This is a genomic window from Rothia mucilaginosa (assembly GCF_049990865.1).
Classification (GTDB): Bacteria; Actinomycetota; Actinomycetes; order Actinomycetales; family Micrococcaceae; genus Rothia; species Rothia mucilaginosa_I.
Genome location: NZ_CP188231.1, coordinates 1729793 through 1787463 on the forward strand (window position 1 = coordinate 1729793; position 57671 = coordinate 1787463).

Consider the following 57671-nt stretch of genomic DNA (forward strand, 5'->3'; position numbering starts at 1 on the left):
GGCGTCTACCTTTACCCGAACTCAGAGCGTAAACCAGAGCATAAAAAATAACAGTGATACCCAGCAAGATATTCTTAATAACTCTTAGGGCGACACCGTAATTCCCAGGGTTTTCTTTATCAAGCCAAATATGGCCTTCCAATAGAGATTTCTTAGCTTTTTCAATTTCTTCCGGGGAGTGATTTCCTATAATCTTTTGAACCTTACCAAGAAACGCATCTGCATACCCTGAATTTCCAACCTTAGCTATAATATCCAGCAATTCTCCACCGTAAAAAATGTCAAAAATACCCAGAGACAAACCGACACAGACAATTGAGAATAAAATACTCATTGACGGGTAAGCGAAAAAGCTTTTTGTATCATAAAAAGCTTTGACAAAGAAAAAGTAGGATCCACAGATACTAGCAGCAAATACGGCCCACGTTATGTAGTCAGCTAGCGTGTACGAAGAATTATAACCTGTACGTATAGCCATTAGCACATACGCAATAATTGCAATCAAAATTGCAGCCACTGTTACATTCCCCAACATTTTTACATATCCTTCATATACCCATTTCATAGAATAACCATTATAGTCATGCGCCCGCCGAAAGAAAATGCCTATTAAATGCCCAAAGAATAAAACAATAATCAAATAAATCATCGGGGGAAGAATGTAAAAGTTTACAGAGATTTCAAAAATAGCGTAGTATCGGTCAAATTCAGAGAAATCTTCCTTGGGGTTCGATAGTCCCGCGGCAAAAAGACTAAATGCATAAATTAAGGCGACCAAATTTGCAATTATCACCAAAATAAACATAAAGGTTCCAAAAAAATAAGAACCATCAAATCTATCAATTGACTCCTGATTCTTTTTCTTTAAATTACGAGCCGCCCATAGAGAAAAAGTACGCACCTTTCCGTATAAGCAGTTTTCCGTCTTCTCCCCAGTGGGGTCACTCAGAGCCCTCTTTAACCTTGTGGAATAGTGGGACCGGAAATCCGAAAAATGAGCCATGCTACACCTTTCATACATCTCAGAAACTACAGAATATCCAAATCTTTCAAAAAGAAAATCATTTAGGATCCAGAAAAACTTCATTAATAGTCTAAATTCTATAAACACCCCAAATCATTAAAATATAATTTACAACAATTCTCATTATATATATTTCTAGTGTGTGTCTACGCATAGACATGCGTGTCGTTATATTTTCGATGAAGCAACCCGAGCTCGCTACAGGAATTCGAACGTTTAACTTACGAAGCCACGCCCAATTCTGCTACCGTGAACAAGTTGTGCTTCCAGCCTGCGCAAACTCACCCCCGGAGCGGTACTACCGCATCCACGTCTTGTAGAGCCACAGGCGCCGTTGCACGCGCATCACACAGAAAGAAAAACTAAGACATATGTCTTCGAAGTCGACTAAGACCTCTTTCGGGCTATCGCCCATTTTTATCGTAGTTCTGGCGCTGCTGACCGCTATCGCGCCGCTGGCTACGGACATGTACCTGGCGGCGCTGCCCGCAGTCGCTGAGAACCTGAACACCACCAGCACGAACGCCTCGCTGACGTTGAGCGGGTTCATGGTGGGTATGGCGCTCGGCCAGCTGGTCGTGGGCCCCCTGTCGGATAAGACGGGCCGCCGCAAGCCGCTGCTGATCGGTGCGGTGGTTTGTTTTATTGCGACGGTGGCGTGTGGTTTCGCGCCGAATATTGAGCTGCTGATTTTTGCGCGTTTCATGATGGGCTTCACCGGTTCGATTGGTGCGGTGCTGGCGCGTTCTATCGTGGCTGATACGACTGAGGGTCTGGCGACCGCTAAGCTCATGGGCGTCATGATGATGATTAACGGCTTCGCGCCGGTGCTTGCGCCGCTGTTTGGTGGCTGGGTGCTGTCGTGGGGCAGCTGGCGCGATATTTTCCATGTGCTGGGCGTGATTACCGCGATTATGATGCTCGGCGTGATCTTCGTGATTAAGGAGACCCTGCCGGTGGATGAACGCTACCAGGGCACCGCCCTGAGCGTGTACTCGGAGCTGCCGAAGGTCTTCAAGATTCGCCGCTACTTGGGTTTCATGCTGACGATGTGCTTCGCGTTTGGTGCGCTGTTCTCGTATATTTCCGGTTCGACGTTTGTGTTGCAGAAGATTCTGGGCATGTCCGAGACTGAGTTCACTATTGTGTTCGGTGTGAACTCGATTGGCATTGTGCTGTTCAGTGCGATTGCAACGAAGCTGGTGGGTCGTGTGGCGCAGCGCCGTATTGTGAACGTCGGCGTGATTAGCCTGCTGGTGGTGTCTTCGCTGCTGTTGGTTAGCTTCCTGATCGGTATTTCGCTGGTGCCGACGCTGGTTCTGCTGTTCCTGCTGACCAGCTCGTGCGGCCTGATTTTTGGTAATGCTTCGGCGTTGGCGTTGAACGAGGCGCGCCACATGGCGGGTAGTGCTTCGGCGGTGATGGGTACGGTTCAGGCTCTGCTGGGTGCGTTGGCGGCGCCGCTGGTGTCGTTTGCCGGTGAGCATGAGTACCTGCCGATGAGCTTCTCCATTCTGGGTTTCGCGGTCCTGACGGCGCTGGTGCTGTGGACTACACCGCGTAAGGATTCGGACTACTCGGCTGACGGTTTGAGCCACGGCGCTGGTGAAGGTCAGGGTGCCCCGGCGGGCCACTAGCCTGTTGTTGACTTTTGTGTAGCTAAAGCCCCGGATGGGCGACCCGCTAAGGATTGAGCATCCGGGGCTTGGCTGTTGCCTTTAGCGTTGCTCGGGAGGCGGCATTCGCCCTCGTTCCTATCAGGGAACCCGCCCTCGCAGAGCTCGGGCACCCTGATGTCGCTTCAGGAAGGTACAGGCACCTCCTGCCCTTGACCATAGACAGCACAAAGGGACGGTATTATTCTCGCTCGGATAATACCGTCCCTTTTTGTACGCGTTTAGCTCTGCTGCGCCAGGTAGTTCAGCAGCGTCGCAGTCAGCTCCGGGTCATGCGCCAGCGCCGTGCCGTTCAGGTGGGTCACCGGCGCAATCAGACGCACCGAAGACGCCAGCCACACGCCGTCCGACTCGAACAAATCCTGCGGGTAGAGCGGTCCGAAGCCCAGCTCCCAACCGGCCTGGCGTGCCGCCTCGAACACCGCGCCCTGCGTGGTACCGGGGAGGATGCCGTGGCTCGGCTCGGGCGTGTACAGCACCTTCTTGCCGTCCTCAATCTTGGCGACCAGCACCGAGGAAGTGGCGCCCTCCAGCACGCGACGCTCGTCGGTGATGAAGATGGCGTCGTCCGCGCCGCGCTCCTGCACGTATCGCAGAACCGCCATGTTCACCGCGTAGGAGAGGGTCTTCGCACCCGCCAACAGCCACGGGTAGGCGCTGTTGTCCATCGGCTCGTGGCCACGCGGCAGTAGCATCGCCTTTACGCCCTCGGTGCGGCGCTTCACGATAGAGGCGGGCACCGGCGATGCCATAATCAGCGTGTACGGGCCCGGCTGCATGGAAGTCACCGCCTGGGTGGGGCCGCGCGAAATAATGATCTTCACGATGTGCTCTTCGCCCAGCGCAGTCTCGGCACCGGCGGTCGCCTCACGCATGAGGCGTTCCACCGCCGAACGCAGAATCTCGGGTTCCGGGTCGGGCAGATCCAGCATGCGCGCCGAGGATTCGAGGCGGGACAGGTGCATGCCGAGCTTACGCACACGGCGGTTGACGGACAGCATGGTCTCGAAGACGCCGTCGCCGCGGGTGAAGCCCTGATCATCAACGCTGATGAGGGGCACGGACGGGTCAACGAAGATGCCCTGCGGGTTCTGCTCGTTCAGAAGAATTACGGTACTAGACATAGTCTTATTGTACGTTCGCAGCCGAACCGTAGGCAGGAGGCGCCTGTACCTTCCTGAAGCGACATCAGGGTGCCCGAAGCGAAGCGAGGGCGGGTGCCCCTGTAGGAGCGAAGGAAGAGTGCGGGCGCCTCCCTACCCACGTCCCGAGCAGAGCAAACTAGGCCCAGAGGAACTGGATCGTACCCGCCGCAATAGATGCACCGTATGCAACAGCGATAATGACGGCGGCAGCAATACTCACATGCACATCATGTGGTGAATAGGACGGCACACGAGCCCAGGTGCGTTCGCCTGCACCGAAGCCGCGCGCCTCCATGGTGATAGCCAGGCGGGAGCCGCGGCGGATAGCCTGCACGAGCAGGGCGAAGCTTTGCCCGCCGAAGGTTTGTGCGCGTCCGGCGAGGGATTGGCCTGCGCCGAGTCCGCGGGCGCGTCGTGCCTGGCCGAGGGCGTTCCATTCGGCGAAGAGAATACCGACGAGGCGCAGGGCGGCGACGGTGGCGAGCACGAACCGGGAGGGTAGTTTGAAGGTTTGTGCGAGGGAGTCGCCGAGGTCGGTCGGGTCGGTGGTGAGTACGAATGCGAGGGTGGGTAGGACCATGGCGAGGGAGCGGATCATCATGGCTGCGCCGACGGCGGCGGAGTCGGTGGTGATGCTGTTGAAGCCGAGGTCGAGGATGGTGGTGCCGCTTTTGGCGCTGAGCATGGCGACGGACCAGCCGGTGGTGATGACGGCGATGAGGATGGGCCAGAAGCGGGCGAGGACGTTGACGGGTCGGAATCCGACGAGGATGAATCCGAGCAGTTCGAGGGCGAAGAGGATTCCGGAGGTGAGGGGGTCGCGCACGATGAGTGCGGCGATGATGAGGGTGAAGGAGACGATGAGTTTTACGCCGGCGTTGAGGTTGCTGAAGTAGCTGGTTCGGTCGATGGTGCCGAAGAAGTCGGTGTTCATGCGTTCTCCTTTCCGGGGGTTGCGAGGGCTTCGGAGGTGTCTAGGGCTTCGAGGGTGATGTGGTTGCCGCCGAGTGCGGCGGTGTAGTCTTCGTCGTGGGTGATGGAGATGACGGCGGTGCCGCCTGCGAGGAGTTCGCGGATGAGGTCGACGAGTTCTGCCCAGGTTCGTGCGTCTTGGCCGAAGGTGGGTTCGTCGAGGATGAGGATTTTGGGTGCGGTGGCGAGTGCGGAGGCGACGGAGAGCCTGCGTTTTTCGCCGCCGGAGAGGGTGAAGGGGTTGGCGTCGAGTAGGTGGGTGAGGCGTAGGCGGGTTGCGAGTTCGTTGGTGCGGGCGGTGAGGTCGTCTTCGTTGAGGGGAACGCGGGTGAGTGCGGCGAGTCGGCGGGGGCCGAGTTCGAGTTCTTCGCGTACGGTTCCGCGGATGAATTGGTATTCGGGTTCTTGGAAGACGTAGCCGATGCGGCTGAGCATTTGGGCGGGGGTCCAGGTGGGTACGTCCCAGTGGGCGCGCTCGCCGCCGCTGCGGTTGCCACCGTTGTTACCGTCGTAATTACGCAGCGCGTCGGTGGCGGTGAGGGTGCCGTTGGGTGCGGTGAGGAGCCCTGCGAGGGTGAGGGCTAGGGTTGATTTGCCGGCGCCGTTGGGGCCGAGCACGCTGAGGTGTTCACCGGCGTGCAGGATGAGGTTGATGCCGCTGCGCAGGACGGGCAGGTCGGTGGGTGCGGGTGCGGGGGTGTCGCCGAGGCGTTTGATGGTGCGTCGGCGCGCGCGTCGTTGTTTGGGGGTGGGTTGCGCGCGGGTGATGCTGAGGTTTTCGGCGCGCAGTAGCGCCTCGCCGTGCTCGCTATCGCCCGCAACCTCGCCGCCCGCAGTATTACCGGCAGCGCTCTGCGGTGCACGCGGCACGTAGTTGGGTACCCACACGCCCGCGTCGATGAGTTCTTGGCGGGCTTCGGTGAGTACGGTGTCGGGTGCGCCGTCGTGGGTGATGGTGCCGCCTTCGCCGAGTACGATAATGCGGTCCATGTGCGGCGCCCAGATGCTCACGCGGTGCTCCACGACGAGCAGGGTCGCGCCGGTCGCCTCCGTAGCGGTGAGGATGCTGTCGCGTACTTCCTGCACGCCGGAGGGGTCGAGGTTGGCGGTGGGTTCGTCGAGGATCATGGCGCCGGGGTGCATCGAGAGGATGCCCGCCAGGCCGAGGCGCTGTTTCTGTCCGCCGGACAGTGCGCTGCTGGGGTGGTCGAGGGGCAGGTGGTTGAGCCCTACTGCGGTGAGGGCTTCGGTGACGCGGCCCCAGATTTCTTCGCGGGGTACGCGCAGGTTTTCGGGGCCGAAGGCTACGTCGTTGCCGACGGTTGCCATGACGATGGAGGATTCGGGGTCCTGCTGCATCATGCCTGCGGTGCCGCGTGCTTCGGCGGGTGCTTGCCCGTTGATGGTGATGGTGCCGCCGGCGGATTCGCCGTCGTCATCGTGGAGCACACCGGCGATGGCGTGCAGGAGCGTCGATTTGCCGGCGCCGGAGGTGCCCAGTAGCAGGACTTTTTCACCGGGGTTGATGGTGAGGTTGAGTCCGCTGATGACGGGTTCTGGGCGTCCAGGGTGGTGCCAGCTGAAGTTGTTGAGCTCGATGCGCGCCCCGCGCGGTGTTGCTTCCATGATGGTTCCTTAGCCTTTTGTGTGGCTGCTGAGTGTGCCGAGTGGTGACTCGTGGTGAGTGACTAGTTGGTGGTTAGCGGCGGGTCTTGCCGGATGCCAGCGAGGAGAGCACACCGGTCTTGGCGAGGTTCTGCACGAGAATCCACGCCAGGAAGCCTGCGATGACTGCGCCGGAGATGACGGCGCATGCTACGTAGATGATTGCCTTGACCGGTTCCATGTCGGGGTAGTAGATGAAGATTTCGTTAACGCCCATGAACAGGCCGCTGAGTGCACCGGCGAAGATGGCGACGGTTGCGTTCCAGCGGCGGTAGCGGAAGATCGCGAAGGCAATTTCAGCGCCGACGCCCTGGAAGAAGCCTGCAATCAGGATTTCGCCGCTCCACGCGCCGCCGGTGAAGAGTACGGAGATGAATGCTGCGACGATTTCGCCGAAGAGCGCCGCACCGGGCTTGCGGATGAGCAGACCGCCGAGGGTGCCGCCGAGTAGCCATGCGCCGGCGACGATGGGGCGGAATTCGGGTGCTGCTACGAGTGCGGTTTTGGCGGCGGGGCCGACTGCGATGTCCCAGATCCAGAAGATGACGGCGCAGGCTACTGCGATCACTGCGGCGATGACGATTTCGTTGACTCGCCAGCGCAGGTTCGGCTTCTTCGCTTCTTCCTGTGCGGGTGCCTGGGTAGATGCCTGGGAGGCGGGGGTTGCGTTCTGTGACATTGGTGGTCCTTCCGTCGTTGGAAGGGGAATGTCCTCGCCCTCTGATTGGACGAGGGCATTGAGAAGAAATTCGACTCCCTACGCCGGTACTAACCGGATCAGGTTCGAGGGTCTGCTTAGCACTCTCAGCGCCTCGGTGGCGCTCCCCTGTCGTTTGGGGTTCCTTGTCCGTACCGTTGTGGTGCGGGTGGGAACCCAGGTTCGATTGTAGGCTTGTCTGGCTGTTCGTGCCAATTTGCCGCTTTTTGTTTCGTTCTTCTGCCCACATTACAGAATTGCACGGTGTACAATTTTGGGACGGGAACCCTTCCGAGGCGGCACGAACGCCTTAAACCCTATACGCTAGGGAGTGGCGCTCTTTTCTCACCCAACCCCGAAGGGGTTCACGGGAGAGACGCCGCATCGTATACAGCTAAGGAGATACACATGAACCCCGTCGCTAAGCTTGCTATTGCGGGTATCAACATGGGCGCTGCTGCCCTGGTTGGTAAGGGCCTGGGCGCAGCCTGGACCAAGGCTACCGGTAACCAGCCTCCCGCCATTTCCCACGAGTCTGAAGACACCCTGCGTCAGGTCATCCTCTGGACCGTTCTGACCTCCGTCGTGGGTGCTGTGGTGAGCTTCGGTATTGCTCGCCTGCAGCGTCGTTTCTTCAACTAAGACTTTGCGCTTTCCGCGCGAAAGTTCATGAACTAGGCGGTACGTATCTTCGCTCGGTACGTACCGCCTGGTGTTCCATCTTCAGCACGCCCGCTCTACTTCAGCCGGTTCCATGCCGACGCTACGCTGAAGCGCCACCTCGGCATCCGAAAGCACAACTATGACTATTTCTTCTCCCCGCCGTAAGACGAAGGCTCAGCGTAGGGTCGTTGACCACGCGAACAGCCGCCGCTCGGTCGCGTCCTGGGTCATGTGGGATGTTGGTTCGTCGAGCTTCGACTCGATTATGACGACCTTCATCTTCACCGTGTACCTGACCAGCAGCTACTTTGGCACGCCCGAAGAGACCTCTTCGGCGTTGTCTTTGGGCCTGACCATTGCCGGTTTCCTCATTGCGATTCTGGCACCGGTCACCGGTCAGCGTAACGATAAGTCCGGCAGAGGCATCTTCTGGCTCGGCGTGAACACCATGCTGCTGGTCGGTTCGATGGCGGCGTGCTTCTTCGTGGGCCCCACCCCGCAGTACCTGTGGCTGGGTGTCACCCTGATTTCCGCGGCGAGCGTGTTCAGCGAGTTCGCGTACGTGAACTATAACGCCGTGCTGCCGCGCATCTCCCACCCGGAGAATATCGGCAAGATTTCGGGCGCCGGATGGGCTGCCGGCTACATTGGCGGTATCCTGGCGCTGGCTGTGGTGCTGTGGGGTTTTGTGCTTACCCCTGAAGTACTCGGTCTGACCACCGATAACGCCCTGAATATCCGTGCGGTCGCACTGTTCGCCGCCGCCTGGTGTTTGATTTTCTGCCTGCCGCTGCTGGTGCGTATGCGCACCCGCGAGCGCTTCCTGCCGGAGGTGCTGCCCACCCGCGAGCTGCGTTTCCTGGAGCTGGGTATGGAGCGTCTCTCCCCGGCTCGTCAGGGCGGTCTGCTCGCCTCCTACAAGGCGCTGTGGCGCACCATTAAGCGGCTGAAGATGACGTCCCCGCAGACCCTGTGGTTCCTGATTGCTTCGGCGGTGTTCCGTGATGGTCTATCCGGTATTTTTACGTTCGGCGGTATTCTTGCGGCGGGCACGTTCGGTTTCAGCACTTCCGAGGTGATCCTGTTCGGTATTGCCGGTAGCGCTGTCGCGGCGGTTGGCGCGATTCTGGGCGGCTACCTGGATGATTACCTGGGCCCGAAGGCGATTATTGTTATCTCGCTGGTCGGCATTATCTTGGCGGCTACCCCGTTGCTGTTCTTCCCTCAGCCTAGCGTGTTCTGGGTATGCGCCCTGCTGCTGTGCCTGTTCGTAGGCCCGGCGCAGTCGGCATCCCGTACCTTCCTGGCTCGCCTGGCTGATCCCGGTACTGAGGGTGAGCTGTTCGGTCTGTACTCGACCACCGGTCGTGCCACCAGCTTCCTGGCGCCGATGCTGTTCGGTCTGTGCGTGAGCATCATGGGCGCGCAGATTTGGGGTGTGCTCGGTATTCTGATCGTTGTGGTGGCGGGTCTGCTCCTGCTGCTGCCGGTGAAGGCGCCCGGTCCGCTGCGTATGCGTGCGGCTCGCCGCGAGCAGAAGCGTGAACAGAAGCGCCGCGACAAGGCAGCCCAGTAAGGCAGCCCAGTAGCGCTGCTCAGTAAGGCGTCACGGGGCTAAGAATCCTGCAACCCCCGCGAATACAAGCCTGCAAACGCAAACTTGCAAACACACAGGGAGGGGCGGGTAGAAGATCATCCTTCTACCCGCCCCTCCCTTGTGCTTAAGCAGCGCCTAACAAGCGGAGCTCAGTAAGCCGCGCCAGAGAGCCGTGGTGGTTGGTGGTTAGTCCTCCACCACGTCATCCTCATCATCAGAGACAGCATCCTCAGAGGAATCCAGCGCAATCTGCTGCTCCTCCTCATCCAGAACCTCATCGCTAGTCATCTGAGCCCAGGTCGCGTCATCAATCAGCGGATCATCAATCACACGAACCCACAGCATCGAACCAGCCGCCATAGCGCTCAAGTTCTCGTCATACGCCTCCGCAGGCAGACCCTCAAAGATCTCAGCCAGACGCGCAAACAGGTCATCATACGAAATGTCGCCCTCAGCCTGCAGCCAGCACTCAGCCGCAAAATCAGACAGCTCATTCAGCTCAGTGTCGCACAGCAGCAAGAACGGGCCGTCCTCACCCACACGCACACCCGAAGTACCCGGCATACGAGACACCGCAATCGTACCGTTCAAGAACACACCCGGCAGGTGATCCTCAACCGTGTACTTCTCCAGGCTCTCAACCTCATCAGCATTCGGCAGCTCACCACCATTCAGCAGATCCTGAACCAGCGGCAGAGTATCCTCAACCTCCGAGTACACCAGGCGCCACACGCCACCGCAACGCTCCACCAGCTTAGCCAGCGACACAACACCCTCAGGGTGACGCGCCAGACCCGAGCTCTGCTCGCTCAAGAACACCAGAGCCTCATGCAGCGGAACACGCTCAAAATACGGCTCCGAAGCCGACTCATCACGAGAAATGAACACAATACGCGACAGCTCATAGCTGAGGTCATCACGATCAACCACGTTCAGACCCAAATCCACCGGGTTCTGCTGATCCTTCGGCGCATTCGGGTCAACAATCACAGACAGCGGCTTCGGATACGGCGACACAACGCCCTCATCCGAAATAATCGCAGTCTCATCAGTCAGGTACGCAAACTTCGAACCCAAGAAACGCGACGCAGTCGTCTTACCGCTACCAGAAACACCCACCAGCGCCACAGCGCGCTTCGAGTCAGGGTCACCAATAACAGCCGCATGCAGCATCACACCGCGACCAACCAGCTGCTCAATCATCGCCAACGTAATACGGCTCGTCAGATCCTGCATACCCGAATCATCATCAGCCACACGCAGCGTCGAAACCTTATCAAACGAACCCATCAACGGATTCGCCAAATCCATCACCGACTCATCAGTCGGCGCATGAACCAGCATCACCTGATCAAAACGAGACAACGAAGCATACGCCTCATCAGGAGTATCAAAAAACTCCGGAGCAAGAGGCTCCCACGCCTTCTTAAAACGCTCCACAAAAGAGTCCGACATATCAATCAGATACAAAGAAACTTCCGCGCCAGCAACACGCAGAACAACAGGCTTCAGATTCATCAAAAATCCTTAGAGAGTGAGAGATAAAAACCCGCACGCGAGTGAACGCACGAGCACAACAGGCGAAAAAACCGCCCAACGCGGGCGCACAAACACACAGCCTGCACGCCCGCACCCCAAAGCGGGAAAGACTAAGACTCCACAGAACCATCCGCAGGAATCATCGTCTGATGAAAATTCAAATAACTACGCGAAGCAGTTGGGCCACGCTGACCCTGGTAACGGTTACCATACGCACCAGAACCATACGGATGCTCAGTCGGGCTACTCAAACGGAAGAAACACAACTGACCAACCTTAGAACCCGGCCACAACATAATCGGCAAAGTCGCCATATTCGACAACTCAAGCGTCACATGCCCAGAAAAACCAGGATCAATAAAACCAGCCGTAGAGTGAGTCAGAAGACCCAGACGACCCAACGACGACTTACCCTCCAAACGGGCAGCCACATCATCAGGCAACGTTACCTTCTCATACGTAGAACCCAACACAAACTCACCCGGATGCAGAATAAACGGCTCATCAGGAGCCACCTCCACCAGGCGCGTCAAATCCTCCTGCGGCTGAGCAGGATCAATATGCGGGTACTTATGGTTATCGAACAGACGGAAGAAACGATCAATCCTCACGTCCACACTTGCAGGCTGAATCATCGACTCATCGAACGGATCAAGAACGATGCGCCCATCAGCAATCTCTTGACGAATATCGCGATCTGAAATAAGCACGCTTAAAGGATACCTGGCAAACACCACCCACGTGCAGGCATCCACCAGCCCCAGCACACAGGCCTACATCACATTTCAACCCTGCCGCCCCGCACACAAACAGCCGCAACATATTTCACCCCCGACAAGCAAGCGCGATACACTGAAAAAGATGCGGCTGTAGCTCAATGGTAGAGCGCACGCTTCCCAAGCCTGATACGCGGGTTCGATTCCCGTCAGCCGCTCCACAAGCCCCGGACCTTATGGTTTGGGGCTTTATTTTTTAGGTTGGATGCGGTGGTTGGGCCAAGAGTTTAGGATGCCGCTTGGGTTGGACGGGTCGAGGCGGTATGTTCCTTGCTCCTGCAGTAGGAGCGAAGGAAGTGTATAGCGTGCGCATGGGGCTACAGCAGACCCTTTCTCGATGAGCCCTCGGGAAAGTGCCCCGACGTTCCTACGGAACCACCACCATACCCGGCTGCCAACCCTCGTTTCCCGGCGAGCTGTCTGCGGTACCCAACCCGAAGGACACAAAACGATTACACCACTCCACAGGACTTGACCAACCGCTACCGTACCGTTCCTGAACGGCTACCTTGCCAACATCAGCCACACCTATCCCAGGTCACAGAACGTGAAGCACCATAGCAGTTTGCCTTCGAGCGCACTCAAAGGTTTAGTGTAATTGATATGTTGGAAGAACGGTTAGAGCAAGCCCTTAGGCTCGCGATCGATCCACCCGGAGGGCTAAATACTGCGGCGTTGCGCGACCTGATCAGAGATGACGAGAACACTCAGTGGGATATCGCTACCACTGCCGAGTATTTGGGAATCAGCGCACATACGCTGCGCTATTACGAACGTGCAGGGCTGGTGAAAGTAGGACGCGATGCATCCGGCTATCGGCTTTACGATGCTGCGGCTGTACGGCGTTTGGTTTTTATTACCCGAATGCGGGTCTCTGGAATGTCGATTGCCCAACTCCAGCATTACATCTCCTTGGTTGAACAAGGTGCAGAAACAGTACAGGAGCGTCTTGATTTGATGCTGGAGCATCGCGACATCCTTCGACAACGAATAGAGGATCTTCAGTTATCGCTGGCAGCTACCGAATTCAAGATAGCAATGTATCAGAAAGGTTCCCGCCCATAATGAGTAATCAGTACGATATTGATTCCGTCGATAACCAGCGACGTCGTGATCTTGGATTGCAGGTTCTCTCCCGTATCGACGGAGACGCTGGTCAGAGTGTTATCGAATCACTTTCCACGTCAAACCCTGCTTTAGGACACCACATCGCCGCATTTGCTTTCGGGGATATTTACGATAGGCCCGGTCTGGATGCACGCAGTCGCCAGCTAGTAACCATTGGCGTATTGACTGCATTAGGCGGATGCGAACCTCAACTTAAAGTTCATGTTGGAGCGGCACTCAATGTCGGGATTTCCGAAGAGGAAATTCAGGAAGCTATCCTGCACGCCTCAGTGTACTGCGGCTTTCCACGAGCACTGAACGCTACTTTCGCAGCACAGGAAGCAATAGACTCACGGCGGAACTACGACAGGTAAGTTGATAACGCCACTCCGGACACTTCCCGGCAGGGCCGGAAACCTTTGTATCCAGAGTGACGTTCTATTGGAGCGGCTGACGGGAATCGCTTCCAGGCGGAAATACATTCCCTCGCGCGCTCGGGATTTCCGCCTTCCAGCCCGTCAGCCGCTCTCCTCAAGCCTTCTGCCCCACGGTAGGAGGCTTTTTATTTTGGGTTGAATGTGGTGGTTAGGCTCAGTTGGACGGGTCGAGGCGGTATGTTCCTTGCTCCTGCAGGAGCGAAGGAAGTGTATAGCGGGCCAAGCGCACACACCTCAAAACGCTTGAAGGATGTTCAACTCACCACACAGTTGTGCTAACCTAACCACAGAAATTCAATGAGAGAATTTCTAAAAAACATCTATTCGACGAGGAATCGTAGACCCGCATGACCCGCGAAACGCACCCCTACACCACCCCCGCACGCCCCCTCGACCTGAACCTCTACCTCGTCACAGGCGACAACCCCCTCGAAACCGTCCGGGCAGCCAAACACGCCACCTGCATCCAAGTCAGGTCCAAACCCATCAGCGCGCGCGAGCTCTACCAGCTCACCGAAGCTATCGCCGGCATCATCCAGCCGCACCAGACCCTCCTCATCGACGACCGTGTAGACGTCGCCCTCGCGCTGCGTGCCCGCGGCGTGCGCGTTGACGGCGTGCACATCGGTCAAGACGACCTGCCCGTAGCCGACACCCGTGCCCTCCTCGGCGCCGACGCAATCATCGGTCTGACCACCGGCACCCGGCAGCTCGTCGAAGAATCCAACAAAATCGCGCACCTGATCGACTACATTGGCACCGGGCCGTTCCGCCCCAGCCCCACCAAGCAGTCCAACCGCCCGCCCCTCGGCATTGATGGGCTCCGCGAACTTGCCAAGCTGTCCGCCGTACCCACCGTAGCTATCGGCGACATCATCCCCGAAGACTGCCCCGCCATCCGCACCACCGGAGTTGCCGGAATCGCCATGGTCCGCGCCTTCGTCGACAACCCCGCACTGCAGGCATAGCCATGACCATCACCATCATTGGCGGCGGAATCATTGGCCTCACCACCGCGTTTGAGCTCACCGAACGCGGCGAAAGCGTGCACCTCATCGACGCCGAAACCAGCGACTACGGCACCGCCGCCGACGGCACCGTGATCTACCCCGCCGCCAGCCACTACGCCGGCGGCATGCTCGCGCCCATCGCAGAAGTGCAATTCCAGCAGGACGCGCTCTTCCCGCTCATGACCGCCAGCGCCGACGCCTACCCCTCCCTCATGGGCAGGCTCAGCCGCGCCACCGACCTGCCCACCGGCTACGACACCACCGGCACACTCATTGTCGCCGCCGACCGTGCCGACGCCGAGCACCTGCAACGCACCCGCGCCTACTACCGGGACATGAACCGCCCCGCAGACCCCGTCACCCCCACGCAGGCACGCACCCTCGAACCGCTCCTGGCACCGCGTATTGCCGGCGCTGTGAGCATCCCCAGTGACCATCAGCTACACCCGCGGCTCATGAGGCGCGCCCTCAAAGACGCCCTCACCCGCCGCGGCGTCACCTTCAGCACCGAACGGGTCACCGACCCGGACGCAGGCGACATTATCTGCACTGGACTAGGGGCAACACTGCACGGGGACTACCCGCTACGCCCCGTCTACGGGGACATTCTGCGCCTGCGCGCCCCGCGACCCATCCTCAAGCATGTAGTGCGCGGCTACGTGAACTCCCGCCCCGTCTACCTCATCCCCCGCCCCGACGGGGAGCTGTGCATCGGCGCGACCAGCCGCGAAGACCACCGCACACTACCCGCCATTGACGGCGTACACCAGCTGCTACGTGACGCAATCCGGCTCGTGCCCGCCGTTGAAGAGTGTGAGCTTCTGGAGGCGAACGTCGGCACCCGCCCCGGAACCCCGGACGACCTGCCCATCTTCGGGCACCGCACCCGTGCTGACGGCACCCGCCAGCTCGTGTCCACGGGCTATTTCCGCCACGGTATTCTGCTTGCCGCGCTCGCCGGCAAGGTTGGTGCGGAGGTCGCCTGCGGGGCTGAGATTCCGCCCATCATGCAGGCGTGCGACCCGGCACGATTCACCCACTAAACACAGTCCCCGCCGGATGCACCCGGCACCTTCACGAAAGGATTTCGCATGATTATCACCTACAACGGCGAGCCGCTAACCACGAATGCCCGCACCGTATTTGACCTTGTCATGGACCAGTTCGGTACCGAAAATGGCGTGGCTGTGGCGCTCAACCGCAGTATCGTGCCGCGTTCCACGTGGCTGGATGTGCCGCTGAACGAGGGCGATAGGGTGGATGCCCTCACCGCCGTTCAGGGCGGCTAATCTTCCAGCCTGAACCGGCGAGATTCCCGCCGGCTCATACCCACCGGCAAAAAGAACAGATATTCTCGGTTTTTGTTCCCTAAACCGGGCGCACCGTAGCGCCCCGCACCAACCAGCAAACCCCGTTATCTAGACGTTCCCACAGAGGAGAACACCATGAGCCTCACACCGCTCACCATCGGCGACCGCACCTTCACATCCCGCCTCATCATGGGTTCCGGAGGCGCAACCAGCATGGACCTGCTCGAGCAGGCGCTCATCGCCTCCGGCACCGAAATGACGACCGTTGCCATGCGCCGTCACGCCGCAGGCACCCCCATTTTTCCGCTTCTGCAGAAGCTCAATATTGCGCCGCTGCCCAATACCGCAGGGTGCCGCACCGCAGCCGATGCGGTGATGACCGCGATGCTCGCCCGCGAGGCGCTGGGCACTTCCTGGGTGAAGGTCGAGATCATCCACGACGAAGACACCCTACTGCCGGACACCGTGGAGCTGTTGAATGCTTGCGAGCAGCTGGTCGCTGAGGATTTCACGGTGCTCGCGTACACCTCTGACGATCCGGTGGCTGCCGCTCGCCTGGAGGATGCGGGCGTTGCGGCGGTTATGCCGTTGGGCGCGCCGATTGGTACCGGTCTGGGCATTTTGAACCCGCACAATATTGAGCTGATTGCTTCCCGCGCGCAGGTTCCGGTGGTTCTGGATGCTGGCGTGGGTACCGCATCCGACGCGGCGCTGGCGATGGAGCTGGGTTGTGATGCGGTGCTTCTGGCGTCGGCGGTGAATCGTGCTGAGGATCCGGTGGCGATGGCTCAGGCGATGAAGTTTGCGGTGCAGGCGGGTGCGTTGGCGCGTGAGGCTGGCCGTATTCCGGTGCGTGAGCACGCGAAGGCATCGTCGCCGTCGGAGGGTTTCGTCTCGTGGATGTAAATCTCACCCCTACCCCGGTGAATCCGGAGCATGCGCGTCTGGATCGCGAGCGCACTGACCGTCAGCGTCGCCTGCCTGGCTTTGATCAGGATGCGGTGGCGGCGGCACGCGTGTTGGTGATTGGTGCTGGTGGTTTGGGTTGTCCGGTGGTGCAGGCGTTGGCGGCGGCTGGTGTGGGGTATCTGCATATTGTGGATTCTGATTCGGTGGAGCTGTCGAATATTCAGCGTCAGCCGCTTTTCGGTGTGCCTGATGTGGGTGAGCCGAAGGCGGAGGTTGCGGCGCGCCGTGCCCTGGAGCTGTGCCCGTCGTTGACGGTTGAGACAACGATTCGGCATGTGGATGCGTCCTGGATTTTGGATCTTTTTGCCGCATCGGCACCGGATTGTGTGGTGGATTGTACGGATACGTTTGCGTCGAAGTATCTGATTGCGGATGCTGCGCAGGTTGCGGGTTTGCCGCTGGTGTGGGGCACGGTTTTGCGTTTTGGCGGGTCGGTGAGTCTTTTTGAGCCGGATGGCGCGCATTTGCGTGATATTTTTCCGACGATTCCGCAGACGGTAGAGTCGTGTGCGCTTGCCGGGGTGTTGGGTGCGACGACGGCTGTGGTTGGTTCACTGATGGCGACGGAGGTGCTCAAGTTTGTGAGTGGTTTGCCGACGGCGGCGGGTACTCTGCTGACGTATGATGCCTTGTCGGGTACGTGTATGTCGTTTGGGGCGGTGCCGGATCCGGCGCGTGTGGTGCCGGTGGATTTGTCGGCGCATGAGGTTCCGCAGGTTCTGCTGGATGTGCGTGAGGTGCCCGAGCGTGAGGAGTCGGTGAAGCATGAGGACTCGTTGCATGTGCCGTTGTCGCAGCTGAGTGACGCTGAGGGGTCGTTGTTGCCGGCAACCGACGTGCCCGCGGAGTTGTTGAGCCTGTTTGAGTCGGTGCGTGATCAGCGTGTGGGCGTTTTCTGCGCCTCGGGTGCGCGAGCGCAGCGCTTTGTGCAGGCGTACGAGGAGCTTGCGGGCGAGTACGGGGTGCGCCTCACGGCTATCTAAGCACATGCAAGGCGTAGCTATCCCTTCCGGAAGCGACATCAGGGTGCCCGGAGCGAAGCGAGGGCGGGTGCCCCTGTAGGAACGAGGGCGCATACCGCTTTCCGCTTAACTGGTAGGCACTTAAAGTAGGGACAATTCCCCATGTGCAGGGCGTAAAATCGTGTATAACACGGCGGCTCGTCGCGCGGTTTGTTCTGCCTAAAAACTGCCACTGCCGCCTCCTGTTTTCGCACACTCACTCTAGGAGTTTTATGCTCACCGTCTCTACTGTGCCGCTTGTTTTGTGTACGGCACTTGTTGCGTTGACTTTGTTGATTAGCGGTATTGCTAAGGCGAAGGACCCGCAGAGTACCGTGACTGGTATTCAGAATCTTGGTTTGGAGAAGATCGCGCCGACCCGTGCGGTGTCGCTGATTTTGCCGTGGTTTGAGATCGCCCTAGCCGCCGTCCTGTTGTTGTCGCCGGTGCGTTTGCCTGCGGTGATTGCTTCGGGTTTGGCGCTGATTCTGATGCTGTTCTATACGGTGGTGATTGCGCGCGCGCTGGCGACGGGTCGTACTGCGGGTTGTAATTGTTTTGGCTCTGAGTCGAATGCGCCGGTGAGCCGTTATACGCTGGTCCGTAATGTTGCGTTGTTGCTGGCGGCGGCTGGTGCGCATGCGAGCGCATTGAGGGGCGGCACGGGTGTTGTGTCGACTCTGCTGGGTCTGGGTAATAGCGGCTGGACTTGGGTTTTTGGTGCGGCGCTGATTGCGCTGACGTTGGAGGCTGTTCGCCGCGGTGATGCTTTGGCGCAGCCGGAGCCGCAGGCTGAGGTGATTTTGCCGGAGCCGGTGTATGACGAGAACGGCGAGGAACAGTATGTTCGCATGCCGATTCCTCATGCTGCGCTGTATCTGGAGAATGGTCGTCACACGAATTTGCGTGCGTTGGCTAAGAATCAGGCGCGTATGCTGGTGTTTGTGTCGGCGACCTGCGCTGGTTGTGTGAAGTTTTTGAAGACGATGTCTTCGTGGCAGGAGCGTCTGCCGCAGGTGGCGTTGCATCCGGTGTATTCGAGTCTGGAGTCGTTGCAGACCTCGCGTAATGCGGGTACGTTGCCGGAGGGGTTGACTCCGTTGATTGACCGTGAGGCTGGTGCGCGCGCGAATTTCGGTAATGGTGTGCCGTTGGCTGTGGTTTTGGGTGCTGATGGTCTGATTGCTGGCGGCCCGGTGGCTGGTAAGGAAGAGGTTGAGGCGCTGCTTGCCGATATTGAGGAGCAGTTCGCTGAGGCTGCTCGTCTGGCTGAGGAGGAGCGCCAGGAGCAGCTGCGTAAGGCGTTTGCAGCGGGTCCGTCGAATGTTGAAGGCGACCACCTCTAAACACGCTCCTATCGTCCAGCCCCTGTAGCGCCTCTGTAGCACTTCCGATAGCCCCGTCCGGCTCTTACTGCCCTTACCGGCAGACGCCGGGTGGGGCTATGCTAGAACGTAGCGCACACACCGCTTATATGCCGCGGTCACCTTGCCTGGTGGCGGTTGGCGCATCCTCAACCCTGTCTAAGGAGTTTTTATGGCAATGATGAGTTTCAACGCTCCGGGCGAGCGTGAGAAGTCCTTGTGGCTGGTCCGTAAGGAGAGCAACCCGAATCATTCGCAGTGGTACATTGACCGTTTTAAGGCGATGGAGGCTGAGGGTAATGATATGGCGGGTGAGTCTCGTCTGGTGAATGCGTTGGCTTCTCGTGGCGCGAAGATTCTTGATGCGGGTTCGGGTCCTGGTCGTGTGGGTAAGCAGCTGCACGCGTTGGGTCACCGTGTGACGGGTGTGGATATTGATCCTGAGCTGATTGAGGAGGCGCGCCGCGTCTGCCCGGATGCTACGTGGATTACGGCTGATCTGGTGGATTTGCCGGAGGTGCTGGGCATTGAGGGTGAAGCTACGGCGGAGAATGGTTTTGAGGTGCTGGTGTGTGCGGGTAATGTGATGGGTTTCTTGGCTCGTTCGACTCGTAAGCCGGTGGTTGAGAATTTCCGTCGTGTGTTGGCGCCGGGCGGCCGGGCTGTCGTGGGTTACGGTTCGGGTCCGGGCCGTGATTATGCGTTTGAGCAGTTTTTGGCGGATGCCCGCGAGGTTGGCCTGAACGTGGATAATACGTATTCGTCGTGGCAGATGCACCCGTTTGTGGAGGGTTCTTCGGAGTTTTTGGTGGCGGTGCTGTCGCGCCCGGCGAGCTAGGCTCGCATCGAAAGCTAGCGTGCAGTACGTCTTGAGCTAGGCATACAAATGGCCCGGCACCTGCCCCGTGGGGGTGGGTGCCGGGCCTTTGCGCGTCCTGAAGATGCGCATCCATAAGAACTTTAAAGAATAGGCGTTCTAGTGGATGAGGTATATGGTGCGGGCGAGTTCTTCGGGCAAGAAGGATGCGGCGAAGAGGATTGCCACGATGATGACGGCGAGTGCGGTCATGAGGCTGGAACGCCAGCCGGGGTGCAGCTCGTTGAAGGTGATGAGTCCCTTATGTTCTTTGTCCATGTTGACCACGTTGATCTGTTTGTAGATGGTGGTTTGGGCGGAGAGTTTGGAGGAGACTTCTCGCATGGTTTTGCCGTCCCAGACGCGGCCGTCGATGCGCATGAGCTGTTTGCCGTCTTTGTCGACGGCCCACATGGCGGGGAAGCTGCGGTAGCGTAGGCGGCCGGCGACGGTTTTGAGTTTCTGGCCGTAGGCTTTTTTGGGGTAGAGCTTTTCGGCGTAGATGGTGTGGTCGATGTTTTCGAGGGGTACGGCGAACCAGCCGAAGGTGCGTGCGCGGAGCACATGGGTTTTGGTGATGACGATGATGGTGGGTTTGAGGACTGAGTAGAGGTTTACGCCTGCGATGGTGCCGATGAGCAGTACGAGGATGGTGTACGGCAGGGCGGGTCGCTTGTAGAGGATGAAGGCGAGCGCGGCGAGGAGCACGATGGTGCCGGGGAGTGCCGCTTCGATGCGCCTGCCGTAGGAGCGCATGCGGGGGTGGAATAGTTCGTTGACTTCGCCGTATTTGGCGGGGACTTCGTGAGCGCGTTCTGCCATATACACAACTTTAGTGTGTGCGGTGCGTGAAACCTAGCGGACTACCTGCGTTACTCTGGTTCTATGCGTAATTTTTCTCCCGTGGAGCGGGTTCTGGCAATGTGGATGGTCGGTGTTGTGGTGGCGGTTTCTGTGGCTGCTGCGGCGCTGGTTATGACGAATAAGCTGGTGTATGGTCCGACGGGTCAGGTGCGGGAGTATTTTCATGCGTTGCGTACGGGTAATGGTTCGTATGCGCGTGGTTTGTTGGGTGCGCAGATTCCTGAGGGTGACGCCTCTTTGTTGGATGGGGATGCTTTGAGGCGTTCGGTGTCTTCGTTGGGTGAGGTGTCGTATGAGGTGGTGGAGACCAGCGAGGATGGGGAGCATGCGACGGTGCGTGCGTCCTATATTTTGGAGGGTTCACAGCAGCATACGGATTTTCGTTTGCACCGTTCGGGCACGCATTGGGGCTTTTTTGATAAGTGGGCTATTGATGAGGCGTCTTTGCCGTCGGTGAAGGTCGATATCCAGGGTGTGGAGGCTGCAACGATTAATAACCGTAAGGTTGCGGTGGATCGTGGTTCTGCGTCGTTCCCGGTGTTTTACCCTGGCGTGTATGCGGTGTCGTATGATTCGACGGTTTATACGGCGCAGAAGGTGAATGAGGTGGTGACTGCGCAGGATGCGAATCATTCGGTGCGTATGGAGTTGAAGCCGAGTGATAATGCGTTGGCGTCGGTGAAGGAGCAGGTGCAGGATCATTTGAAGAAGTGCACGCAGCAGAGCACTCTTTATCCTGGTGGGTGCCCTTTTGAGTATGCGTTTACGGGCCGTGTGGATTCTGAGGTGAAGTGGTCTGTGGAGAAGGTGGCGGATCCGCAGGTGAGTGTGAGTTCGGCGGGTGTGTGGTCGTTGAAGCCGATGTCGGGTACGGCGAAGGTGTCGTTTACTCAGTTGGATTTGTATACGGGTGCGCGTTCGCAGGTGCAGAAGGAGATTCCGTTTACGTTGAAGGCGTCGGTTGAGGCGGATGCGAAGGCGGTCCGAGTCTCCTTCTAAAGCCGCTGAGCTGCGCAAGAGCCAGTATGCTCTGAACGCGACATCAGGGTGCCCGAGCGAAGCGAGGGCGGGTTCCCTGTAGGAGCGAAGAGCATACTGGCTCGTAGCTTATATGGGCTGAAATAGGGTCAGTATTATCCGTAGCGACATCAGGGTGTCCGAGCGAAGCGAGGACGGGTGCCCCTGTAGGAGCGAGGATAATACTGACCCTTAATTTTTTCTGTTATAGACCCCTAGTTGATACCGCGCAGGTCGAGGACGAGTTCGCTTTCGTCTGCCTCGTCACCGGTCACGACGACGGGAATACCCCAGTCCTGCTGGTAGAGGTGGCATGCTGCGTGCTCGGGGATGTCACCGCCGGGGGTGCCGTCGCAGGCGGCGGCACGAGCAGTAATGTGCAGGACTGCCTCAGTCACATCGGGGTTGAGCACGAGGGTGCGGGTCAGTCCGGTGGAGGTGCCGGCGCCTTCCAGGATGAAGTTCTCGGGGGTGGATGAGATCTTCAGCTGGGTGGGGTCGCCCCAGCGGGTGTCGAGCTTCTGGCCGGTGGGCACGGTGAATCGTGAGGTGAATTCGAGGGTGCCGCCGGTGAGCTTGGTGGAGGGGCGTGCGGTGGTGATGGCGCCTTCGTCGACGTGCTGTGCCTTGGCGGGGATGGAGGCGCGTACGAGCTGGTGGGCGTTGGTTTCGACGATGATGAGGCGCGGTTCTTCGCCGGGTACTTCTTCGACGAGCAGGTCGGAGGGTTCGTCGAGGCCGCGTTCGAGGGTGCCGAGGGTGCCGGTTGCGGGGTCCCAGCGGCGGATGGCGCCGTTGTAGGTGTCGGCGACTGCGATGGATCCGTCGGGCAGTTCGGTCAGGCCGAGGGGGTGCTGCATGCGGGCGGTGTCGGAGTCGCCGTCGACGAAGCCGAAGTCGAATAGGCCCTTGCCGACGGCGGAGGTGACCTGTACGCCGTCTTCGGTGAAGGTGACGTGGCGCAGGCCGCTGGTTTCGGAGCATGCGACCCAGAGGCTGCCGTCGCGGGCTTCGATGATGCCGGAGGGCTGAGCGAACCATGCGTCGGCGGCAGGTCCGTCGGCGAGTCCTTCGACGCCGGAGCCTGCGAAGATGCTGACGATGCCGTTGATGGGGTCGTAGCCGAAGAGCTGGTGGGTGCCTGCCATGGCGATGATGAACTGGCCGGCTTCGCGAGAGTAGACGGCGTCCCAGGGTGAGGAGAGCGCGATTTCGGTGGCGGGTACGCCGGCGGGGATGTGGTTGGGGTCGCCGGTGATGGCGTTGTCGCCGTCGATGACGCGCTGCACGCCGTTGCCTGCGAGGGTGCGTACTTCGCCGGTGCGCAGGTTGAGGGAGCGCAGGCGGTGGTTGACGGTGTCGGCTACCAGCACGTCGTAGCCGAGCTGTTCGCGCAGGTTTTCGGGTACGAGGGCGAGGCCGGCGGGTTCGTTGAAGCGTGCTTCGGTGCCGGTGCCGTCGACGTGGCCCTTGACGGGGTGGGTGATGGGGTCGTCGCCGCCGCCGTAGGTGTTGATGACGGTGTTGAGGTCGGCTGCTACCTGCAGGATGCGGTGGCGTGCGCTGTCTGCGACGAGGTAGGTGCGTTCGCGGTTGCCGAAGAGGTTTGCGGGGCCGAATTCGGCGGGCAGTTCGATGGCTTTGCCGGGGAAGGCGTAGGTGCCGGCTGCTTTGGGGCGGGGTACGTAGGGGCCGTCGCCGCGGTGTAGGGTGCCTTTCGCCTCGTGCTCGGCGACGAGTTCGCGTACGAGGGAGGTGAGGCCCTGTACGTGGCCTTCGCCGGAGAGGTGGGCGACGATGTAGCCTTCGGGGTCGACGACGACGAGGGAGGGCCATGCGCGGGCGGTGTATGCCTGCCAGGTGGTCAGTTCGGGGTCGTCGAGTACGGGGTGGGTGATGTGGTAGCGGTCGACGGCTGCGGCGAGCGCTACGGGGTCTGCTTCGTGTTCGAATTTGGGGCTGTGGACGCCGACGGTGACGAGTACGTCGGAGAATTCTTCTTCGAGGGGGCGTAGTTCGTCGAGGACGTGCAGGCAGTTGATGCAGCAGAGGGTCCAGAAGTCGAGAATAACGATTTTGCCGCGAAGATCCTGCAGGGTGAGGTTTTTGTCGCCGGTGTTGAGCCAGGCTCGGCCTTCGAGTTCGCTGGCGCGCACGCGTACGCTGCGGGTGGTGTTCTCGCTCATGGTTCTCTCTCCTGTTGGGTGCGCTGTGTGTGAGCGCGTTGGTTTGCTGTCCCCATTATGCCAGCGTGGGGTGGGTGGTTCGCTGGGAGTTGAGCTTTGTGACTTGGGGCCTTAACGACCTGTCATATTAAGTCACATTCCGGGTGGCGTATGGGTATATAAAAAGCGCCCCGCACGCATCACGGTCGGATGCGCACGGGGCGAACGGGGCTAGCTAGTCGCCAGCTAAGTGGTGGATACGTTTAGCTCGTAGCCATGCTGGTCGGCTTAACGGGATTCTTCGGGGCAGGCAGGTCTCCCACCGGAGCCGGGGGCTTGGGCAGCTCCAGGGACTGGTAGTCGCCCGAAACCTCCGAGGTCTTAACGTTCATAATGGAAGCCGCACCATTCTCATCAACGCTAATCACTTCACCGTTAGGCTTGACGGCAACCCAGCCGCCCTTATCAGTCACGGCGGCAACCTCACCTTCAGGGGTCACACGTACCCAGCTACCGTCATTCTCAATGCTGATGTAGTTACCGTTCTTAGCTTCGACAACAGCGATGCTTCCGTCAGAGGCAGTGTATACGTTACCTTCAGTGTTCGTAGTCTTCTTGGCGGAGCGGTCTTTCTTAGCCTCTTCGACGGCTTCCTTGTAATGCGCGTATAGCTGCGGACCGTAGTTGCTATCGGTGGGGTCCGTAGGCATAGCGGAAGCACCCGACAGTCCACTCTTCTGGCTTTCGGATTCCTTAGCAGAGGCGCTCGAGCTACCTGCGGTTGCGGAAGCGGTAGCCGATGCGCTCGCCGAGGCAGACGCGCTGGAGGAGGCGCTCGAGCTACCTGCGGTTGCAGAAGCAGACGCGCTGGAGGAGGTGCTCTGGCTTTCGGCGGGTGCCTTGGCGTTGGAGCTGCAGGCGGCAAGACCGAAGGTTGCGGCGAGGCTCAGGGACAGAACAGCAATAGACTTCTTCACTGTGTTCTCTTTTCTGGTAGATCCCCGTGCTATGCCGGGGAGACCTATAGTGTGGTTGTTCGTTGAGTGAGAGTTGAGTAAGAGTTAGAATCTGAGCGCCTCCCTAATCCTAACAACAGTCATGCGAAGCTTCCTATTTTCTGTAGGAGTTCAGTGCGGCTTGAAGACGCAAAAGCGCCCCGCACACATCACATTCGGATACGTGCGGGGCGCTAGGGTCCCTATTCTGGTGGGCTGTGCGGCCCACAGGGGCAGGAGCTAGTTTTTACTTGGCGCCTGCAACCTCGGAGAGGTCACCAATCTTGGTGGGCTTGACCGGGGTCTTAGCGGTGCCGCTGAAGCCGTCGATGCGGCCGGGGGCCTTCGGGGTCTCGATGCTGGAGACGTCGGTCGCCTTCTCGAAGGTCTTGGTGTTCAGCACGGATGCGGTGCCGTCTGCCTTGACAACGGTGTAGAGGTTGTCCTTGGGGTTGGTCTTGATCCAGGAGCCGTCCTCGCTCACGACGATGGTCGTACCGTTGGAGTCGATGCTGGTCCATACACCGTTATTCTGGATGCTGACGATAGCACCGTCCTTGGATTCGAATGCAGCGAATTTATCGGTGTAGTAGACGGTGCCGTCGCTGGTCTGCACCTTCTTCACGCCGGACTCGGCCTTGAGCTGCTCCAGGACTTTCTTGCTGGCAGTGTAGCCTGCGGAGGTTGCCTGTTCGGCGGATTCCTGGCCCTTCTTGAGTGCTTCGGTTGCTTCGCTGGGCAGTCCGCTGGGGGCGCTGATGGTGCCCTGGGTGGTCTTGGTTTCTGCCTTGGTGGTTTCAGCTGCTGCGGAGGTGGTGCTCTTGCTGGTTGCTGCTGCGGAGGTGCTTGCGGGTGCCGAGGCAGTTGCGGAAGCGGTTGCAGAAGCAGACGCGCTTGCCGATGCGGAGGAGCCGGAATTGGTGCCGGAGTTGCCGCCGCAGGCTGCGAGGCCAAGGGCACCGGCAATGGTCAGGGACAGAACAGCAATAGACTTCTTCACTGAATTTCTCTTTTCTGTATGCGCCGCTCTGCAACGGCGCAGTGCGTAGTGTGGTTGACCTGTACTCCGGTATGCCCGGTGTACGCCTTCATGCTAGCACCGCGACCTGGAAGCTCCCTGAGATAGTGTACCGTTTCTCATCCCCCGCTACTTTCATGGGTCTTCTCAGTGCAGCTTGGAAGACGCAAAACGCCCCGCACGCATCACGTTCGGATACGCACGGGGCGTCTTCATACGTCACGGACTGTTACGCTCTGGGAGCGTCACTGGCCGTTGTTAGCTCTTGACAGCTTACTTGGGCTGTGCAGGCTTGACGGGGTTGACCTTAGCCTGTGCGGGCTTTGCGGGAACCTTCGGAGCCTTCAGGTCAGCCTTCTCGCCGCCAACGAGGGAGGTTACTTCACCGGATGCGTCCACGGTTGCCTGCAGGCCGGTGTTGGACTGGATGCTCCAGGAGCCATCAGCCTGAACGGCGACCTGGCCGTTTGCGTCCTGACGGCTCCAGGAGCCGTCAGCCTGTACAGCTACCTGGCCCTCGTCACCCTGAATGGACCAGCCGCCCTCTTCAGAGACAAGAACGTCGCCCTCAACGGTGGAGGAGGAGTTACCCTCGGAGTCCTTGGACTCAACCTTGGTGCCCTTTTCGTCGGACTCTACCTTGGAGGAGTTACCCTCGGAGTCCTTAGCGTTAACGGAAGCCTTGCCGTCTGCGCCGACCTTCACGTCTGCGGAGTTGCCTTCGCCGTCGTTAGCCTTGACGGTGACGTTGCCGTCCTTGTCAACCTTCACGTCTGCAGTAGCGGAAGCGGAAGCTGCAGAGGTGGTTGCCGCCGAGGATGCCTTAGCCGATGCGCTTGCGGACGCAGTTGCCGAAGCGGATGCGGATGCAGTCGCGGTGGTGGAAGAGGACTGGGAGCCGCATGCGCTCAGGCCCAGTGCGCCTGCGAAAGCGATAGACAGAACAGCGGTGGTCTTCTTCATTGCGGGGGCGATTGCCATTGTTTCTCCTTGTGGTTGTTAGTATGGTGCGGCTAGTTGGCGACGTATTCGCGTCGTGCGCAGGATCCTTGTGGGATTCTATAACGATTATCGGTGTAACCAACCGCGTTAATTCTATCGAGTTTGGGTGTGATTATCCGGGCGTGTGGGCGTTTATCCGCATCCTAGCGAGTGGGATAGCCCATGTTTTCGCCCGGCTTGTCAGCCAGCTTCTTAGCGGCGAGGGGTGACGGGCTTGACGGGGTCAGCGCCAGCACCGGCGGGCTTGACGGGTACGGCAGGTACCTGGAAGTCGCCATGACCGGTCCGCTCCCAGGAGCCATCAGCCTTCACTTCGACAACACCGGAGGTTCCGACGAGCTCCCAGGAGCCGTCTGCGTTCACCTCTACATTGCCGCTGGGACCGACGCGTTCCCAAGAGCCGTCAGCTTCCACATCAACGATGTCACCGTTGGGAGTGTGGTAGGACCAGCCGCCGTCAGCGTCGAGCTGAATCACGGTGTAGCCGTTGGCGGTGCTGACGGTAACGCTACCGGAGGTGCCGTTCGAGTTGTTCTTGGAGCCGGCGCTCTCCCCTGCCTTCTCATCGACCTTTGCGGAGGAGCCGGAGTTGTTGGATGCCGAGCCGCCGTTGACGGTCACGCCGTCTTCGGTGACGGTGACGGTGCCCTGGGAGCTGCTTGCGGTGGCGCTCGGGGAGGCTGCGTCGCTTGCCTTGACGGTGACCTTGCCGTTGCCTGCGTTGACCGCTGCGTCAGCGGTGGAGGATGCCTTGGCGGTTGCGGTGGCGGTGGGTGCCGGGTTGGAGGTGTTCTGTGCACCGCAGGCGCTCAGGCCCAGTGCTGCGATTGCCGCGATGGACAGTGCGGCTGCGCCGGTGCGGAGGCGGTGGTTGGTGGGCGGTGCGGAAGTACGCTGCGCATGGCGTGCCATGAGGGCTTCTCCTTGTGAGTCCCGGAAGGTCGGTCGTCCGGGGTTTGTATGGTTGATTTGCCGGGTGGGACGGGGCCGTTGTGTATGGTGTGTGGCTTTTCCTTCGCCGGTGACTCCAGCTTAGGGTGTGAGTCTAAGATTGAGCTTTAGTTAGCTGTGTTTAAGCTGTGTCCAGACGGTGATGTATAAGTATTTTTCCCAGAGGGGTTTCATATTCGCGGTTTTTCGCTCAGCTTATGCATAACTTTCTGCTTAAATGTATAAATTTTCTTTATTTTTTCTGTAGTACATCAGAGTTTCTCCTATGAAACCGGGCTACTTTCTATGTTTTTAGCTCAACCACACGGTTAAGGTTGTAAGGACCCAACTAATCAGTGATCCTCGGGATCCACCTCACCTGGCCAGGCGCGCTTCCGCTACTTGAGCCCTCCTCAACCGGGTTTTCCCCACTGTTTTCCCTTGTGCAGGTTTCCCTTGTGCAGGCATAACAAAAGACCCCCACCGTAAAGGTGAGGGTCTTTTATCAGATTCAAAGTCTCAAGAATTACTTCTTCTTAGCGACTGCTGCCTTCAGCTTGGAGCCTGCGGTCAGCTTCACGCCGTGACCGGCGGGAATCTGGATAGTTTCGCCGGTCTGCGGGTTACGGCCGGTACGAGCTGCACGGTCGGTGCGCTCGATTGCCATCCAACCGGGGATGGTGATCTTCTCGCCCTTGGAGACGGAAGACTCGAAAACCTGGAACACTGCGTCGAGGACTGCATTCACGGTTGCCTGGCTCTTGCCAGACTTCTCTGCAACCTCAGCAACGAGTTCGGTACGGTTCTTAGCCATTAGGGTGCCCCTTCCAGAGACTTAAGGTTTGAGTCTAAAGCGAGTGACCGTCTTGCGACGGAAAACCGTTTAGGAACTAAAATACCAGATTTACCAGCTGGACTTGGTGATACCGGGCAGCTCGCCACGGTGTGCCATCTCGCGGAAGCGCACGCGGGAGATACCGAACTTCTGGAAGGTACCGCGGGGACGGCCGTCGATCTGGTCGCGGTTACGTACGCGAACGGGGGAAGCGTTGCGGGGCAGCTTCTGCAGTGCCACGCGTGCTGCTTCGCGCTCCTCGGGGGTAGCGTTCTCGTCGATCAGGGTCTTCTTCAGCGCAATACGCTTCTCGTTGTAGCGAGCGACGATGACCTTGCGCTGCTCATTGCGAGCGATCTTGGACTTCTTAGCCATTCTTAGCGCTCCTCTCGGAAGTCAACGTGCTTGCGGACGACGGGGTCGTACTTCTTCAGCACCATGCGGTCGGGGTTGTTGCGGCGGTTCTTACGGGTCACGTAGGTGTAACCGGTGCCAGCAGTGGACTTGAGCTTGATGATAGGACGGAGGTCCTTAGCCTTGGATGCCATTTACTAGATCTTCTCCCCGCGTGCGATGATTTCTGCAACAACGGCATCGATGCCACGAGCATCGATAACCTTGATGCCCTTAGCGGACACGTTCAGGGTTACCTTACGACGCAGCGAAGGAACCCAGTAGGTCTTCTTCTGAACGTTCGGATCGAATCGACGCTTGTTACGGCGATGCGAGTGCGAAATGCTGTGTCCAAAGCCGGGAACAGCTCCGGTCACCTGGCAGACTGCTGCCATGTTTCACTCCTTTATTGATTGACTTTTATGACGGTACGCAGTCGATGTTACTCGTGAGCGTCCCGCCACCAATGTAGAAGCACCGGGTTATTCGCCGGGCTAGAGTGTTTGAGATCGTCACGTGGGTGAGAGGCCACGCATCGATCCCCGCCGCGGGAAAAACGGTGAAGCTTATTAGTGTCGAGAGGCGTTTCCACCACTACGAACAGCGTTAAATTCTAGGTAAATACGGGGGTTCGTGCAAGCCTGCACGCCGGATTTTGCCTTAAAAATCCGCGGAATCTCGGTGTTCTGAGCCGATTGCGCCTCGTTTAAGCGAGGTGCTTGATTCGCGGATGCACGCCTGCCTTCGAACGGCAAACATACCTATCCATTCTACCAAAAATGGGTGTTTTTGCAAGTCCAGGTGTTTTTAAGGAATTCTTTAACGCCCCTAGTCAGGCGTTAATGCGCCATTTTAAGAACGGTTATTCTCTATGTGACCGGGGATAAATTACACCGGTGAAATTCATGTTGTGAGATTAACAGCTTAAGCCGGATTTAAGCCGTAAACAGCCCCGCGCCACCGACTCTTGCGGTGTGCGCAGGGCTGTTAAACGGGCTTAAACACGCGTTTAAAGAGCATTTAACTCTCGTTTTAACGCTTCCGCCCCGGTTTTAAAGGGCAGTTTAAGGGTTCGCAACGGTACGAGTAACGGCGGATTTACCGTTCCCGTTACGGCGTAGATGCGGGCACACATACGGTACAGATACGGCGCGGATACAACACAGATACAACACAGGGCACTCCCCCGGCATACAGTTCTACGCCGTACCGTGAGCCTCCATGAACCTAGTTCTTAAGGCTTGCCGCGGGAACCCACTGCGGGTACTTGGGGCTCACACCATCGCCGGAGCTCGTACCCTTCAGGCGGCGGCCAATCCACGGCAGGGCAAACTCACGAACCCAGCGCGCCTCCTGCTCGACCTTCTCGCGAACGGTCAGCTGCACCTCCGGGGGCAGTACAGGTTCGGTGACCACACCGGGCAGGCCGAGCTGTGCCAGCACGCGGGATGCGAAGCGTTCGTGGCCGAGGTCGTTCATGTGCAGGCGATCGTCAGCCCACAGGCGCCAGTCAAGGAAGTCATTCCAGCGCCAGTAGTCGATAATATGCACGCCGTGGTCTTCGGCGATACCGCGCAGTAGTTCGTTGTAGGTGGCGGTGCGACCGCGGGTGCGGGCGAAGGGGCCCTGGCCCTGCACGTCCAGGCCGGTTATGGTAAGCACTTCGATTCCTTCGCCGCGCAGGGTGGCGAAGGCTTCGTCTACGTGGGTCATGAGCTGGTCGATATCCACGTTGGGTCGCATGATGTCGTTGCCGCCGCCGTAGAAGGTGACGAGGTTGGGCTTCAGGTCCAGGGCGTGGGGCAGCTGCTCTTCCAGGATGGGAATGAGCAGGCGGCCGCGAATGGCGAGGTTTGCGTACTGTGCCTGCGGGTCTACTGCACCGAGGCCTTCGGCAACGCGGTCAGCCCAGCCGCGCAGGTTGTTGGGGCGGCGGCGGTCAACGTCGCCCACACCTTCGGTGAAGGAGTCGCCGATTGCCACGTAGCGTACTGATTCACCGTTGAGCTTGCCATTGGAGTCTAGGAGCGGGGTCGTCATTGTGTTCTTCTTTCCGGGCCTCTGTAGAGAATGACCCTTCTGTGGAAGAAGCCGGCACACCCGCGCGGTGTACCGGCTTCTTCGCTTAGCTTTCAGTGCGTCCTACACGCCAGTATCCCATGAATGACACGTCATTTTTGGGAATGGAGGCCTCCTGCACGCAGATACGGCGCAGAGTCTTGACGACCGACGCCTCACCGGCGATGAAGATGTAAATCTGTGGGTTCTCATCATCAGCCAAGGTCCAGACGACCTCGGTTTCGCCGTCACAATCTGGGGAAGGCTCAGCAGTTATAGAGGCACCTTTAGAATCCCACGCGCCCAAACCCAGAGCCTTGCGCAGACCAGCGGTCAGGCCTTCGCCCCGAGGCGCATCTTCGCGAGCACACCAGTTAACGGTGAGGTTCGGTAACTCACTCAGTGCAGGCAAGTGCGGATAGGGACCATCCCAGAGCGTGGTTAGGCTGTCGGTTGCGTGAGGCACCTCTGCGATGAGCTGGATTTCGGCTGGCTTCTGTTCCCCGGCAGCATAGTCCGCAAGGATAGAGAGCGCGGCGGGTACCGCGGTTTCATCCACCGCAAGGATGATGCGCTCGGCGCCGCCACTCGACCAAGATGCCCACAGGGGTTGACCGGCCAGGGGCGCAAGGATGGAGACTCTATCCCCCTTCTCAGCAAGGCTGGCCCAGGTAGCACCGGGGCCCATACATTCAACCCCGTCGGAACTTACCTCAGTGTGACACACAAAGTCGAGGTCAATTTCGGGCAGAGCGGAGTCGATACCCAGTGCAAAGTCGATACCCGGCGCGGCAGGCAGGCTCACCCCGGCAGGGATGAGGGGCGCAGCAGGCAGGGCCTCGATAACCTTGCGCAGAGCAGCATCAGGCTCGCGCAGGCGGGAGGCGCGCAGAGTGTAGGTGCGCATCCAGCCGCGTTCGGTGTCGGGCAAGGCGAACCAGTCCTGCCGCCATGTGTCGGTGAGGTCGATGTGCACCGGCTCAGGGCTGAGGCGCGTGATGCGCCCATGCTCGTCGTGTTCGACGGCGGGCGGCACGAGCAACTTAACGTAGCCGTCCAACACGCCGCGGTAGGAACCGAGTTCGCCCTCACTCCCGATAGTGTCCTGTTCCCCCACCGCATGTGCGTCGGCATTTAGCCCACCCAACGCGACCGGGTTCACGGCGTAGCGTAGGGAAGGACCGGTCAGGCTGACCCGCACGTAGGAAGGGGTCAGCCGCTCCACCCGGCTCACAGCCAGGGTGAAGATGCCATAGGCGTTATCACCATGTGTGCGCACGCGGCGGCGTTTGATGCGCTCCCTCACGGCTACTCGCCCTCCTGGCCTGCCATCGCGTGGTTTACGGGGATACGCGGGTGCGGTACCACCACCACGCTGCCGTCGTTGAACGGGTCGGCGACCTCTGCTTTCAGCCCGAAGATAGTGTGCAGGTTCTCGCGAGTGAGCACTTCGTGTGCTTCGCCTTGGGCAACGATGGAGCCGTCCTTCATCGCGACGAGATAGTCGGCGACTCGGGCGGCGAGATTCAGTTCGTGTAGCACCATGATCATGGTGGTGCCGCGCTGTTCGTTGAGTTCCGAGAGCAGGTCGAGTAGCTCCACCTGGTGTGCCAGGTCGAGGTAGGTGGTCGGTTCGTCCAGCAGTAGGATATCGGTTTCCTGGGCGAGCGCCATGGCGATCCAGACGCGCTGGCGTTGGCCGCCGGAGAGTTCGGTGACCTGGCGTTCTGCAAGGGACATGGTATCGGTGGCTTCGAGAGCCCAAGCAACCGCCTCGTCATCTTCGGCGCTATTGCGTTTGAAGAGGCCTTGGTAGGGGTAGCGTCCTCGGGAGACCAGGTCGGCTACGGTAATGCCTTCGGGGGCGATGGGGTGCTGGGGCATAAGCCCGACCATGCGGGCGAAGCCCTTCATAGAGTATTCGTGGGTTGACTTACCGTCAAGGGTGAAGTCGCCATTGAGGGGCTTGAGCAGTCGGGAGACGCCGCGTAGCAGGGTGGACTTGCCGCAGCCGTTGGGGCCGATGATGGCGGTGATTTTGCCCTTGGGGAATTCGAGGGAGAGGTCTTTGACGATGGTGGTTTCGCCGTAGCCGAGGCTGACGTTCTCGACTTTAAGGGTGCGTTCGGTGATTTCTTTCATTATTTTCCTTCCTTCTGATTCTGCACGAGCAACCAGATGAGCAACGGCGCACCCATAGCGCCGGTCAGAATACCTACGGGGAATGAGATAGACGGGAAAAGGTTCGCCGCCACGAAGTCGGCCAGCACTACGATGGTTGCGCCCACAAGAGATGCTCCCAGAATCGTGTGGCGGCCGCCCATGATACGACGGGCGATAGGTCCCGAGACGAACGCAACGAAGGCAATGGGCCCAGTAGCCGCAGTGGCAATAGCGGCCAGGAGTACCCCCAAAGCGATGTAGTACCAGCGAATGAAACCCACCGGCACGCCCAGACCGTGCGCCAGGTCATCGCCCACGGCTGAGGTCTTCAGATGGTTGATTCCCCAGAGGACAAAAGGCAAAAGCACCAGCAGAGATACGAGCAGAATACCAATGCGATCCCAGTTGGCGATGCTGAGGGAACCGACCATCCAGACGGTCGCGCTACTAGCCTGCCCCATAGACATACGTTCGAGCAGGTAGGTGACGGCCGCATTGCAAAGCGCAGCCACACCAATGCCCATCAGGATGAAACGGTTCCCCACATTGCCTTGTCCCGAGGCCAGGAGCATCGTAACGAGCGCAGCGGCGAGGGCGAAGACGATTGCGAAGAGCGAGACGCTGAATCCCGAAGCACCCCAATAGACCATGGAGAGTACCGCACCGAGGGAAGCGCCGTTGCTAATGCCGATAATATCTGGGCTAGCTAGCGGATTGCGCAGTAGCAGCTGGAAGATAGCACCCGCGCATCCGAATGCGATGCCAGCGAGAGCTCCGAGGACTGCGCGGGGAAGCTTGTCCTCCATGACGATAAATCGAGCGCCACGTACGGGCACCTCACCACCGGTGACCAAGGTCAGAAAGTCGGGAATGGTGACGGTGTAGCTACCCAGCAGGACGCGTACAGCCATGGCAGCCAGGAGCGCGAGGGCCAACCCGGATAGTCCGAGAATGGGGCGGCGCATTTCGCGGCGACGGATACTGCGCAGCTCAGTAACTCCCTCAGTAGCTTTATGATGCGGGCTCATCATGAGAGGCTCGCCCCCTTAGACCGTCGAATCAGGTAGATGAAGACAGGCACACCCACCACGATGGTGCTCACGCCTACCTGAATTTCCTGGGGCGGCATGAGTACGCGGCCGATCGTGTCAGCGAGCAGCAGGATGACAGCACCGAAGAGTGCAGAGGCGGGCAGGAGCACCCGGTAGTCCGCGCTGATGAAGGAGCGCATAGCGTGCGGGGCCATGAGGCCAAGGAATGCGATGGGGCCCGCGAGCGCAACGGCGGCGCCGACAAGTAGGGTTATACCAATAAAGAGAATGAACCTTCGACGATTTACGTTCTCGCCCAGGGAGGCAGCCATGTCGTCGCCGAGGGCAAGGTTGTTGATGGTTCGGCTTCCTGTAAACAGGATGAGCGCACCAACAAGCAACAAAATCCCCGAGGGGAAGAGGCTCTCCAGATCTTTACCCGCGATGGATCCCACCTGCCAGCGGCGCAGATCGTCCAGGGCGTTCTGGCGCGTCAGAATCAGAGCGCTGGTGAGCGATCCGAGCCCGGCGCTGAGGGCCGCGCCCATGAGCGCCAGCTTGACGGGGGTCGCGCCGTCCTTGCCGATGGAGGCAAAGGCATATACCAGGGCGGAGGCCGCAGCGGCACCCACGAATGCGAGCACGGAGTACTCGGTTGTACTCTTCACACCGAGGAAGGTGATACCGGTGACCACAGCGAAGGCAGCGCCGGAGTTCACCCCGAGGATTCCGGGGTCGCCGAGCGGGTTTCGGGTAATACCCTGCATTCCGGCTCCGGCAAGGCCAAGGGTTGCACCGATGATAAGACCCCAGAGTGTTCTGGTGATACGCGCGTCAATAACGGCGCCTTCAATACCTTCCGGACCGTGACCGGTCAGGGTGCTGAGCACGGTGGTAGGGTCGATGAACCGGGTGCCAACAAGTAACGAGAGCACGGCGGTCATGCAGGTGAGGACGAGGAGGAGACACAAACGGGGCAGGTGCCGTGTGCTACGCGCACCGCGGCCCTGCCCGTGTCCCAAGCGGGGATGACTCACGTTATTTGGAGTCCTTACCGTTCTTGATAGCGGTGGAGAACTTCTCCAGGATGGAGGAATTCTTCACGGCCCAGGTCAGCGACAGCGGGGAAGCAGCCGAGAGGGCCAGGCCAAGGTGCTTATCGGATTCGAAGATAGCGGCATTCTTTTTTAGCGCGGGAAGAGCGGAGAGGAGCGGGTCGGATTTGATCTTCTCCACGTCAGCGGGGTCGTTGACCCATGCCCAGAGCACGTCGCACTCGACGCGGTCGAGTACTTCGGATGAGATGGAGAGGAAGACGCTCTGAGCTTCCTTGGAGTGCTCGGTAACGTAGGGGGCTTCAACCATGCCCCAGTCAATGAAGGTCTGGGGGCGGGAATCCTTGGCGGTGTATGCGCCGAGGGTTTTCTTCTCGACGTCAAAGTAACCCGCAATGAAGCTTGCGCCAGCAAGGTTGCTGTATTTGGAAGTTGCTTCCTTCAGCTCTTTAGTGGTCGCGTCAATGAGCTGGGTGGCGGCGGAGGGGGTGCCAAGCATCTTGCCCGCCTGTTCAACAACTTGCTGCCACGATACCTCGTACATACCCACACCCTTGGGTGCGGTCACGACGGGTGCAATGTCGGAGAGCTTCTTGTAGATTTCGGCGCTCATATTGCCGTAGGGTGCGAAGATAACGTCCGGGGCGAGCTTGGCAAGTTCCTGGTAGGCGGGGCCGTCAGCTTCGGCATAACGGGTGATGTCGTTCAGGCTCTTGCCCATTTCCTTGAGTTTGGCGTCGAACCAATCGGTGGAGTCGTTGGAGTTCTGACCCCAGCTGACCTTGGGGATACCTGCGGGCACCACGCCAAGGGCGAGCAGTGCGTCAGCGTTCTTCCAGGCGTTAACCACGGCAATCTTGGTGGGGGCCTGCTTGAGGACGGTATCGCCGTAGTCGCTGGTAATCGTGATGGGGAATGCGCCCGCTTCGGCGCTCGCGGTGGTGGTTGAGCCCGAGGTACTGGAGCCGTTGCCGGTAGAGCATGCGGCGAGCAGGCCGGCCAGTGCGGTGAAGGATGCGCCCTTGAGGAAGGTGCCACGCGAGATGGTCATGGTTCTCCTTAGTTGAGCAAGAGGCAAGCGGAGGAGCCGGTTGTTGCGAATCCCGCGGATGCGAGGTCTCCGTCCGGAAGAGGTCATCGCGTGCCGTCATGCTCTATCTGTGCTGTTGATGGTGACGCAAAGTATCCGATTAGATATACCTAAGCTTATTTTAAGGCTAGCCCACCCTAAATTTATATTCAACCGCATGCCCTTATATACGCATATATGAGACGGATTATGTCGCGATGAGACTACATATCTTGTTATTCGCTTAGGTTGCCCGGTTAGATTACACGGAGCCGAACGCATTAAATACGTAGGATCCCCCGCTCTGTTCACATTTCTTGAGAACAGCGCGGGGGATCCACTATATTGGCGAACTTTAGAAGTTCACTTTTCCGCTGACGAGCCATCCGCCTTCCGCTGCACGCTGGAAGACTTCCTGAGCCATGGTGCGGCCGTAGGTCTTGGAGACATGGTTGTCGTCGAAGTAGACGTAGATGTTTCCGACCACGGGGCTGCACATGCCGTCCGGGCAGTACACGTCTTTCAGGTCCACCATGACGGCGCCCTGATTGCGGTACTTGTCGAAGATTTCCTTCGCGGGGTTTTCTGCGGCGTACTTGTCGCTTGCGGGTCGTGCGCAGGAGCTCTTGTCGGCACCGGCCTTCTGGGCACATTCGTAGATGTTGTACTCGAAGCGCGGGTTATCACGCAGGCCGATGACCTGGATTCCCGCCTCGGTGAGGCGGCGGACGGTCTCGTCGAGGCTCGGGTCGACTCGCTCGTCGTTCGAGCGTGCCTGCGCGATGGTCGCGATGAGGACCACGGTCTGCGGCTTACGCTTGATGATTTCCTCGGTCATCTTGGTGTTGAATTCCGAGCATTCGTTACCGGCGTTGACGGAGCGGACCGGGTACTGGCAGCCACCGAGCAGGTAGGTCTGCAGGTTGGTCTTGGTCTGCTCTGCAATGGGCTTGAAGATGCTCAGCGCCTGCTCGGCGTGGGAGTTACCGATGACCATGGTCAGCGGTGCGTCCTCGGGGCCGTACTTCTGCACGTTACAGTACTTGGCGAGTGCCGGGTCGGAGGGAGCGAAGACGCCAGTGCAGGGGTCACTCAGTCCCTCGTACTGGGCCTTGACATCACCACCAGAGGGGATGGGGTTGTCAATGAGTCCCTGCTGGGCACCGCCAATAGCCCGGGCGCCGGGGTAGTTTTCGCTGGCGGTCTGCACCTGCAGTTCGGCGTTCTGCTCGGACTGGGTGTTGCGGTAGCCAATCCAGGTCTGTGCGGCGGCCAGGGGCACGCCGGCGACCAGGAAGATTGCAAGGATGAAGGCGAGCTGGTCTGCCCAGGTCTTGACGGAGAAGATGGTCTTGAAGCGCATCTTCATCATGAGCCAGGGTACAAAGGGGTCCTTGCGGTAGCGTAGCGGCTTTTCGACGAAGCGGATGAGTAGCCATGCCAGACCGATGGAGACAAGGATGATGATGGTGCCTTCGATGACGTTCACACGGGAGGTTCCGACAGCGCTGCTGTAGAGAATGAGGATGGGCCAGTGCACCAGGTACAGGGCGTAGGAGATGTTGCCGAGGTTCTGCAGGGGTGCGGAGACCAGCAGTCGGTCGATGCCCCAGCGGCTGTTGGTGCGGCCTGCCATAATAACGAGCGCACCGGAGATGACGGGCCAGAGTGCCAGGTAACCGGGGAATGCTCGTTCGACGGGCAGGATTGCGCCGCAGGTGACCAGGCCAATAATGCCGACCCAGCCCATGACGACTCGCGCCTTTTCGGGTGCTTTCCACTTGAGGGTGAGCATTGCCAGCAGGGTGCCGATGGCGAATTCCCAGAGGCGGGTACGGGTGTCGAAGTAGGCGAAGCCCTGGTTGGTGTCGGTTTCGACGATGGAGAAGGTCAGGGATGCGACGAACACCGTGTTGAATATGAATACCGCGGTGGTGAAGAGGTTCCCGCGGAATCGGTGTACGACGTAGGCTACTGCAGCGAAGAGCAGGGGCCAGATGATGAAGATCTGTCCCTGGATGGAGAGCGACCAGAAGTGCTGGAAGGGCGACTTCACGGAGGCGTTTTGGGCGTAGTAGTCTACGGAGCTGAACGCGAGGTTCCAGTTCTGGAAGTAGAACAGGGAGCTCTTTGCGTCGGTTACGGTTTGCGACCAGCGGCTGGGCGCGAGCACGAAGAAGGACGCAATGGTGGTACCCGCGATAACCACGGTGGCTACGGGTAGCAGTCGCTGGAAGACGTGCATCCAGTAGCTGAAGAGATTGAGTGGTTTGCCTTCGTTGATCTTGCGCATGAAGGAGAGCGAGAGCAGGAAGGCGGAGATGAAGAGGAAGACATCCACACCGCCAGAAACTTTGCCGAACCAGACGTGGTAGAGCACCACGAGGAGCACGGCGAAGGCGCGCAGACCCTGAATTTCAGGGCGGAACCCTCGCGATTCAATGAACTCTTCGAGGGGGTAGTCGCTGGCTTCGCGTGCTTTGATGCTGCGCGGTGCAGTGGTGTAGGTTCCCTGCGAGGCGCGGGCTTGCAGGGTTCCGGGGGTTTCAGACATTCTCGGTTCCTCAGGATGGATCGTCGATGTGCTAGTGCGGGTCCTATAGACGCTACAGGGCACCCGTACAATAAAATCCTGATTCGCACCTCTGCTATGAGGCTGGTGCGAACCAGGATTTTTCTGAGCCCCCTACCGGATTCGAACCGGTGACCCTCTGTTTACAAGACAGATGCTCTGGCCAACTGAGCTAAGGAGGCAACTTGTCCAGTGTACCCTATTCTCTTGGTTGAGTCTGCTCAGTTGTTCTTTTAGGGTTTGGTTGAGAATACTTCTAAATTATGGGGTGCTGATACGTTCGTTTCCTTCGTTTTACCCCTTATGAGCACCACCTCTGTATGCTGCTCACCCACCCCTCGAGCTCATCACCGTGCATAGAAAAACCCGGTAGCCTCGCGTGGAGGTTACCGGGTTTTTCTATCGAAGAGGTTACTTCTTCTTTGCTTCAATCTTCTGCTTCAGGAAGGCGCTGAAGTCGTTGCTGGTGTACTGGTCGCCATCAACGAAGACGGTGGGGGTACCCTTAATACCGTTCTTTGCGGATTCAGCGTTGACCACATCCACGAAGGGACGCCACTTGCCATCGTTCATATCGGAGCCGATGGACGCACCGTGCTTAGAAGCGATGTCGGCGATCTGCTGGTTGTTCATGTCGCCGCGGCCCTGGTGAGTAAAGATCTCACGCTGGTAGTTCAGGAATTCGCTGGTGCTGACCTGGTTGGCCACGGAATATGCCGCCGCCGCGTTACGTGCGGAGTAAGCGGTGGGCGAGGAGCGGTCCAGGAAGGTCAGGTTGCGGATTTCCAGGGTGATGGTACCGTCCTCGACGAGCTTCTGGATTTCTTCACCGTACTTCTTCTCGAACTCTGCACAGTGCACGCAGTTGTAGTCCTGGAAGATGGTCACGCGTACGGGCTGGCCGTTCTTGGATGCCTCTTCAGCGGTCTGCACGCCCGGGGGTAGGGTGTTGACTGCTGCTGCGGTTCCGTTGACCATGGGGGTCACGGAGGAGGTCGAGGTTGCGAGCTGCTTGAAGTCGCGGGTCTCCTGGGTGGAGGAGTTCTGGACGATGCCGTCCTTGGTCAGCACAATACCGCCGTATTCGTTGGCGCTGGAGGGCACCGGGCCGCTTTCTGCTACCTTGGTGTTCTTGTTGCCGTTGATTACGACGAAGCCGATGATACCTACGATGACGAGGACCACGGCGAGTACGCCGAGCTGGAGCCAGCGGCGGCTTGCCTGGCTGGGGCTCTTCTTGGCCTGCTGGGCCGCAATCTGGCGGGCTTTTTCGCGGGCGTCGGTCGACATGCCTGCTCCTTTGGTTGGGAATATGGGTGGCGGTTCGTCCACTTCTTCTAGCCTACTCCGGTTGGAGTGAGCGTCATCCGAGTAAAGCTTCGGATGACCTGACTCTTCCGGCACGGGGTTGTTCTTATCCCCTGCAGGGTGTTCTAGAGCTCTAGCTTCCTGCTGTACATAGCAGCTGAAAGCTATGTCGATCAGTTCCTATCACGCGGATAGGTTCTGCCTTATCTCTCGTGTGGACGTACCGCGCTACCCGTCTAGCCTACCGAATGGGTGCCGTATCGGCTAGTTAATACTCTGACTGAGATACTGTGATGTGTATTCTCACGCTCTCAGCTTATTTTCCTTGTAAACTTTCGTAGCTTTGAGAGGTTCCTCCTCCCCCCCCCCCCCCGCCACAAGCTACGCCAAGGCACCCACCCGGTTCAGCTCAGGTTCAGCTCACCAGTTAGGGAATGTTGTAGACTTCCACTCCCCCAATGAAGGGGCGGGTATTGTAGTTGCCATTCCACTTCACGCTCAGACCGTGCTTCTCCAGTACGGGAATAACCGTCTCTCGCAGCAACTGCGTGGAGAGCTTCTCATGCAGGGCCCTAATCTCTTCCTTCTGCGCATCACTCAGGGCATTCCATTCTTCTTCATCCCTGGGGTAGGCGAGGAAGGAACCGAAACCAACGTAGGTGCCGCCGCTCTCTGCCAGGCTTTCAGTGTCCTGCTGGTGGAAGTAGATGTAGCCCTTCCATTCACGGCTATCATCCATTTCGTCCCAGATCTCTGCGGATGCGCAGGTACCGCAGCAGGTGAAGTTCTGTCGTGCGATGACGCCTTCTTCTTCCAGGGCAGCGAAGGCACGGTTGAGGTTGGAGTTCTTCTGCATTTCGGGGGTAATGCCCAGCTCAGCGGCAAAGGCACGACGACGCTTGATGAGCTCTTCTACGTAGTCTTCTACTCGCTTTTCCCAGAGCTTGCTGTCTTCGTTTTCGCCGTCGTATTCCAGCCCGAGTACGTCCATCACATAATCGGTGATGGTTTCTACGTACTGTTCGGTATCAGATTCACCCATGAACAGCAGGGGCCAGATGGGCCAGAGCAGCTCGGCTTCGTCTTCTTCGTCCAGTCCCCATTCTTTGGGGAAGGGCGGGTCGAGGCGTTCTTCGCTCCAGCGTTCGTAGATGCTCTTCTCATCAGCCATGATGATGCTCCTTTGCTTGCTCTCTACTCGTTGAGTAGAGATGTGGACTGCTCTTGTTGTTAAGGTATCAAGAGTTTCTCTGCCGTGCCCTCTATTTCGTCATTCAGATGGATCTGTGAGCTCCCCATCTCATCGATCCTGCGTCAGGTTGGCATGCTGTCTGGCTAGGCTGCATCCCCTGTTCTTCTGCCTCTCTGCTGAAGTCTCTGAATCTCTGAGCCTCTGCACCTCTAATCAGTTAGGTGTCTTTCATGCTAAGAGTTTTTGGGTACACAAAAAGAGGGGAAGACCTATAAGGTCTTCCCCTCCCTTGAATAAAAAACCCGCGGTGACCTACTCTCCCACACCCACAAAAGTGCAGTACCATCGGCGCGAAGAGTCTTAGCTTCTGGGTTCGGAATGGAACCAGGCGTTTCCCTCTTGCTATAACCACGGAAAATCTAGCGAATAACTTCGTTATTCAAAATTTCCGAATAAAAAGCCTCAACCTCCCGAAGGAAGTCCAGGGTTATTATCCAAAAACCATACAGTGAACGCAAACAACAAACAACATCTTGAAAAGTAAGCCTTCGGCCTATTAGTACCAGTCAACTCCACGAGTCTTCAGTCCCCGCTTCCATACCCGGCCTATCAACCTCATCATCTATAAGGAGCCTCACACACCAAAGTGCCAGGAAATCTCATCTCGAAACAGGCTTCCCGCTTAGATGCTTTCAGCGGTTATCCCTCCCGAACGTAGCCAATCAGCCATGCACCTGGCGGTACAACTGACATACCAGAGGTTCGTCCGTCCCGGTCCTCTCGTACTAAGGACAGCCTTTCTCAAATTTCCAACGCGCGCAGCGGATAGGGACCGAACTGTCTCACGACGTTCTGAACCCAGCTCGCGTACCGCTTTAATGGGCGAACAGCCCAACCCTTGGGACCGACTCCAGCCCCAGGATGCGACGAGCCGACATCGAGGTGCCAAACCATGCCGTCGATATGGACTCTTGGGCAAGATCAGCCTGTTATCCCCGAGGTACCTTTTATCCGTTGAGCGACGGCCGTTCCACAACGTACCGCCGGATCACTAGTCCCGACTTTCGTCCCTGCTCGACCTGCCAGTCTCACAGTCAAGCTCCCTTGTGCACTTACACTCAACACCTGATTGCCAACCAGGCTGAGGGAACCTTTGGGCGCCTCCGTTACACTTTAGGAGGCAACCGCCCCAGTTAAACTACCCATCAGGCACTGTCCCTGAACCAGATCATGGCCCGAAGTTAGACATCCAGATTGACCAGAGTGGTATTTCAACAACGACTCCACACAAACTAGCGTCCATGCTTCACAGTCTCCCACCTATCCTACACAAGCCAAACCAAACACCAATACCAAACTATAGTAAAGGTCACGGGGTCTTTCCGTCCTGCTGCGCGAAACGAGCATCTTTACTCGTACTGCAATTTCGCCGAGTTCATGGTTGAGACAGTAGGGAAGTCGTTACTCCATTCGTGCAGGTCGGAACTTACCCGACAAGGAATTTCGCTACCTTAGGATGGTTATAGTTACCACCGCCGTTTACTGGGGCTTAAATTCTCAGCTTCGCCCAAAAAGGGCTAACCAATCCTCTTAACCTTCCAGCACCGGGCAGGAGTCAGTCCGTATACATCGTCTTACGACTTCGCACGGACCTGTGTTTTTGATAAACAGTCGCTTCCCCCTGGTCTCTGCGACCCATACACGCTCCAGGCAGCAAGTGCCCATCACGCTCAAGGTCCCCCTTCTCCCGAAGTTACGGGGGCATTTTGCCGAGTTCCTTAACCATGATTCTCTCGATCGCCTTAGTATTCTCTACCTGATCACCTGTGTCGGTTTAGGGTACGGGCGGCTAAAACCTCACGCCGATGCTTTTCTCGGCAGCATAGGATCACCAAATCCCCCAAAAACGGGGTCCCATCACGTCTCAGGCACACAGCCGGCGCATTTAACAACCGACAACCCTACACGCTTAGACCACGACAACCATCGCGTGGCTTGGCTACCTTCCTGCGTCACACCTGTTAACACGTTTACCTCCAAAGATCGGGTCCCACAACCCACACAACACACAAACAAAAGCCTGCACATCATGCTTCGCATGGTTAGCATCACAATATCAGTATGGGCGGTTTTTCACCGGTACGGGAATATCAACCCGTTATCCATCGACTACGCCTGTCGGCCTCGCCTTAGGCCCCGACTAACCCAGGGCAGATTAACTTGACCCTGGAACCCTTGATCATCCGGCGGATGAGTTTCTCACTCATCTTTCGCTACTCATGCCTGCATTCTCACTCGCATAGCCTCCACCACTGGTTTACACCGCAGCTTCACCGGCCACACGACGCTCCCCTACCCAACAATCCAAAAAGATCATTGCCACAACTTCGGCGGTGTACTTGAGCCCCGCTACATTATCGGCGCAGAATCACTTGACCAGTGAGCTGTTACGCACTCTTTCAAGGATGGCTGCTTCTAAGCCAACCTCCTGGTTGTCTAAGCAACTCCACATCCTTTCCCACTTAGCACACGCTTAGGGGCCTTAGTTGGTGGTCTGGGCTGTTTCCCTCTCGACAATGAAGCTTATCCCCCACTGTCTCACTGCTACGCTCTCACTTACCGGCATTCGGAGTTTAGCTGACGTCAGTAACCCGTGAAGGCCCATCGGCCATCCAGTAGCTCTACCTCCGGCAAGAAACACGTAACGCTGCACCTAAATGCATTTCGGGGAGAACCAGCTATCACAGAGTTTGATTGGCCTTTCACCCCTATCCACAGCTCATCCCCTCCATTTTCAACTGAAGTGGGTTCGGTCCTCCACGACGTCTTACCGTCGCTTCAACCTGGCCATGGATAGATCACTCCGCTTCGGGTCTAGGTCATGCCACTCAAACGCCCTATTCAGACTCGCTTTCGCTACGGATACCCCACACGGGTTAACCTCGCGACATAACACTAACTCGCAGGCTCATTCTTCAAAAGGCACGCTGTCACCCCAAAAGGCTCCAACGGCTTGTAAGCACACGGTTTCAGGTACTATTTCACTCCCCTCCCGGGGTACTTTTCACCATTCCCTCACGGTACTGATTCACTATCGGTCATTAAGAAGTATTTAGACTTACCAGGTGGTCCTGGCAGATTCACACGAGATTCCACGAGCCCCGTGCTACTCGGGTGGCCACACCACGGACAGAACAATTTCGATTACGGGACTCTCACCCTCTACGGCCGACCATTCCAAGTCGTTCACCTACCATCCTGAACATCATGCCGGCAGCCAGTTAGAACTGCCACTGTGACTCCCACAACCCCCATGATGCAACGCCTAACCGCTATCACACACCACAGGTTTAGTCTCTTCCGCTTTCGCTCGCCACTACTCACAGAATCATTACTTTATTTTCTCTTCCTGCGGGTACTGAGATGTTTCACTTCCCCGCGTTCCCCCCAACCAGCCTATACATTCAGCTGGCGGTAACTCACCATGAAGATGAGCCAGGTTTCCCCATTCGGAAATCCTCGGATCACAGCCCAGTTATCGGCTCCCCGAGGCTTATCGCAGATTCACACGTCCTTCATCGGCTCTTAATGCCAAGGCATCCACCGTGTGCCCTTAATAACTTACACACAATCAAGAAAAATAAGAATCTAAAATCAACAATCAAACCAACACAAAGTCAGTTCAACGCAAATTCCAGAAGATGCTCGCGTCCACTATATAGTTCTCAAACAACAACCCACAACACAACAACAACACAAAAGAACACTTTTGCATCATCACCATGCCAGGCAAACAAAGGAACAACACATGCGTGTTACCCCAAAACCCAACAATGCGCCTCATCCAACCCAAAACCAACATTCCACCCATGAGCAAAACCACCCACCCGACACTCGCGGGTAGCATGGCCAACTAAATGTGCTCCTTAGAAAGGAGGTGATCCAGCCGCACCTTCCGGTACGGCTACCTTGTTACGACTTAGTCCCAATCGCCAATCCCACCTTAGACGGCTCCCTCCCAAAAGGGTTAGGCCACCGGCTTTGGGTGTTACCAACTTTCGTGACTTGACGGGCGGTGTGTACAAGGCCCGGGAACGTATTCACCGCAGCGTTGCTGATCTGCGATTACTAGCGACTCCGACTTCATGGGGTCGAGTTGCAGACCCCAATCCGAACTGAGACCGGCTTTTAGGGATTAGCTCCACCTCACAGTATCGCAACCCTCTGTACCGGCCATTGTAGCATGCGTGAAGCCCAAGACATAAGGGGCATGATGATTTGACGTCATCCCCACCTTCCTCCGAGTTGACCCCGGCAGTCTCCTATGAGTCCCCACCATAACGTGCTGGCAACATAGAACGAGGGTTGCGCTCGTTGCGGGACTTAACCCAACATCTCACGACACGAGCTGACGACAACCATGCACCACCTGTATACCAGCCCCGAAGGGAAACACCATCTCTGATGCGGTCCAGTATATGTCAAGCCTTGGTAAGGTTCTTCGCGTTGCATCGAATTAATCCGCATGCTCCGCCGCTTGTGCGGGCCCCCGTCAATTTCTTTGAGTTTTAGCCTTGCGGCCGTACTCCCCAGGCGGGGCACTTAATGCGTTAGCTACGGCGCGGAAAACGTGGAATGTCCCCCACACCTAGTGCCCAACGTTTACGGCATGGACTACCAGGGTATCTAATCCTGTTCGCTCCCCATGCTTTCGCTTCTCAGCGTCAGTTACAGCCCAGAGACCTGCCTTCGCCATCGGTGTTCCTCCTGATATCTGCGCATTCCACCGCTACACCAGGAATTCCAGTCTCCCCTACTGCACTCTAGTCTGCCCGTACCCACTGCAATACACGGGGTTAAGCCCCGGCCTTTCACAGCAGACGCGACAAACCGCCTACAAGCTCTTTACGCCCAATAATTCCGGACAACGCTCGCGCCCTACGTATTACCGCGGCTGCTGGCACGTAGTTAGCCGGCGCTTTCTCTGCAGGTACCGTCAATCTCTCTTCTTCCCTGCTAACAGAGGTTTACAACCCGAAGGCCGTCATCCCTCACGCGGCGTCGCTGCATCAGGCTTGCGCCCATTGTGCAATATTCCCCACTGCTGCCTCCCGTAGGAGTCTGGGCCGTGTCTCAGTCCCAGTGTGGCCGGTCACCCTCTCAGGCCGGCTACCCGTCGTCGCCTTGGTGAGCCGTTACCTCACCAACAAGCTGATAGGCCGTGAGCCCATCTATAACCACTACATAACGCTTTCCACCAACACCCCATGCGGAGATTGGTCGTATCCGGTATTAGACCCAGTTTCCCAGGCTTATCCCAGAGTTAAAGGTAGGTTACTCACGTATTACTCACCCGTTCGCCACTAATCCACCTAGCAAGCTAGGCTTCATCGTTCGACTTGCATGTGTTAAGCACGCCGCCAGCGTTCGTCCTGAGCCAGAATCAAACTCTCCGTTGAAAAAATAGAAAAGCTTGATAATCTGATCTCAAACAGCGAATCACACACGGGGGTGCGTGACTCAAGCTGACTAAATTTGAAACCATTTGATGATTATCAAATATCAATAAATATTTGGTATTAGTTTCAGTTTCCATCACCATTCGGTGATTTTATTGAACAAAGCACACTATTGAGTTCTCAAGCAACACACCGATTCAACACCTCAACCCCTTCATTCGAAGAAAGTCTTACCGTTGAACGGTCATTCATGTTATTTCGTTTATTACCGCGTTCCCGCGGCAACTCAATCAACTATACCAGCGTCTTGTTTGCCATGCAAATCCGTTTTCCGTGATTCACACCACAATGTTTCTTTCCTAAACTCTTCCAACATCACCAACCGATGACCAAGAATCTTCTAAGCAAGAAACCAAAACACTATACAATTGAAAGCCAGTCAAACCGCTTCTGACTAGGAGAAACACCGAAGAAGTTCTTCGTTTTTTCCTCCTCGCCGCGGCGACTCATACAACTATACAGACGCCTAAACACCCATGCAACCCGAAATAGGGTGAAGTAGACCACAAATACGGGGGTTTAGGTTCATTCTGACCCGAACAGGGCACTAAAACCCCTAGTCAACGCAGGGTAAGCCCCTCAAAAGTTCTTTGAAAAAAGTTTAAAACCCCTAAAAAGACCCCGAAAAACCTGTAGAAGCTCCCTAAAGAGCCCCTATAGGAGGGCAGCATAGAAGGGCAGCAGAGCCCCTCAACATCAAACAGATTCAGCATCAAGAAGATGGGATGAGGGGCTCCGCCCCTCCCCCATCTCTGCAACACTTGCATTCCTGTACCGCTGTACCTCCCTGTTCCACCCCCCCCCGTTTCCCCGTTCTGCCGCCTCCCTATATATGAGCACCCATATATGGGCAGAGCACAGAAGAGACAGAAAAAGGAGGGCGCCTCCTCACGGGGACGCCCTCCTCACTCAAGCTACAGTCCGCAGCTCGCGAGCTTCAAAACTCTAGTTCGCGGTAGCACGACGACGAGAAACATCGTACAGAGTAATGCCCACAGCCATCGCCGCGTTCAAAGACTCCATCGCAGAATCAATCGGAATCGACACAATCTGATCGCAGTTCTCAGTCACCAGGCGGGACAGGCCCTTACCCTCAGAACCAACCACCACGCACAGCGGCTCATTCGCAAGCTCCAGAGCCGGCAGCTCAATATCGCCACCGCCATCCAGACCAATCACGAAAATACCCTGCTCCTTAGCCTGCTGAATCACGCGAGTCAGATTAGTCGCCATCGCAACAGGAATACGAGCAGCCGCACCAGCACTAGTCTTCCACGCACCAGCAGTCACAGCAGCCGAACGACGCTCAGGAATAATCACGCCATCACCGCTAAACGCGGACACGCTACGAATAATCGCACCCAGGTTACGCGGATCAGTAATACCGTCCAACGCAACAAACAGCGGCGGAGTCGACAGCTTACCCGAGTGCCAACGCTCCATAGTATCCAGCACCAGGTCAGTCGCATCCGGGTACTTGTACGGCGGAATCTGCATCGCAACACCCTGATGCACAGCACCATCAGTCAAACGATCCAGCTCGCTACGCGGAATCTCCAGCATCGGAATATTGCGCTTATTCGCAATAGTCATGATCTCGCGAACGCGGTCATCAACCTCAACACGGCTCATGATGTACAAATGCTTCGAGGGAATCTCAGTACGCAGAGCCTCAAGCACCGCATTACGACCAGTCACCAGCTCATCGCTAGCACGCTTACCGCCCAGACGAGTCTGGAACTTACGGTTCGTACCGGTTGCAGCACGGCGCTCAGCCGCGCGCTTCATCTTATACGCCTTGTGATAAACGCGGTCCTCAGCCTTCGGAGTAGGGCCCTTACCCTCAAGCGCCTTACGGCCGTGACCACCAGTGCCCTTAGTAGCACCCTTCTTCTTGCTGGTAGCGCCCGGGCGCGAACCTGCCTTAGCCATTCTTCTCTTCCTTCGTCAAAGTAATGAATACGAGTCTACGCGAGAGAAACCCGCCCGACCTAAGCCTTACGCACAAACGCGGGGCACATCACCCTCTAGCCAACGCTCCAGCTCGAACCATTCGCGCCGTCCTTCACCTGCACACCAGCAGACGCCAACAAGTCGCGCATCGCATCAGCCTTCGCCCAATCCTTCTGGGCACGCGCATCCGCACGCTCCGCCAACACAGCCTGAATCAGGGAGTCCAAAGCCTCATGCTCAGCGCCCGACGTGCCCTCAGCATTAAAGCTCATCAGCTGAGCCAGACCCAGAACCTCAGCCATAGCCATCACAGCATTCGCCGCCTCCGAAGCATCCTCACCAGTAGCAAGCGCGGCATTACCCGCACGAGTCTGCTCATGCAGAACCGCCAGGGCACGCGGAATGTTCACGTCATCATCCATAGCCTCAGCAAAAGCCTGCGGAACCTCACGACCCGGCTTCAGCAAATCCTGAGTAGCAGCAAGGAACGCCTCAACACGCTCAATAGCGGTTGCCGCCTCCTGCAGAGACGACGGGCGGTAATCCAGCACCGAACGATAATGCGCGCTACCGAGGTAATAGCGAACCACCAGCGGGCGCGCCATCTCAAGCATCTGCGCCGGCGAAATCGTATTACCGATAGACTTCGACATCTTCTCACCCTCATAGGTGACCATGCCGTTGTGCATCCAGAAGTTCGCGAAATCATCACCGGCTGCAGTCGACTGCGCCAGCTCATTCTCATGGTGCGGGAAACGCAAATCCAGGCCACCACCATGAATATCAAAACGCGAACCCAGGTACTTACCCGCCATCGCCGAGCACTCCAAGTGCCAGCCCGGACGGCCGCGACCCCACGGAGACTCCCACGAAGCAGTCAGCGGCTCGCCCTCCTTATAACCCTTCCACAGGGCAAAATCGCGAGGGTCACGCTTACCGCGCGGATCAGCATCCGCAGAATCCTGCATATCCTCAACGCTCTGATTCGTCAGCGCACCGTACTTATCCCACGAACGCACATCAAAATACACGTCACCAGAATCATCCAACGCCGGGTACGCGTGACCGCGATCAATCAGACGCTGAATCAAAGCAAACATCTCCGGAATATGACCGGTCGCGCGCGGCTCATACGTCGGCGGATCAATACCCAACGCCGCATACGCCTGAGCAAAAACCTTCTCAAAACGGTACGCGAGCGCCCACCACTGCTCATTCGGGAACTCACCCTCAAAACCGGGCTCCATAGAATCAGCAGACTTCGCCAAAATCTTGTCATCAATATCAGTGACATTGCGGACCGTCGTCACCTTCAAGCCGCGGTAACGCATCCAACGGCTCAACTGGTCAAACACCAGCGCCGAACGGATATGGCCCAGGTGCGGTTCACCCTGCACCGTAGCGCCGCAATAGTAGATACGCGCCTCACCGGGCACGACGGGCTCAAACTCGCGAATAGTCGCGGAAGCAGAATCATAAAAACGCATAGTCACACTCTCATTCTACGGGGTCGGTTCAGACACCGGGTCGGTAAATCAGCGATAGGTTACAGAATGGCTCAAAGCAACCAAACACCTACGAACGCGGATACACCAGCGCCGTCGCAATAGCAGCCACGCCCTCACCGCGGCCCGTCAAACCCAAACCATCAGTAGTCGTCGCAATCACCGTCACCGGGGCACCCGCCGCCTCGCTCAGCACGCGGTTCGCCTCCTCACGGCGCGGAGAGAACTTCGGGCGATTACCCACCAGCTGAACGCTCACATTACCAATCTCAAAACCAGCCGCACGCACAATCGCCGCAGCCTCAGAAAGAATACGAACACCCGAAGCACCCTTCATATCCGGGCGATCCACACCGAAATTAGAGCCCAAATCCCCCGTGCCGGAGGCGGCAAAAAGAGCATCCGCGGCAGCATGAGCCACCACATCACCATCAGAATGGCCGCTCAAACCACGCTCACCCGGCCAATGCAGACCAGCAACATACAGAGGAGTGCCCTCCTCACCAAAAGCGTGGACATCAACACCGGTACCAACACGAGGAATAACAGTCATCACAGGACCCTTCAATCGATCAAACATCTTCTCAGCAACAGTGCCTCGGCACAAGAGGCGTTAGGTGGCAATCTTAGGCAGCCAGCTTAGGAAGCAGAATCGCCAAACAGCGCGCGAGCAACCCGCAAATCCATCGGAGTCGTCACCTTAAACGCATCCGCATCACCGGCAACCGTCAACACCGGCTCACCCGCCGCCTCCATCGCCATCGCATCATCAGTGAGCAGCTCAGCCTCCTCAGCAGGCAGAGAACGGCTACGCTCATGCGCCGCCAACAAGGCAGCCACCTCAAAACCCTGAGGAGTCTGCACCGCACGCATCTGCGCACGCGAAGGAGTACCCGTCACCACACCAGCAGAATCCACGGTCTTCACCGTATCCACCACCGGCAACACAGGAATCACCGCACGCACAACACCCTGCGGGCTCTCAGAACCCAGGCCCTCAAGCACACGGTGATACACCTGCGGCGGAGTAAAAGCACGGGCGCAATCATGAATCAGCACATAATCCACCGGAACCTGCGCATCCTTCAAAGCATCCAACGCCGCAACCACCGAAGCAGTACGCGTATCACCACCGGCAGTAATCAACGCACCGGCACGGCGGGCATTCTCCAAAAGCTCCGGGCAACTCACCGAACAATCAGCAGGAACAGTCACCACCACATGCTCAGCAACACCCGAAGCGAGCGCACCCTCCAACGCATAATCCAGCAAAGTACGACCGTGCACACGCACAGCAGCCTTCGGAATCGGCTCACCCAGACGAGTACCCGAACCAGCCGCCAAAACAATCACAGCAGTATTCGCCGCAGAAGCAGAAGTCATCAGTCTCAAGCCCGCTTACGCCTCGAACTTATAGCCCAAGCCGCGAACCGTCACCACATACTGCGGGGCAGAAGAATCCGGCTCAATCTTCGAACGCAGACGCTTAATATGCACGTCCAGGGTCTTCGTATCACCCACATAGTCGGCGCCCCAAACGCGCTCAATCAGCTGGCCACGAGTCATCACACGACCCACATTGCGCAGCAGAATCTCCAGGAGCTCAAACTCCTTCAGCGGCATAGAAATCTCTTCACCATTAACCGTCACCACGTGGCGGTCAATGTCCATACGCACCGGGCCGCCCTGCAGCACCGACTCAGTAGCAGAATCAGTCTCCGCCGAACGACGACGCAACACCGCACGGATACGAGCAATCAACTCACGCGCAGAATACGGCTTCGTCACATAGTCATCAGCGCCCAGCTCCAGACCCAGAACCTTATCCAGCTCAGAATCCTTAGCGGTCAGCATGATAATCGGGACCGACGACACCTCACGCAGCTTACGGCACACCTCCATGCCGGACATGCCCGGAAGCATCACATCCAGCAGCACCAAATCCGCGCCCTCGCGGTCAAACACCGGCAGAGCATCCAGACCGTTGTCCACAACAATCGTCTGGAAACCCTCACGACCCAGCAAAAACGCAAGGGGATCCGAGAGGGCCTCTTCGTCCTCAACAATCAGAATTTTAGACATCAATAACTTCCTTCGATTCCATAAAACCTATACCGCTAACACTACACTGCGACCGGAGGCTCATTCAGCGGCAACGCCAACGTAAACGTCGAACCCTCCTGCGGCATCGACCGAACCGTCACGCTACCACCGTGCTGAGTCATCACATGCTTCACAATGCTCAAACCCAAACCAGTGCCGCCCGTCTGACGCGAACGAGCCGGATCAACCCGGTAAAAACGCTCAAAAATACGCTTCTGCTCGTCCTCCGGAATACCCACGCCCTGATCAGCAACCTCAACCAGCAGCTGATCCGCCACACGGTGCACCCAAATATCCACCTTTGTATGCTCCGGCGAATAACGCACCGCGTTCTCCACCAGGTTCTGCACAGCAATACCGAGCAGCTCGGCATCACCGTACACCTCGGGGACCTCCTCGATGCGGGTAGAAATCTGAATATCCTTCTCCTCCGCCACAATATGCGAACGATCCACCGCATCAGCCACCAAAGAAGGCACCGACACCGGACCACCACGCGCAATCACATCGGTCGACTGCAGACGCGAAAGCTCAATAATGTCACGCACCAACGCAGACAGGCGGCGAGTCTCCTTATGCAGACGACCCACAAAATACTCAATCGCCTCCGGGTCATCACTCGCCTGCTCAATAGCCTCAGCCAACAGACTCACCGCACCCACCGGAGTCTTCAACTCATGCGACACATTCGCCACAAAGTCATTACGCATACGCTGAACACGAGAAATCTCAGTGCGGTCATCAGCGAGCACCAGAATGTACTCGTCTCCCAGCGAAGCAACACGCACATCCAAGACCAGCGCCTCACCCTCGCCGCGGTCAATCTCAAAAGTACGCTCCGCAAAAATACCGCGATGACGCACCGTGCGAATCATATCCGCCAACTCATCAGAGGCCACCGTATGACCGCGTACCAGGCCCATCGCATACGCACCCGGAGAAGCCTGAACCACGCCGCCCACCTCATCAATCACCAGATAGGCGCGACCAATCACGGCAAGCACCTGAGCGGCACCATCACGCAGCGCCGGCGCCGACACCAAGCTACGCTCCTGCTCCCGCTCACTACGCGCCACCGCGTTCATGCTCAGGACGCCCACCAGCAGACCTATCATGCCCGCAATAAAGGCGATCAGACCGGCATCCATGTACTTCCCTTCCATTCGGGTACCCCATAAGTATAAATGTGGCCGATACCCAGCACTCAGGCGAACGCCCCTCTTCTCAAGCAGGCCCCCCGTTCTCAGGCAGGCCCCCGTGCAGAAACCCTGCAGGTGCCTTTACCATACAGAGAACGCAATGAGCCGCCCACCTCAACGGTGGACGGCTCATCACAGTGACAGGGGCGAAACCCTGCCGGAGGTATTACTTACCCTGGTTTGCTACGGCAGCGATAGCGTCCTTAGCAGCCTCGGGGTCCAGGTACTCGCCGGGCTTGACGGGCTGGAAGTTCTCATCCAGCTCGTAGTACAGCGGAATACCGGTGGGGATGTTCAGGCCAGCAATGTCCTCATCGGAAATACCCTCGAGGTGCTTGACCAGCGAACGCAGGGAGTTACCGTGTGCAGCAACCAGAACGGTCTTGCCTGCTGCGAGGTCGGGCTTGATGTCCGACTCCCAGTAGGGAAGCATACGGCCCAGAACGTCCTTCAGGCACTCGGTGCGAGGAGCGTTCTCAACATCCGCGTAGCGGGGGTCGTTTGCCTGCGAGTAGGGGTCGTTGTCATCCAGCGGGGGCGGCGGAACGTCGTAGGAACGACGCCACGTCATGAACTTCTCGTCGCCGTATTCCTCGCGAATCTCGGACTTATTCTTACCCTGCAGAGCACCGTAGTGACGCTCGTTCAGACGCCAGGTGCGCTTGACGGGAATCCACAGGCGGTCTGCTGCATCCAGTGCAAGGTTTGCGGTGTTGATTGCGCGACGCTGCAGGGAGGTGTGAACAACATCGGGGAGGATGTTGCGCTCTGCCAGCAGCTCGCCGCCGCGCTTAGCCTCAGCGCGACCCTTATCGGTCAGGTTAACGTCCACCCAACCGGTGAACAGGTTCTTTTCATTCCACTCGGACTGGCCGTGGCGCAGGAGTACTAGTTTGTAAGTCATACCTCTATTTTTTCATTTACCCGCCGGTTTGTCATGCCTCAAGGCCTAGAAAATATGCATTCTCCCAAAAATTTATAAGGGTCTTTATTACCAGAACGAAAGGCTCAAAAACCCCGCCAGAAAAGGGCAAAGCCCCGCACACCACCCGAGCAGGACAAACCCGTCAGGCAGCGCACGAGGCTTCACCATCTATCGCACAAAGCGAGCGCACAAGCTAACGCTAGAAACGGCGGCGACCAACCGAAGGCCACACACCAGCCAGGAACACGCAGCTAATCACAGCAGCCACCAGCTGAAGAATCAGCACAGTATTACCGCCACCAGTCAGCGCAGCAAAAACACTAAACAGCGACACCGCAGCAGAACCACCGGTCAAAGCCAGCCACGTGTTCTTCGGGCGCTTACCGGCAAAATCGTACGCGTTCGCCGGAGACATCCACGCACGCACAAAAGCCAGCACACCAACCGCAGCACCAGCGATAGCCAGCAGTGTATCAACAAAAATGGTCACATACCCGACCAGCAGAATAGGAGACATAGTATTCCTTAGAATCAGCAGCTTCTCTAGACAACCCTAGCAAAGCGCTTAGCGGACGACCTTAAAGGCCTCAACCAAGTCATTGTAAAGGTCATCCACGTTCTCAATACCCACCGACAGGCGCAGCAGAGACTCCGGAATCGAATCCGGCTCGTTACCGTGGCGACGACGACGCTCCACCAGCGACTCCACGCCGCCCAGGGAGGTTGCCGGGGTCCACAGCTTCAACGCCTCCACGACGTTACGGGCGCCCTGAGCGTCCGTATCAAGAGTGACGCACAGAATCGCGCCGAAACCGTCCATCTGTTTCTTCGCAATCTCATGACCGCGATGGCTTTCCAAACCCGGGTAACGCACCTCAGCCACGAAGGGGTGCTCGCTCAGACGCTCCGCAAGAACCTGCGCATTCTGCACCGCACGCTCCACGCGCAGTGCCAGGGTGCGCAGACCACGCAGGCCAAGCCACGCCTCCACCGGGCCGGGGATTGCGCCATTGGTGATACGGTGGTGCAGCATCGCCTTGTACAGCTCCTCGTTCGAGGTCAGAGCCATACCCAGCAGAACATCAGAGTGGCCCGCGAGGAACTTCGTAGCGGAGTGAACCACTACGTCTGCACCCAAATCCAGGGGACGCTGCAGAATCGGGGTTGCGAAGGTGTTATCCACCGCGGTCACAATACCCAAGCGGCGAGCAGCAGAAAGCAGGGCAGGCAGGTCAGCAACCTCAAGCATCGGGTTCGTGGGGCTCTCCAGCCACGCCAGAACCTTCGGTGCCGAGTAGTTCACGTTCTCCGGGGTCACGCCGGTGCGCGATGCGGCATCCTCCATAGCGGCGATAACGCTCTCGGTGTCTTCAATATCCACGCGAACGAGCTCAATGATGCCGCGGCGTTCCAAATCCTTGCACAGGGTCACCGACGCCATGTATGCGTGCTTCGGAATCAGCACGATAGAACCAACCGGCACCAAGTCGATGACAGCAGCGACAGCAGCCATACCGGAGGGGAACAGCAGACCGGGCTGGGTTGCGTTCTCCAGCTTCGCGACAACCTCTTCCATGCCCTCCCAGGTGGGGTTCGAGAAGCGAGCGTACACGCGGTCCTGCTCAATATTGACGGCGTCCACACCGCGGTAGGTGGAAGAAAGAACAATCGGAGGGTTCACCGGCGCGTCATGCTCGTGTGCCGGGCGGCCACCAGAGACGACGAAGGTCTCTGCGGAGTAATTCATGTCGTGGTTATCTGCACTCATGTATTTAAGCCTGGCACACCCACGCCCAGAACGCACGCCCGCACAGGTGACGGCACACAGGATTTACATGTTTTTTACCTTGATACGCGCTCAATGCCACGCGGAGGTATCACCAAACCCGCACCCGTGTAGCTAAGAGACCCGGTACCCTTAAGGGTGATGGATACTCTCAGCTACACCCCCGATGCACAGAATCTTCCCGCCGACCCAACCGGTCGCCGCGGGCTTTTTATCGTGGTCGAAGGAGGCGACGGCGCCGGCAAAACCACCCAGCTCGCCCGGCTGAATGACGCGCTCAGCGCCCGCGGATACCGTGTCATCACCACCCGCGAACCCGGCGGCACCGAGATTGGCGAGAAGCTGCGTGCCCTCGTCCTGGAAGCAGGTCAGGGCACCATTGACGACCGCACCGAGGCACTGATTTTTGCGGCGTCCCGCGCGGCTCACGCCTCCCAGCTGATTCGCCCCGCGCTCGCTGAGGGCGCCATCGTGCTCAGTGACCGCTATATTGATTCCTCCGCTGCGTACCAGGGTGTCGGCCGTGATTTGGGTGTTGAAACCATCGTCAATTTGAGCCGCTGGGCTACCGCCGACCTAGTTCCCGACGCGACCCTGTTACTGAGTGTGCCGCTGAGCGCCGAGCAGGAGCGCATGGACCAGCGCGGCACCGTCGACCGCATTGAGGCTGAAGGCGCGGCGTTCAAGGCACGCATTCACGCAGCGTTCGAGCAGATCGCCCGCGAGGACGCTAACGGTTCGCACCGCATCATTGATGGTGTGGGCACGATTGATGAGGTACACGCCCGCGTGCTTGAGGTGATTGAGCCTCTGCTTACCGCCCGCGAACTGGTCCGCACCGGCAAGGAGGACTCATGAGCCTCTGGGATACCCTGCTGATTCCTGCCGATAAGCTCCAGCAGCTACGCACGGATGCCGCCGCCGACCGCCCCACGCACGCTTGGCTTTTCACGGGTGCGACCGGTGCACCGCACCGTGAGGCTGCAAAAATTTTCGCTGCCGCACTGCTGTGCGAGCAGCCTGACCCGCAGAACCGCGGGTGCGGTCAGTGCAAGGGCTGCGTGACCGTCATGAACGGTTCGCACGCGGATTTTACGCACTTTAGTACCGAGGCGACGCACATCAGCATCGATGAGGCGCGCGAGCTGGTCATGAAGGCTCAGGACCGCCCGACCGTGGGTCGCTGGCGCGTGATTCTGGTCGAGG

General features: G+C 58.1%; 50 protein-coding genes, 2 tRNA genes, 3 rRNA genes and 1 riboswitch (2 of these 56 running past the window's edge). Of the genes, 16 read left to right on the forward strand and 39 right to left on the reverse strand.

What is annotated here, in order from left to right; genetic code table 11:
* On the reverse strand, window positions 1-901 hold the 5' portion of the coding sequence (locus ACP3RB_RS06715) for a hypothetical protein (protein WP_426698866.1). Its footprint begins 38 nt before the window's first position; 901 of the gene's 939 nt are visible here — the first part of the coding sequence; its start codon is at window positions 899-901; its stop codon lies off the left edge, out of view.
* Window positions 902-1395: 494 nt separating this feature from the next.
* On the opposite strand from ACP3RB_RS06715, the gene ACP3RB_RS06720 reads away from it, so the two are divergent.
* Window positions 1396-2661, forward strand: a complete 1266-nt coding sequence (locus ACP3RB_RS06720; protein ID WP_426698867.1) for a multidrug effflux MFS transporter — start codon at window positions 1396-1398, stop codon at window positions 2659-2661.
* Window positions 2662-2921: 260 nt separating this feature from the next.
* Here the strand turns inward: ACP3RB_RS06720 and ACP3RB_RS06725 are convergent, their stop codons facing one another.
* The 4 genes from ACP3RB_RS06725 to ACP3RB_RS06740 all read right to left on the reverse strand — a co-directional run bounded on the left by ACP3RB_RS06725 (window position 2922) and on the right by ACP3RB_RS06740 (window position 7161).
* Window positions 2922-3824, reverse strand: a complete 903-nt coding sequence (locus tag ACP3RB_RS06725; RefSeq protein WP_005509006.1) for an aminotransferase class IV — start codon at window positions 3822-3824, stop codon at window positions 2922-2924.
* Window positions 3825-3981: 157 nt separating this feature from the next.
* Entirely contained in the window at window positions 3982-4779 is a 798-nt protein-coding gene (locus tag ACP3RB_RS06730) for an energy-coupling factor transporter transmembrane component T family protein (protein ID WP_426698868.1), read from the reverse strand.
* Window positions 4776-6443, reverse strand: a complete 1668-nt coding sequence (locus ACP3RB_RS06735) for an ABC transporter ATP-binding protein (protein WP_426698869.1) — start codon at window positions 6441-6443, stop codon at window positions 4776-4778. Before ACP3RB_RS06735 ends, ACP3RB_RS06730 begins: the two co-directional genes overlap by 4 nt.
* Window positions 6444-6516: 73 nt before the next feature.
* Window positions 6517-7161 (reverse strand): ECF transporter S component, encoded by a 645-nt coding sequence (locus tag ACP3RB_RS06740; protein ID WP_426698870.1) that lies wholly within the window; start codon window positions 7159-7161, stop codon window positions 6517-6519.
* 58 nt (window positions 7162-7219) lie between these two features.
* A riboswitch (TPP riboswitch) is annotated at window positions 7220-7320 on the reverse strand.
* Window positions 7321-7587: 267 nt separating this feature from the next.
* Between ACP3RB_RS06740 and ACP3RB_RS06745 the strand changes: the two genes are divergently transcribed.
* Window positions 7588-7821 (forward strand): DUF4235 domain-containing protein, encoded by a 234-nt coding sequence (locus ACP3RB_RS06745; RefSeq protein ID WP_005506756.1) that lies wholly within the window; start codon window positions 7588-7590, stop codon window positions 7819-7821.
* Between the two features lie 160 nt (window positions 7822-7981).
* Window positions 7982-9418, forward strand: coding sequence for an MFS transporter (locus ACP3RB_RS06750; protein WP_426698871.1), 1437 nt, complete (start codon window positions 7982-7984; stop codon window positions 9416-9418).
* A 207-nt stretch (window positions 9419-9625) separates the two neighbouring features.
* Here ACP3RB_RS06750 and ACP3RB_RS06755 read toward each other — a convergent pair whose 3' ends face one another.
* A complete protein-coding gene (locus ACP3RB_RS06755; RefSeq protein WP_426698872.1) occupies window positions 9626-10957 on the reverse strand; it encodes a septin family protein in 1332 nt (443 codons plus the stop codon).
* Window positions 10958-11088: 131 nt separating this feature from the next.
* Window positions 11089-11688: a dCTP deaminase gene (gene dcd, locus ACP3RB_RS06760; RefSeq protein WP_005509013.1), complete on the reverse strand. Its 600-nt coding sequence runs from the start codon at window positions 11686-11688 to the stop codon at window positions 11089-11091.
* 153 nt (window positions 11689-11841) lie between these two features.
* On the opposite strand from dcd, the gene ACP3RB_RS06765 reads away from it, so the two are divergent.
* From ACP3RB_RS06765 to ACP3RB_RS06810, 10 genes are all read left to right on the forward strand, one after another.
* Window positions 11842-11915, forward strand: a tRNA-Gly gene (locus ACP3RB_RS06765).
* 442 nt (window positions 11916-12357) lie between these two features.
* Window positions 12358-12819, forward strand: a complete 462-nt coding sequence (locus ACP3RB_RS06770; RefSeq protein WP_049359604.1) for a MerR family transcriptional regulator — start codon at window positions 12358-12360, stop codon at window positions 12817-12819.
* Window positions 12819-13235, forward strand: coding sequence for a carboxymuconolactone decarboxylase family protein (locus ACP3RB_RS06775; RefSeq protein ID WP_294603362.1), 417 nt, complete (start codon window positions 12819-12821; stop codon window positions 13233-13235). The genes ACP3RB_RS06770 and ACP3RB_RS06775 overlap by 1 nt, the downstream gene beginning before the upstream one ends.
* A 410-nt stretch (window positions 13236-13645) precedes the next feature.
* A complete protein-coding gene (locus ACP3RB_RS06780; RefSeq protein ID WP_426698873.1) occupies window positions 13646-14266 on the forward strand; it encodes a thiamine phosphate synthase in 621 nt (206 codons plus the stop codon).
* Between the two features lie 2 nt (window positions 14267-14268).
* On the forward strand, window positions 14269-15351 hold the full coding sequence (gene thiO / locus ACP3RB_RS06785; RefSeq protein ID WP_426698874.1) for a glycine oxidase ThiO: 1083 nt from the start codon (window positions 14269-14271) through the stop codon (window positions 15349-15351).
* Window positions 15352-15399: 48 nt separating this feature from the next.
* Window positions 15400-15597, forward strand: coding sequence for a sulfur carrier protein ThiS (thiS, locus tag ACP3RB_RS06790; RefSeq protein ID WP_049328087.1), 198 nt, complete (start codon window positions 15400-15402; stop codon window positions 15595-15597).
* A gap of 156 nt (window positions 15598-15753) precedes the next feature.
* A complete protein-coding gene (locus ACP3RB_RS06795) occupies window positions 15754-16524 on the forward strand; it encodes a thiazole synthase (RefSeq protein ID WP_005509016.1) in 771 nt (256 codons plus the stop codon).
* Window positions 16515-17570: a ThiF family adenylyltransferase gene (locus ACP3RB_RS06800; RefSeq protein WP_426698875.1), complete on the forward strand. Its 1056-nt coding sequence runs from the start codon at window positions 16515-16517 to the stop codon at window positions 17568-17570. Before ACP3RB_RS06795 ends, ACP3RB_RS06800 begins: the two co-directional genes overlap by 10 nt.
* A gap of 251 nt (window positions 17571-17821) precedes the next feature.
* Window positions 17822-18934 (forward strand): MauE/DoxX family redox-associated membrane protein, encoded by a 1113-nt coding sequence (locus ACP3RB_RS06805; RefSeq protein WP_070616068.1) that lies wholly within the window; start codon window positions 17822-17824, stop codon window positions 18932-18934.
* A 190-nt stretch (window positions 18935-19124) separates the two neighbouring features.
* Window positions 19125-19790, forward strand: a complete 666-nt coding sequence (locus tag ACP3RB_RS06810) for a class I SAM-dependent methyltransferase (protein WP_070616070.1) — start codon at window positions 19125-19127, stop codon at window positions 19788-19790.
* A 138-nt stretch (window positions 19791-19928) separates the two neighbouring features.
* Here the strand turns inward: ACP3RB_RS06810 and ACP3RB_RS06815 are convergent, their stop codons facing one another.
* Complete coding sequence (locus ACP3RB_RS06815) at window positions 19929-20630, reverse strand: hypothetical protein (protein ID WP_049352210.1); 702 nt, start codon at window positions 20628-20630, stop codon at window positions 19929-19931.
* A gap of 63 nt (window positions 20631-20693) precedes the next feature.
* Between ACP3RB_RS06815 and ACP3RB_RS06820 the strand changes: the two genes are divergently transcribed.
* The gene (locus ACP3RB_RS06820; protein ID WP_426698876.1) at window positions 20694-21671 is read left to right on the forward strand and encodes a hypothetical protein; all 978 of its coding nucleotides are present in this window, start codon (window positions 20694-20696) and stop codon (window positions 21669-21671) included.
* A 233-nt stretch (window positions 21672-21904) separates the two neighbouring features.
* On the opposite strand, the gene ACP3RB_RS06825 is transcribed toward ACP3RB_RS06820, so the two are convergent.
* The 31 genes from ACP3RB_RS06825 to ACP3RB_RS06975 form a co-directional block, all read right to left on the reverse strand.
* Entirely contained in the window at window positions 21905-23875 is a 1971-nt protein-coding gene (locus ACP3RB_RS06825) for an NHL domain-containing thioredoxin family protein (protein WP_426698877.1), read from the reverse strand.
* Window positions 23876-24117: 242 nt separating this feature from the next.
* Complete coding sequence (locus ACP3RB_RS06830) at window positions 24118-24831, reverse strand: transcriptional regulator (RefSeq protein WP_294631679.1); 714 nt, start codon at window positions 24829-24831, stop codon at window positions 24118-24120.
* Between the two features lie 265 nt (window positions 24832-25096).
* On the reverse strand, window positions 25097-25849 hold the full coding sequence (locus ACP3RB_RS06835) for a preprotein translocase subunit SecD (RefSeq protein ID WP_294631680.1): 753 nt from the start codon (window positions 25847-25849) through the stop codon (window positions 25097-25099).
* 291 nt (window positions 25850-26140) lie between these two features.
* Window positions 26141-26848 (reverse strand): hypothetical protein, encoded by a 708-nt coding sequence (locus ACP3RB_RS06840; protein ID WP_294631681.1) that lies wholly within the window; start codon window positions 26846-26848, stop codon window positions 26141-26143.
* Window positions 26849-27061: 213 nt separating this feature from the next.
* A complete protein-coding gene (locus tag ACP3RB_RS06845; RefSeq protein WP_294631682.1) occupies window positions 27062-27781 on the reverse strand; it encodes a hypothetical protein in 720 nt (239 codons plus the stop codon).
* A gap of 544 nt (window positions 27782-28325) precedes the next feature.
* Window positions 28326-28613, reverse strand: a complete 288-nt coding sequence (locus tag ACP3RB_RS06850) for an HU family DNA-binding protein (protein ID WP_005506733.1) — start codon at window positions 28611-28613, stop codon at window positions 28326-28328.
* A 90-nt stretch (window positions 28614-28703) separates the two neighbouring features.
* Entirely contained in the window at window positions 28704-29009 is a 306-nt protein-coding gene (rpsN, locus tag ACP3RB_RS06855; protein ID WP_005506731.1) for a 30S ribosomal protein S14, read from the reverse strand.
* 2 nt (window positions 29010-29011) lie between these two features.
* Window positions 29012-29182: a 50S ribosomal protein L33 gene (gene rpmG / locus ACP3RB_RS06860; RefSeq protein ID WP_004005967.1), complete on the reverse strand. Its 171-nt coding sequence runs from the start codon at window positions 29180-29182 to the stop codon at window positions 29012-29014.
* A 3-nt stretch (window positions 29183-29185) separates the two neighbouring features.
* Window positions 29186-29422 (reverse strand): 50S ribosomal protein L28, encoded by a 237-nt coding sequence (gene rpmB / locus ACP3RB_RS06865; protein ID WP_004005966.1) that lies wholly within the window; start codon window positions 29420-29422, stop codon window positions 29186-29188.
* Window positions 29423-30254: 832 nt separating this feature from the next.
* Window positions 30255-31067: an SGNH/GDSL hydrolase family protein gene (locus ACP3RB_RS06870; protein WP_311453014.1), complete on the reverse strand. Its 813-nt coding sequence runs from the start codon at window positions 31065-31067 to the stop codon at window positions 30255-30257.
* 85 nt (window positions 31068-31152) lie between these two features.
* A complete protein-coding gene (locus ACP3RB_RS06875; RefSeq protein ID WP_311453013.1) occupies window positions 31153-32391 on the reverse strand; it encodes a siderophore-interacting protein in 1239 nt (412 codons plus the stop codon).
* 2 nt (window positions 32392-32393) lie between these two features.
* On the reverse strand, window positions 32394-33227 hold the full coding sequence (locus ACP3RB_RS06880; RefSeq protein WP_311453012.1) for an ABC transporter ATP-binding protein: 834 nt from the start codon (window positions 33225-33227) through the stop codon (window positions 32394-32396).
* Window positions 33227-34279: a FecCD family ABC transporter permease gene (locus ACP3RB_RS06885; protein ID WP_311453011.1), complete on the reverse strand. Its 1053-nt coding sequence runs from the start codon at window positions 34277-34279 to the stop codon at window positions 33227-33229. The genes ACP3RB_RS06880 and ACP3RB_RS06885 overlap by 1 nt, the downstream gene beginning before the upstream one ends.
* Window positions 34276-35316, reverse strand: coding sequence for a FecCD family ABC transporter permease (locus ACP3RB_RS06890; RefSeq protein WP_311453010.1), 1041 nt, complete (start codon window positions 35314-35316; stop codon window positions 34276-34278). Before ACP3RB_RS06890 ends, ACP3RB_RS06885 begins: the two co-directional genes overlap by 4 nt.
* Before the next feature lies 1 nt (window position 35317).
* A complete protein-coding gene (locus ACP3RB_RS06895; protein WP_311453009.1) occupies window positions 35318-36385 on the reverse strand; it encodes an ABC transporter substrate-binding protein in 1068 nt (355 codons plus the stop codon).
* A gap of 373 nt (window positions 36386-36758) precedes the next feature.
* The gene (locus tag ACP3RB_RS06900) at window positions 36759-38957 is read right to left on the reverse strand and encodes an acyltransferase family protein (RefSeq protein ID WP_426698878.1); all 2199 of its coding nucleotides are present in this window, start codon (window positions 38955-38957) and stop codon (window positions 36759-36761) included.
* A 126-nt stretch (window positions 38958-39083) separates the two neighbouring features.
* Window positions 39084-39157: transfer RNA gene (locus tag ACP3RB_RS06905), tRNA-Thr, on the reverse strand.
* A 229-nt stretch (window positions 39158-39386) separates the two neighbouring features.
* A complete protein-coding gene (locus ACP3RB_RS06910; RefSeq protein ID WP_314936041.1) occupies window positions 39387-40265 on the reverse strand; it encodes a DsbA family protein in 879 nt (292 codons plus the stop codon).
* 445 nt (window positions 40266-40710) lie between these two features.
* A complete protein-coding gene (locus ACP3RB_RS06915) occupies window positions 40711-41454 on the reverse strand; it encodes a DUF6891 domain-containing protein (RefSeq protein WP_314936040.1) in 744 nt (247 codons plus the stop codon).
* Window positions 41455-41774: 320 nt separating this feature from the next.
* Window positions 41775-41891: ribosomal RNA gene (gene rrf, locus ACP3RB_RS06920) — 5S ribosomal RNA — on the reverse strand.
* 120 nt (window positions 41892-42011) lie between these two features.
* Window positions 42012-45102, reverse strand: a 23S ribosomal RNA gene (locus ACP3RB_RS06925).
* 303 nt (window positions 45103-45405) lie between these two features.
* Window positions 45406-46934, reverse strand: a 16S ribosomal RNA gene (locus tag ACP3RB_RS06930).
* The 16S, 23S and 5S rRNA genes sit together here, the layout of an rRNA operon.
* A 1005-nt stretch (window positions 46935-47939) precedes the next feature.
* A complete protein-coding gene (rlmB, locus tag ACP3RB_RS06935) occupies window positions 47940-48926 on the reverse strand; it encodes a 23S rRNA (guanosine(2251)-2'-O)-methyltransferase RlmB (RefSeq protein ID WP_304191327.1) in 987 nt (328 codons plus the stop codon).
* Between the two features lie 95 nt (window positions 48927-49021).
* The gene (gene cysS, locus ACP3RB_RS06940; protein ID WP_426698879.1) at window positions 49022-50440 is read right to left on the reverse strand and encodes a cysteine--tRNA ligase; all 1419 of its coding nucleotides are present in this window, start codon (window positions 50438-50440) and stop codon (window positions 49022-49024) included.
* Window positions 50441-50522: 82 nt separating this feature from the next.
* The gene (ispF, locus tag ACP3RB_RS06945) at window positions 50523-51005 is read right to left on the reverse strand and encodes a 2-C-methyl-D-erythritol 2,4-cyclodiphosphate synthase (protein ID WP_426698880.1); all 483 of its coding nucleotides are present in this window, start codon (window positions 51003-51005) and stop codon (window positions 50523-50525) included.
* An 86-nt stretch (window positions 51006-51091) separates the two neighbouring features.
* Complete coding sequence (gene ispD, locus ACP3RB_RS06950; protein ID WP_426698881.1) at window positions 51092-51835, reverse strand: 2-C-methyl-D-erythritol 4-phosphate cytidylyltransferase; 744 nt, start codon at window positions 51833-51835, stop codon at window positions 51092-51094.
* Window positions 51836-51850: 15 nt separating this feature from the next.
* On the reverse strand, window positions 51851-52534 hold the full coding sequence (locus ACP3RB_RS06955) for a response regulator transcription factor (protein ID WP_005507150.1): 684 nt from the start codon (window positions 52532-52534) through the stop codon (window positions 51851-51853).
* A gap of 41 nt (window positions 52535-52575) precedes the next feature.
* The gene (locus ACP3RB_RS06960; RefSeq protein ID WP_311446785.1) at window positions 52576-53718 is read right to left on the reverse strand and encodes a sensor histidine kinase; all 1143 of its coding nucleotides are present in this window, start codon (window positions 53716-53718) and stop codon (window positions 52576-52578) included.
* 202 nt (window positions 53719-53920) lie between these two features.
* Window positions 53921-54658, reverse strand: a complete 738-nt coding sequence (locus tag ACP3RB_RS06965; RefSeq protein ID WP_049357741.1) for a phosphoglyceromutase — start codon at window positions 54656-54658, stop codon at window positions 53921-53923.
* A gap of 220 nt (window positions 54659-54878) precedes the next feature.
* A complete protein-coding gene (locus ACP3RB_RS06970; RefSeq protein ID WP_060823926.1) occupies window positions 54879-55196 on the reverse strand; it encodes a DUF2516 family protein in 318 nt (105 codons plus the stop codon).
* Between the two features lie 48 nt (window positions 55197-55244).
* Window positions 55245-56447: a trans-sulfuration enzyme family protein gene (locus ACP3RB_RS06975; RefSeq protein ID WP_426698882.1), complete on the reverse strand. Its 1203-nt coding sequence runs from the start codon at window positions 56445-56447 to the stop codon at window positions 55245-55247.
* Between the two features lie 159 nt (window positions 56448-56606).
* On the opposite strand from ACP3RB_RS06975, the gene tmk reads away from it, so the two are divergent.
* Both tmk and ACP3RB_RS06985 read left to right on the forward strand, forming a co-directional pair.
* Complete coding sequence (gene tmk / locus ACP3RB_RS06980; RefSeq protein ID WP_426698883.1) at window positions 56607-57323, forward strand: dTMP kinase; 717 nt, start codon at window positions 56607-56609, stop codon at window positions 57321-57323.
* Window positions 57320-57671: the start of a DNA polymerase III subunit delta' gene (locus tag ACP3RB_RS06985; protein ID WP_426698884.1), read on the forward strand. 791 nt of this gene lie beyond the right edge of the window; only the first 352 of its 1143 coding nucleotides appear in the window; its start codon is at window positions 57320-57322; the stop codon falls past the right edge of the window. Before tmk ends, ACP3RB_RS06985 begins: the two co-directional genes overlap by 4 nt.

Bases quoted from the DNA above. Each gene is read 5' to 3' on its own strand.
- rpsN (WP_005506731.1), bottom strand. From the start codon at position 29,009: ATGGCTAAGAAGTCCAAGATCGCTCGCAATGAGCAGCGCAAGGTCATC.
- ACP3RB_RS06770 (WP_049359604.1), top strand. From the start codon at position 12,358: ATGTTGGAAGAACGGTTAGAGCAAGCCCTTAGGCTCGCGATCGATCCA.
- ACP3RB_RS06750 (WP_426698871.1), top strand. From the start codon at position 7,982: ATGACTATTTCTTCTCCCCGCCGTAAGACGAAGGCTCAGCGTAGGGTC.
- ACP3RB_RS06900 (WP_426698878.1), bottom strand. From the start codon at position 38,957: ATGTCTGAAACCCCCGGAACCCTGCAAGCCCGCGCCTCGCAGGGAACC.
- ACP3RB_RS06970 (WP_060823926.1), bottom strand. From the start codon at position 55,196: ATGTCTCCTATTCTGCTGGTCGGGTATGTGACCATTTTTGTTGATACA.
- ACP3RB_RS06780 (WP_426698873.1), top strand. From the start codon at position 13,646: ATGACCCGCGAAACGCACCCCTACACCACCCCCGCACGCCCCCTCGAC.
- ACP3RB_RS06840 (WP_294631681.1), bottom strand. From the start codon at position 26,848: ATGGCAATCGCCCCCGCAATGAAGAAGACCACCGCTGTTCTGTCTATC.
- ACP3RB_RS06960 (WP_311446785.1), bottom strand. From the start codon at position 53,718: ATGGAAGGGAAGTACATGGATGCCGGTCTGATCGCCTTTATTGCGGGC.
- thiS (WP_049328087.1), top strand. From the start codon at position 15,400: ATGATTATCACCTACAACGGCGAGCCGCTAACCACGAATGCCCGCACC.
- ACP3RB_RS06745 (WP_005506756.1), top strand. From the start codon at position 7,588: ATGAACCCCGTCGCTAAGCTTGCTATTGCGGGTATCAACATGGGCGCT.
- ispD (WP_426698881.1), bottom strand. From the start codon at position 51,835: ATGACTTCTGCTTCTGCGGCGAATACTGCTGTGATTGTTTTGGCGGCT.
- ACP3RB_RS06955 (WP_005507150.1), bottom strand. From the start codon at position 52,534: ATGTCTAAAATTCTGATTGTTGAGGACGAAGAGGCCCTCTCGGATCCC.
- rlmB (WP_304191327.1), bottom strand. From the start codon at position 48,926: ATGGCTAAGGCAGGTTCGCGCCCGGGCGCTACCAGCAAGAAGAAGGGT.
- ACP3RB_RS06815 (WP_049352210.1), bottom strand. From the start codon at position 20,630: ATGGCAGAACGCGCTCACGAAGTCCCCGCCAAATACGGCGAAGTCAAC.
- ACP3RB_RS06755 (WP_426698872.1), bottom strand. From the start codon at position 10,957: ATGAATCTGAAGCCTGTTGTTCTGCGTGTTGCTGGCGCGGAAGTTTCT.
- ACP3RB_RS06730 (WP_426698868.1), bottom strand. From the start codon at position 4,779: ATGAACACCGACTTCTTCGGCACCATCGACCGAACCAGCTACTTCAGC.
- ACP3RB_RS06775 (WP_294603362.1), top strand. From the start codon at position 12,819: ATGAGTAATCAGTACGATATTGATTCCGTCGATAACCAGCGACGTCGT.
- ACP3RB_RS06965 (WP_049357741.1), bottom strand. From the start codon at position 54,658: ATGACTTACAAACTAGTACTCCTGCGCCACGGCCAGTCCGAGTGGAAT.
- ispF (WP_426698880.1), bottom strand. From the start codon at position 51,005: ATGACTGTTATTCCTCGTGTTGGTACCGGTGTTGATGTCCACGCTTTT.
- ACP3RB_RS06805 (WP_070616068.1), top strand. From the start codon at position 17,822: ATGCTCACCGTCTCTACTGTGCCGCTTGTTTTGTGTACGGCACTTGTT.
- ACP3RB_RS06740 (WP_426698870.1), bottom strand. From the start codon at position 7,161: ATGTCACAGAACGCAACCCCCGCCTCCCAGGCATCTACCCAGGCACCC.
- rpmG (WP_004005967.1), bottom strand. From the start codon at position 29,182: ATGGCATCCAAGGCTAAGGACCTCCGTCCTATCATCAAGCTCAAGTCC.
- ACP3RB_RS06895 (WP_311453009.1), bottom strand. From the start codon at position 36,385: ATGACCATCTCGCGTGGCACCTTCCTCAAGGGCGCATCCTTCACCGCA.
- ACP3RB_RS06885 (WP_311453011.1), bottom strand. From the start codon at position 34,279: ATGATGAGCCCGCATCATAAAGCTACTGAGGGAGTTACTGAGCTGCGC.
- rpmB (WP_004005966.1), bottom strand. From the start codon at position 29,422: ATGGCAGCAGTCTGCCAGGTGACCGGAGCTGTTCCCGGCTTTGGACAC.
- ACP3RB_RS06735 (WP_426698869.1), bottom strand. From the start codon at position 6,443: ATGGAAGCAACACCGCGCGGGGCGCGCATCGAGCTCAACAACTTCAGC.
- ACP3RB_RS06975 (WP_426698882.1), bottom strand. From the start codon at position 56,447: ATGAGTGCAGATAACCACGACATGAATTACTCCGCAGAGACCTTCGTC.
- tmk (WP_426698883.1), top strand. From the start codon at position 56,607: ATGGATACTCTCAGCTACACCCCCGATGCACAGAATCTTCCCGCCGAC.
- ACP3RB_RS06825 (WP_426698877.1), bottom strand. From the start codon at position 23,875: ATGAGCGAGAACACCACCCGCAGCGTACGCGTGCGCGCCAGCGAACTC.
- ACP3RB_RS06870 (WP_311453014.1), bottom strand. From the start codon at position 31,067: ATGACGACCCCGCTCCTAGACTCCAATGGCAAGCTCAACGGTGAATCA.
- ACP3RB_RS06725 (WP_005509006.1), bottom strand. From the start codon at position 3,824: ATGTCTAGTACCGTAATTCTTCTGAACGAGCAGAACCCGCAGGGCATC.
- ACP3RB_RS06910 (WP_314936041.1), bottom strand. From the start codon at position 40,265: ATGTCGACCGACGCCCGCGAAAAAGCCCGCCAGATTGCGGCCCAGCAG.
- ACP3RB_RS06810 (WP_070616070.1), top strand. From the start codon at position 19,125: ATGGCAATGATGAGTTTCAACGCTCCGGGCGAGCGTGAGAAGTCCTTG.
- ACP3RB_RS06880 (WP_311453012.1), bottom strand. From the start codon at position 33,227: ATGAAAGAAATCACCGAACGCACCCTTAAAGTCGAGAACGTCAGCCTC.
- ACP3RB_RS06915 (WP_314936040.1), bottom strand. From the start codon at position 41,454: ATGGCTGATGAGAAGAGCATCTACGAACGCTGGAGCGAAGAACGCCTC.
- ACP3RB_RS06795 (WP_005509016.1), top strand. From the start codon at position 15,754: ATGAGCCTCACACCGCTCACCATCGGCGACCGCACCTTCACATCCCGC.
- ACP3RB_RS06845 (WP_294631682.1), bottom strand. From the start codon at position 27,781: ATGGCACGCCATGCGCAGCGTACTTCCGCACCGCCCACCAACCACCGC.
- ACP3RB_RS06820 (WP_426698876.1), top strand. From the start codon at position 20,694: ATGCGTAATTTTTCTCCCGTGGAGCGGGTTCTGGCAATGTGGATGGTC.
- thiO (WP_426698874.1), top strand. From the start codon at position 14,269: ATGACCATCACCATCATTGGCGGCGGAATCATTGGCCTCACCACCGCG.
- ACP3RB_RS06850 (WP_005506733.1), bottom strand. From the start codon at position 28,613: ATGGCTAAGAACCGTACCGAACTCGTTGCTGAGGTTGCAGAGAAGTCT.
- ACP3RB_RS06720 (WP_426698867.1), top strand. From the start codon at position 1,396: ATGTCTTCGAAGTCGACTAAGACCTCTTTCGGGCTATCGCCCATTTTT.